Here is a 57671-nt window from a genome sequence, read left to right as displayed (position 1 = left end):
CGACATGACGGCCTTCGACAGCCCGGACCGCCTCGCCGGGTTCGCCGGCGTTGCCCCGGCTCCACGCGACTCGGGCAAGATCAGCGGCAATCTGCACCGACCCAGACGTTACAGTCGGCGACTCCAGCGCGTCTTCTATACCTCCGCGCTGATCAGCATCCGCTGCTGTGACGAATCCCGCCGCTTCTACGACCGCAAACGCGCCGAAGGCAAGCGGCACACCCAGGCCGTCCTCGCCCTCGCCCGACGCCGGGTCAACGTCCTGTGGGCCCTGTTGCGCGACGGACGGTGCTACGAATCCATACCCCCCGTCACGAACGCCGCTTGACAAAGAGATTAGGAATCGTCGACCGGTTCCAGGACGAAGACCGGGATCTCGCGGTCGGTCTTCTTCTGGTAGTCGGCGTAGGGCGGGTATGCCGCGACGGCGCGTTCCCACCACAACGCCTTTTCCTCGCCGGTCACCTCGCGGGCCCGCATGTCCTTGCGGACCGTGCCGTCCTGGAGTTCCACGCGGGGGTCTGCCTTGACGTTGTAGTACCAGACCGGGTGCTTGGGGGCACCGCCCAGGGAGGCGACGGCGGCATACGTGCCCTCGTGCTCCACGCGCATGAGGGGCGTCTTGCGTATCTTGCCGCTCTTGGCGCCTCGGGTGGTCAGCAGGATCACGGGCATTCCCGTGTCCATCAACGTCATCCCCTGCGTCCCGCCCGAACTCTCGATCAACTCCACCTGCTCGCGTACCCACCCGGTGGGGCTGGGCTCGTACTCACCCTCAAGAGGCATGCCATCGTTCCCATCGTCGTATGTGTGGTGAACCACCGCAGTGGCGCACTCACCGCCTTCCCCACAGCACCCGGCGAAACGACGGCTCAGAAGGGGTAGTGCGCGTGCTGCGTCGCCAGTGTCACCCAGCGGGTGTTGCTGAACGCCTCGATGCCCCAGCGCCCGCCGAACCGGCCGTATCCGCTGGCCTTGAAGCCGCCGAAGGGAGCGTTCGGCTCATCGGCCACGGACTGGTCGTTGACGTGCACGATGCCGGTACGGATCCGGCGGGCGACCTTCAGCCCGTGGGTGCCGTTCTCGGTGATGATGCCGCAGGTCAGCCCGTGCTCGGTGGCGTTGGCGAAGTCGACCGCCTCGTCGTCCGTGGCGAACGTGCTGATCACGGCGACCGGGCCGAAGGCCTCGCCGTGGTACAGCTCGGCGTTCTCCGGCAGGTCGGTGAGCACGGTCGCCGGGTGTACGGCACCCTCGGGAGCCATACCGCCGGTCAGTACGGTGGCGCCCTTGGCGACGGCGTCCTCGACCAGCGCCGCGACCCGGCGGGCGGCGTCCGGGGTGACCAGCGGGCCGACCACCGTGTGATCGTTGGCCGGGTCGCCGGCCGCGAGCGACTCGGTCTTCGTGACGAACTTGGCCGTGAACTCTTCGGCGAGGCTCTCGTGGACCAGGAGCCGGTCGGCCGACATGCAGATCTGGCCGGAGTTCATGAACACGGAGAAGACGGCGGCGTCGACCGCGTAGTCGACGTCGGCGTCCGCCAGCACGATCACGGAGTTCTTGCCGCCGAGCTCGAGGAGCGCGGGCTTGAGGTGCTGGGCCGCGTGGACGCCGATGATGCGGCCGACCCCGGTGGATCCGGTGAAGTTCACGGACCGCACGCGCGCGTCGGCGATCAACGCCTCGGCGACCGTGGCCGCGTCCTCGGGGGCGTTGGTGATCACATTGAGCACGCCGTCGGGCAGACCAGCGTCCCGCAGGATGTCCGCGACGAAGAGACCGCAGGCCAGCGGCGCGTCTTCGCTCGGCTTCAGCACCACGGTGTTGCCCGCGGCGAGCGGCGCCGCGACAGCACGAACGCCAAGGATGACCGGCGCGTTCCACGGCGAGAACGCCGCCACGACACCGACGGGCTCCCGGACCGCGAGGCCGAGCGCGCCCTCCGTCTGGGCGCTGAGGACCTCGCCGCGCGGGGCGGTCACCGCGGCGGCGGCCTCGCGGAACATGTTCGCGGCGAGGCCGACATTGAACATGGCCCAGGGCCGGGTCCCGCCCACCTCGCCCGCCATCGTCCGCACGGCGTCCTCGACGCGCGACTCCAGCAGATCGGCCGCGTCGAGAAGGATCTTGCGCCGGACCACCGGGCTGGTCGCGGCCCAGTCGGCGAACGCGGCATCCGCGGCGTCCACGGCCCGCGTGACATCCTCGACGCCGGCCGCGGCGACCGTGGCGTACACCTCGGAGCTGTACGGATTCACGTCCTCAGCGGTGCGGCCGGAGGCGGCGGGCACGTCCTTGCCGCCGATCAGCAGGTCACGATGCAGGGTCATGGGGCTCTTCCCGTCGTGCGAGGCAAGACGACCATGCCACGTCTGGGCTCAGCCGCTTGTCCGCCTGGTGAACACTTCTTCGTTGAATGTTGGATTGAGTCTGCAACGTGACACGGTCTCCGTCAATCAGTGATGTTGATCAGACGTTGATCAGCCGAGCGCCGGATCCCCGGTCCGTTGAGTACGGTTTCCAGGTGACCGAACAGGCCCGGAAACCCTTCCTCTACGTCATCGTCTGCGCTGCCCAAGTCGCCGAGGACGTCGGCGAGTTGATCAGCCTGGTGCAGGAGCAGGGCTGGGACGTCGGAGTCATCGCGACGCCGCCGGCAATCGGCTTCTTCGACACCGCGTCGGTCCAGGAGCAGACCGGCCGGATCATCCGGTCCGCCTGGCGGTCGCCGGGCGACCCGCGCCCCTTTCCGGACCCGGACGCCGTCCTCGTGGCGCCCGCGACGTTCAACACCATCAACAAATGGGCCGCGGGCATAGCCGACACCCTCGCCCTCGGCACCCTCTGCGAGGCATACGGCCTCGGCGTGCCGATCGCGGTACTGCCCAGCGTGGGCGAGGCGCTGACCGCCCACCCCGCATACCAGGAGAGCCTCACGAGGCTGCGCGGGATGGGCGTCCGGTTCGGTGAGCAGGGCGACGGGTTCCGTTGGGAGCAGGGTCTGGAGCTGCTGACTCACTCGCGGACGTAACCTGCGTCGCCCGGCGTCGACACCTGCACATCCCGGCGCACGATGCTCAGCCGGTCACCGAAGCCCGAACGCGCCTTCTCCAGGCCGCTGTCGGTGTACTCGATCACCACGACCCGGTCGTCGAAGGCCTCCGCGTACGCACCGCACTCGTCGTACGCACCGCACTCCTCCGCCACCGCGAAGTCCAGTCCCGTACGGGACTTGAAGCCTGCCAGCTCCACGGCGTTCTTCTGCGCGACGGCCAGACCACGGGCGTGGGCGTGCGCCGAGAGCAGCTTGACGAAGGACATGGCGTCGTCGGCGGTCAGCAGGCCGCGGGAACGGGTGTAGCTGTCGTAGTTGTCCGGCTCGACGGCGTCGTACCCCTTGGCCGCGCAGTCGTCGACCCACTGGTTGATCCGGGCGGCGATACGCTCCCGTTTCGCCGGCGTGCCGATGTCGAGCAGTGCCTCGTCCCAGTCGCCGTCCATCACGACCTTGCCCGCCCTGTCGTGCAGCAGCAGGTCGGCGGGCCAGTCGTCCCGTGCGTCCGGCTGGGCCTGGAAGGCGTTGACGTAACAGATGTTGTAGAGGCTCGGAGCCGGCTTCTCCGCGCGATCGCGGGCGACGACACGGACGCCGGCCGGCGGGGGATAGGCGCCGCCGATCTGGTAGTCGAAGCCGGCGTTCCGGGGCGGCAGTCGAACGGCCCCGGGCTTCGGCGGCGCGGCACTGCCGTCTTCGTTCTCGCCGTTCTCGCCGTTCTCGCCGGCCCCGGACGTACAGGCGGCCAGCGCCACGAGAGCGGCCAGGGCAACGGCAACGCGCTTGACGGGCATGCCCGTTCGGTCCATCGGGAGTCCTGCGAACCTCGGCACGTCAGGATCAAAGCCGGGGGCTGACGCCCACGTCAAGTTCGCACGGCAGCGGTCCACCGCGGGCCCGGTTACCGTTTCCTGAGGTCGACGCCTCCCCCCACTCTCGGCTCCGCTCGAGTGGAGGGACCCCATCGAACGGACGCCAAGGAGAGCCGTGAGCACCCCGGACAAGCCGCTTGTGATCCTGCGTGCCGCCCCGCACCCCATCGACCGTATCTTCACGCCGGACGCGCTGACGCGGCTGCACGACCGCTTCACCGTCATCGAACCGGATTCCGAAGCAGCCCTCGACCAGGCCCTGCCCGACGCCTTCGCCGTCGTCGGGCAGCCCAAGCTGCCGGCCGAACGGCTCGCCCGGGCAGGGAAGTTGAAGGCCGTGCTCAACGTCGAGGGCAACTTCTATCCGCACGTCGACTACGACTCCTGTTTCGAGCGTGGCATCCACCTCCTCAACTGCGGCCCCGCGTACGCCCAGGCCGTCGCCGAATACGCACTCGGTCTCGCCCTGGACCTGGCGCGCGGCATCAGCCGCGAGGACCGGGCCTTCCGCGCCGGACGGGAGCGGTATGTGTCCGAGGGCAACGCCGATGCCGTACTGCTGCGGGGCTCCGACATCGGCCTGATCGGCTTCGGCCAACTCGGCCGTGCCCTCCACCCGCTGCTGGCGGCCTTCCGCCCCACGCTCCGGGTGTACGACCCCTGGCTGCCGCCCGCCGTCCTGCGCGAGCAGGGCCTCGTGCCCGCCACGCTGGACGAGACCCTGAGCCGCAGCCGGTTCGTGTTCGTGCTGGCCACCGTCACCGACGAGAGCCGCCATCTGCTCGGCGAGCGCGAACTGGACCTGCTGCCGGACGATGCCCGGCTCGTGCTCGTCAGCCGGGCGCCCGTCGTCGACTTCCCGGCGCTGCTCGCGCGGGTCGCCGTAGGCCGGCTGCTGGCGGGCATCGACGTCTGGCCCGAGGAACCCGTCGCCGCCGACGACCCCGCTCGCGGCCTGGAAGGACTGGTGCTCTCGGGTCACCGCGCGGGCGGCATCCCGGAGGCGTTCTGGACCATCGGCGACATGGTGGTCGACGATCTGACCCTGATCGCGCGTGGCCTGCCGCCCGCCCGTATGCAGGTCGCCGCGCGCGAACTCGTCGGCCGCTACCGCAACCGTCCCGTCAGCTGAAGGACCCCGCATGAAGATCCCCTGCCAAGGCCTCCTCTTCGACAACGACGGCGTCCTGGTCGACTCCGACGCGGGCGTCGACCAGGCATGGAGCCGGTGGGCCCGGGAGCGCGGACTGCCGGCCGAGGAGGTCACCGCGATGGTGCACGGGCGGCGCTCCGCCGACACCGTCGCGCTGCTCGTCGACGATCCGGCCGAGAGGGCCGCAGCGCTCGCCGAGATCGACCGCTTGGAGATCGAGGCTGCCGCCCTCACGACCGCGCTGCCCGGCGCGCTCGACCTCCTCACGGCTCTGCCGCAAGGGAGTTGGGCCGTCGTCACCTCCGGCGTCACCGCCCTCGCGCGGGCCCGCCTCGCCGCTGCGGGTCTGCCGGTGCCGCCGGTGCTCATCACCGCGGACGACGTCACCCACGGCAAACCGGCCCCGGACGGCTATCGTGCGGCGGCCGAGAAGCTCGGGGTCGACCCCGCGGGCGCCGTCGTCTTCGAGGACAGCGTCGCGGGTGCGAGGGCGGGGGCTGCGGCGGGGGCGTGCGTCATTGGCGTCGGCCCGCGGGGCCTGGACACCGACGCCTCCGTCGTCGTGGCCGACCTGCGGGGGCTGACCTGGCAGGACGGCGTCCTGGGCCTCGCCGAGGCTCGCCTACTGCGTTACTGACGCCCACCGGTGTGGGGGAGGGTTTCTTTTCCCCAGCCCCGCCCCTTCCCGAAACTGGGGGCTGCGCCCCCAGGCCCCCCGCCAAGGGGGTGGGGGTGACACTGCGTGTCGCGGCTGCGGGTGCGTTGTGGCTGGTCGCGCCCCGCGGCGGAGCCGCTAATGTCACAGCCCCGCGCCCCTAAAAAACCAAAGCCTGCGACTCCCGGCGCCCCGAGCGCCCGCGCCCCTAAACGCGCTCATCCCGGGAAGCCCGTACCCCCGACTACCCGCAGCTCTCCCACCGGCGGGAGGGGACGTGGGGCGGTGCGTCGTATGCCCGTCGCTCAGGTTCTGTCTCAGGTCACCCCGCACCGTGTACCGACACCGGGCCGTATGCCCGGCCTGCGACGGGCTGACGCACCGGCCCACGGCCCCGCACCCACCACCCACCCACCCAAGGGGCGCGGGGCTGTGACACCAACCCGCAGATTAGAAACCGCCCTCCCAGCGGAGCGCCTAGTGGGGCCCCGCCGGAGTGAACTCCGTCCCGCACGGCCCCGCGCCCTCACTCTCCCGCAGCGGCACGGGATCCCCGTTCATCGTCAGCGTGCGGTAGTGGCTCCCGATGCGTTCGGCCGACCGCCCCACGTAGTGGGCGATGAACGACCGGCGGAACCGGTCAGCGGAGCGATTCGGCTGCGAGCCGTGGACCAGCGTGCCGTTGAAGAACAGAACGTCACCCGGCGACATGTCGACCGGCACGGCGGCGAGCCCGGCCGGCGGCCGTACGTACTCCCGCGCGAACGACAGCCCCTCGTCCGCCTCCTCCGGGCAGAACAGATCCATCTTGTGCGTGCCGGGAACGACCTCCAGGCCGCCGTTCTCCCGGTCGATCACATCGCAGGCGATCCACGCGGCGGCACACGTGCCAGGCTCGACACGGAGATAGAAGTTGTCCTGGTGCAGGGCCTGGCCCCGGGCGCCCGGCGGCTTGAAGTAGAACATGCTCTGCGCGGCCAGCACCTCCTCGCCGAAGAGGTTCTCCAGGACGCCGCGCAGCCGCGGTTCGAGAAGGAAACGCAGCGCCAGGTCGTTGATGCGGTGCGGATGCATCACGCGGGGGTAGCGGTGCAGCGGATCGGCCGGCCCCAGGGTCTCCGACAGGCGCGGCTCGAAGTGACCGGGCACCGGACCAGCGGCGTGCAGGGTCATGAACTCCGAGTTCAGCTCGGCGATCTCGTCCCGGCCGAACAGCCCGCGCAGCACGGTGAAGCCGTCCTCCTCGAACTGGCGGCGGCCGGCCTCGGGCAGGATGGGCTCATGGAAGGCGCCGATGTCCGTGACTGTCATGCGTTCACCTTTCCGGCGGGGGCTCCGTCCACTCCACGCTAGGCGGCCGCGTCGTACGGGAGGATGCCCGTGAACGCTGAGGGATTGCCCGAGCCTGCTGCCCCTGCCCCGCCACCAGGCCTGGTCACCGTCGGCCGCTTCGACGAGCGGCCTGGCTACAGCGTCAACCGCCCGCGTGGCGCGGACAGTTGGCTGTTCACATGGACCACGGGCGGGATGGGACGGCTGAGCCAGGGCGCCGTCGAAACACGGGCGGGCGCGGGGGACCTGGTGGTGCTCGGACCGGACGTTCCGCACCGGTACGCGGTCGCGCCGGGCGCCCGGCACTGGGCGTTCTGGTGGGTGCACTGCCAGGCGAAGCCGTCGTGGGCGGGCTGGCTGCGGCCGTACGCACACGGGGACCGGCTGTACGCCGTGACGGCGGTCCCGGTCGGTGTGCACGAACGCGTGGAGTCGGCTTTCCTGCGGATGCTGGCCGACGCGCGGTGGACGGGTCAGGGTGCACCACCCGGCCGGATCGCCGTGCCGGGCGGCAGCCCCGAGGCCGGTCAGATCGCCGTCGCCCATGGAGCCGCGGCCCGCGAGCTGACCCTCAGCTCCCTGGAGTCGATCGTGCTGCTCACGGCCGCCACCGCGCGCCCGGAGCCGCAGCGCTCCGGCATCGACGCGCGGATCCGCCGGGCCGAGGCGCTGATCGCGGCGGACCCGGGCGCGCCGCACACCGTGGAGTCGCTGGCCGCGGGCGTCTCGCTGTCGCCCTCCCGGTTCGCGCACCTCTTCAGCCAGCAGCTGGGCCAGTCCCCGATGCGGGCCCTGCTCGCCGCGCGGCTGCTGCACGCCGCCCGGCTCCTGGAGGCAACCGATCTGCCGGCGGAACGCGTCGCGGCGGCCTCCGGCTTCAGCAGCCCGTTCCACTTCAACCGCGTCTTCCGGCAGCGCTACGGGACGCCTCCCGGCGCATATCGGGCGGGACTCCGAGCTCGTAGCGGAACCGACGGTTCATTCGATGTCTGATCCGTCGTCTGCCCTTCCTGGACGCCTTCCTGGACGGCAAATCGGCACATACTCAAGGTCACTTCAAGAAGTGAAATTCGAATCACCTTGCGAAGAAGTCTCGTTGACACTTTGCCTTGTCCAACTAATCGGGCAGGAACGGGCATTGAGGGATTTCGCTTGTACCGGGACGGTGTGCTGTGCGAGGGTGCGTTTGGTGGTCTGCGGCAATTCCATACCGACCGGTGTGGACTGATTTCGGTAAATTCCTTGGAGGAAAGTGCACGTGAACGGCGCGACGGACGAGCAACTGCTGGCGCGGCACTGGGCAGCAGTCCACTCGTACGCGCGACTGTGCACCAGCAGTACGCAGTACGCAGGAATGCTCACCACCGCCGCATTCACACGACTGTTCGGGGAATCCGGGCGACGGACGGGAGAGACCGTGGCGTGGCTGCCGCGGCTGCTCGTCACCGTGCGCGCTGTCGCGGCGGAATGGGACGCGGACCACCGGCGCACACAGCTTCACCCCGATCTCCACTCCGGCTCCGAGGACGGGGGCCGCGCCTCGGTACGGCTTCTACCGCCGGAGAACCGGCGCCTGGTGTCCCGCGCATTTCAGGAGTTGTCGGAGTCCGCCCGCTGCATTCTGTGGCACGCGGAAGTCGAGGCGGAGGACCTCGCGATACCGGCCGGACTGCTCGGCCTGACCGCTGCCGACGCTCCCGCGCAGCTGGAGAGGGCACGTGAGCTGTTACGCGCGGGCACCCTCGAGGCGCACAGCGCACTCGCCCCCCGGGAGGAGTGCCGCCGCTACAACCGACTGCTGGAGGCCTCGGTCCGGCGCAGCAACACCCAGACCTGCCGCGATCTGCTGCGGCACATGAACAAGTGCGGGTACTGCCGGTACGCGGCCGACCAGTTGGACCAGTCCGGCGGTCGGCTGCCGGTGCTGCTGGCCGAGGCGGTGCTCGGCTGGGGGGCACGGCCCTATCTCGACTCCCGGCCCGGCCGCCGTGCCCGGTTCGAGGAAGCGCAGGCGGGTCCCGTCGTGGCGGAGGCCCCCACGGGCCCGGTCACGGCGAAGCCGCCCACGGGCCCGATCGTGGAGGAGACGCCGCCCGGCCCGGTCGTGGCGGTGACCTCGGGCGAATCCTGGACCACCACCCCGGCGGACGTCGCCCTCCACCAGGAGGAAGGCGCCCCCGCATACCCCGACGACTTCTCCGCGCACCTCGGCGTTCCTCCCACGGAGCCGCCCTGCCCCCCGGAGCCGAGAAGACGCTCGCGCGGCCGGAGAACCCTCCTCGCCCTGGCCGTACTCGCCGTCACCGCAAGCGTCACCGTGTCGCTCGTCCTGTGGGCCGGCGACGGGGACGACACACAGCCCCCCTCCGACGCCGGAACCGGGACGGCGTCCAAGACACCCGGTTCCAGGGCGCCCGATGCCGGGCCCTCCAGAGCCGGCTCGGGCGGTGCGGACGACTCGCCGTCCGGCACCACGCGCGGCCGGCTGCGCAATGCCGGAAACGATCTGTGCGTCGGCATCGTCGGCGACAAGGCGGTCGAGGACGCGGAGGCCGTACTCACCACCTGCACCTCCTCCGCCCGGCAGCAGTGGTCGTACGAGAGCGACGGCCTGCTCCGCAGCCTCGACGCCCCCGAGCTGTGCCTCGCCTCCTCGGTCCGGCTGGGCAAGTGCGAGGGCCGGACCAAGCAGGACACCAAAAACGTGCGGTACGACCTCACACTCGACGACAGCCTGGTGCCGCTCGCACGTGAGGAACTGGCCCTGACGCCCGCCGCGCCAGAAGGCAAGACGGACCTCGTCCTCAAAACCCGGGACGACAGCGAATCCCAGCGCTGGCAGTTCGACACCTCGGTGGACTCGCTCAAAATGGAGTGGATCAACGCGTACACGGACGGCGACTCGCCGGAGCCGACGCCCAGCGCCCGGCCCACCCCGACCCGCACACCGTCCTCCACGCCGAAGCCCACGCCGTCGGATGCGTCCCCGGCTGGGCCTCCGGCTACCCTCACGCCCGACCCCGGCCGACCGTGCTACGGCTACCACTGCTGGGACGACGGGCACGGCGACGGGTACGGAGGCGGCGGCTGGTCCGAAGGCGGCGGGTTCGGAGGCCGGCGATGACGCGAAAGGCGCCGCCGGAGGATGTCAGTCCTCGTCCAGCGTCAGTTCCGCCCAGATCGTCTTTCCCTCGGGCGTGTGCCGGCTGCCCCACCGCTGGGTGAGCTGGGCGACCAGGAGCAGTCCGCGACCGCCCTCGTCGAAGATCTTGGCGCGCCGCAGATGCGGTGCCGTGTGGCTGGCGTCCGACACCTCGCAGATCAGCGTGCCGGCATCATGGATGAGGCGCAGCCGGATGGGGCGCTCGCCGTACCGGATGGCGTTGGTGACGAGTTCACTCACCACGAGTTCCGTCGTGAACGCCGCCTCGTCCAGGTCCCAGGTGTCCAGTTGCTGGACGACCTGCTTGCGGATCGGGGCGACGAGGGCGGGGTCGGCCGGGATGTCCCAGGTCGCGACCTGGGAGGCCGGAAGTCCGCGCGTGCGGGCGAGAAGCAGGGCCACGTCGTCGGCGACGCCCCTCGGGGGGAGCAGCGACTGGAGGACATGGTGGCAGGTGTCGTCCAGGGAGCTCGACGGGCGGGCCAGCGCCTGGCACAGCATCCGGTGACTGACGTCGATGTCCCGCTCGCGGCTCTCGATCAGACCGTCGGTGTAGAGGGCGAGCACGGTCCCCTCGGCGAGCGTGAGCTCGGTCGACTCGAACGGCAGCCCACCGAGGCCGAGCGGGGGCCCCGGCGGTACGTGGATCTCCCTCGGCGGGCCGTCCGGCGGCAGCATGACCGGAGGCGGATGCCCGGCCCGTGCGAGGGTGCAGCGGCGGCTGACCGGGTCGTACACCGCGTACAGGCAGGTGGCGCCGACCTCACCCGTCGTGCCGTCGCTGCCCGCCTCGGTGGACAGCCTGAGGACCAGGTCGTCGAGGTGGGTCAGCAGCTCGTCGGGAGCCAGGTCGATGTCGGCGAGCGTGCGGACGGCGGTCCGTAGCCGCCCCATCGTGGCCGAGGCCTGGATGCCGTGGCCGACGACGTCCCCGACGACCATGGCGGCCCGCATGCCCGACAGCGGGATCACGTCGAACCAGTCGCCACCGACCCCGGCCCGGGCCGCGGGCAGATAGCGGGAGGCCGCTTCCATGGCGGCCGTGCGCGGCAGCGTCCGGGGCAGCAGGCTGCGCTGCAGGGCGAGCGCGGTCGCGCGTTCGCGGGAATAGCGGCGGGCGTTGTCGATGCAGACGGCCGCCCTGGCCGTGACCTCCTCGGCCAGCAGGACGTCGTCGGGCGTGAAGGGCTCGGTCCGCCGGAACCGGGTGAAGACCACGACGCCGAGGGGAGCGCCGCGGGCCTGCATCGGGACCGACATCGTCGAGTGGATGCCGTACTCCTTGACGCGCTCGAAGCGCGGCCGGTCCCAGGCGAGCCATTCCGACAGCGTGGACGCTAGGTCCGAAGCCACGATGGGCCGGCCCGCCAGCAGGGAGTCGGCCTGCGGCGACGATGCCGGGTAGACATCGACCTGGCCCGGCTTGACCACCGCCTCCGGGTTGCCCGGGTTCACCGACCGGTGCGCGGCACGGCGCAGGTTGACGGGGGTGGACAGCCGTCCGGGATCGCCGCCCTGGTCATCCGGATCCATCAGGTCGACGCTGACGAAGTCGGCGAGCGCGGGCACGCACACGTCGGCCAGCTCCTGGGCCGTGCGTCTGACGTCGAGGGTGGAGCCGATGCGGATACTCGCCTCGTTGACGAGTTGGAGACGTTCACGGGCCAGGTACTGCTCGGTGAAGTCGTGCGCGGTCAGACAGACGCCGCACACCCTGCCCTCGGAGTCCATGAGCGGCGCGATCCGCGCCAGCCAGGCGTGCGGCTCCCGGACGTCGCCCACCTGCATGTACGTCTGCACATCCTCGGGCTGCCCGGACAACAGCACCCGGATCAGATGCCGCTCGAGGTCCTCGCTCTGCGGCTTGCCGGCGATCTCGGGGAGCCGGAGCCCGCGGATCCGCTCCTCCGGGAGGCCCATCGTGTCGGCCATCGCCTCGTTGAACCGGCGCAGCCGCAGCCGCTCGTCGTAGATCGCCGTGGCACAGGGGAACTGTTCCAGGAGCGCGGTCGTCAGGGGATGGCCGTCGGGCAGCGGGTCCGTACCGCCGAGGGGTGCCACGAGGAGCCAGTCGCTGCGGTCGCCGCGCTCGGGCCGTCGCCGGTGCGCGAGCACCCACACGTCCCGGGGGCTCCCGTCCTGATGGCGCAGCGCGAGTTCCCCGCTCCAGCGGTTGCTCGTCGGCTCGGGGCGCCCGGCCTCGGCGCCCGGGGCCAGCAGATCCGCGCCGGGCCGGCCGAGGACATCGGCCGGGGCATGGCCGAGCAGGCGCCGGGCACCCTCGTTCCACTCGACGATGATCCCGTCCCCGTCGAGGACGGCGCGTGCCGTGGCGGTCTCGTCGAAGGGGTAGTCCGGACCGTCGGGGGGTGTGTCGTCGTGGCTCCTCATCGTCGCCACACTCCATAGCGGACACTGACAGTGATCAGATGCGTCACTTGGGTCCCAGCCTAGTCCGTGCCGGTGGTCCGCACACCGCCTGGGGCACCCCGGCACCGACCGCCGCCCCTGGGCCCGTCCGTCACCGGGAGGGTTTCCGGCCGATGTGACGTGACGGACAGCAGAGGCCTGCCGGAGTCTTGACGGTCCAGAGTGTCAGACCGTCAAAGCCTTTTTGACCGCGAACAGTTGTGAGCCTTTCTGATCCCATGATGAAGGGAAAGGCACGTCATGACGGTGACGTGCAGGTCGGTACTGATCGCAGGCACGGCGACTGCGGTGGTCCTCGCCGAAGCCACCGACGTACAGACCGCACCCGGGCCCCGCGCCGCCGTCGGAGAGCGGCGTTCCATTCCGCTCCGTGACGGCCGGCGCTTCGCGCTCGTCAACCCGTCCGGCGTCACCGACCCCACCGGCGCCTACGCCCGGGCTTCCGCGTCCGACAACGCCGACGGCGATCACCTTCGACGCGATACGCGGCAGCCGGATCCGGCTCACCATGACGAGCCGCCATCCGTGCGAGGCCCAGGGAGCCCAGCGGATCAGCCGCCTGGAGGTCCCGCCTCGCTGACCGCGCGGGCTTCCCGGTGCTCCTCGACCACCTCGGCCCCCTCCTCCGGATGAGCCTCGCGGTACTCCTCGGCCGTCGGCTTCGCCACCTGGGAACCGTCGCCGTACAGACCGCGGGACAGGAGAGCCCGCAGCCGCCCCTTCGAGCCGTTCGGGTTCGGCACGCCGTTCGCGTCGTGTGCCGGGCCCGTCTCGAGCGGCCGGGGCTGCTCGTGCTGGGTCAGCGTGTGCAACTCGGCGGGGGAGAGCGGCTGGTGCACCTCGACGAACTCGCCGTGCGGCAGGCGCTTGATGACGCCGGTCTCACGACCGTGCAACACCAGGTCGCGGTCCCGGCGTTGCAGCCCCAGACAGATGCGCCGGGTCGCGATGAAGACCAGGACGGGGACGACGAACAGCGCGATCCGGGCCGCCCAGGTGACCGTGTTGATCGACAGATGGAAACGGGTGGCCACGATGTCGTTGCCGCCGGCCCCGAGCAGGATCAGGTAGACGCTGATCCAGGCCGTGCCGATGGAGGTACGGACCGGCCGGTTGCGCGGGCGGTCCAGCAGATGGTGCTCGCGTTTGTCGCCGGTGATCCAGGATTCCAGGAACGGATAGACACCGATGAAGACGAGGAGGAGGGGGAAGACGACGATCGGGATCAGCACGCCGAGGACCAGCGTATGGCCCGCCATATTGATCTCCCAGCCCGGCATGATGCGCACCAGACCCTCCGCGAAGCCCAGATACCAGTCCGGCTGGGCTCCCGTGGACACCTGGTCGGCGCGGTAAGGCCCGTACGCCCAGACGGGGTTGATCGTCGCGATGGCCGCGATCAGCGTGATCACCCCGAACACCAGGAAGAAGAACCCGCCCGCCTTCGCCATGTACACGGGCATGAACGGCGCCCCCACGACGTTCCGTTCGGTTTTTCCGGGCCCCGGGAACTGGGTGTGCTTGTGGTAGAAGACCAGGATCAGATGGGCCACCACCAGAGCCGCCATGATGCCCGGGACCACCAGGATGTGCAGGGAGTAAAGGCGGGCGACGATGTCGTCTCCGGGGAACTCGCCGCCGAACAGGAAGAACGACAGATACGTCCCGATGACCGGCACGGACAGGATCGCGCCGTCCAGAAACCGCAGCCCGGTCCCGGACAGCAGATCGTCCGGCAGCGAGTAGCCGAAGAGCCCCTCGAACAGGCCGAGGAACAGCAGCGTCCAGCCGAACAGCCAGTTGATCTCACGGGGTTTGCGGAACGAGCCCGTGAAGAAGTGCCGCATCATGTGCATCAGCATCCCGGCGACAAAGATCAGCGCGGCCCAGTGATGGATCTGCCGGATCAGCAGTCCGCCCCGTACGTCGAAGCTGATGTCCAGCGTCGAGGCGTACGCCTCCGACATCCGCACACCCTTCAGCGGGACGTAACTGCCGTGGTACGTCACCTCGTTCATCGACGGATGGAAGAACAGCGTCAGATAGACGCCCGTGAGGATCAGAACGACGAAGCTCCACAGACAGATCTCCCCGAGCAGGAACGACCAGTGGTCCGGGAACACCTTGCGCAGATACTTCCTGCCGAGGCCGTGGATGCCCAGACGGCCGTCGACCCAGTCGGCCACACGCTGCCCCGAGGACGCCTCGTCGGCTGCGGACCGGCGCGAGGGTGCCTTCTCGTACGTGGTCATACGGCGTCGTCCTTGCGTACGTGCGTGAGCTTGTCGGGGTTGGAGACGATGTAGACGCCGCTGACCCGGTCGCCCTCCGGTGTGAGGTCCATGACCATCACGGCGAACGGAGACGTGCCGTCGAAGACCACCACGGAGTCGTCACCGTTGACGCGCCGGTATGTGATGTCCAGTCCCGCCCCGCCCCGCCCCGCCTGCGCCGTGAGGAGCCGCACGGCCTTGTCCCTGCCCCGCACCGGCCTGAGCGCCGCGCGCCTCTTGCCGCCGCCGTCCGACCACACCGTGACGTCCGGCGCGAGGATCTCCATCAGCGCACCGATGTCACCGCCGAGCGCGGCCTGCACGAACCGCTCGGTCGCCTCCCTGCGCACCCGCGGATGCGCCTCGTACAGCGGGCGCCGGGCGTGCACATGCTGCCGGGCCCGGTGCGCGAGCTGGCGCACGGCGGCGGGACTGCGGTCCAGGACGCCGGCGATCTCGGTGTGGGCGTAGCCGAACACCTCGCCCAGGACGAACACCGCGCGCTCCAGCGGGGACAGCGACTCCAGCACCACCAGCATCGCCAGCGACACGGACTCGGCGCGCAGTGCGGGGTCGGCTGCGTCCGGGGGCGGCTCGTCCGTGGCCTGGGTGACGAGCGGCTCGGGCAGCCAAGGACCGACGTACGTCTCGCGTCGCCGGCTGATCACGGCCCGCCGCTTCAGCGCGTGGTTCACCGCGATGCGGACGAGATACGCGCGCGGGTTGCCGATCTCCTTGTGCGGCGACCGGCTGCGGCTGCCGGACCAGGACAGCCAGGTCTCCTGCAGTACGTCCTCGGTGTCGGCGACACTGCCGAGCATGTTGTAGACGATCGCGAACAGCAGCTCGCGATGGTCCATGAACAGACGGGTCGCCGTGTTCAGGGCCTCGTCGGGCCGCGCCTGCGTTGCCGGATGCGGTGCCGGACTTCTGGACATGCCTGTGCCTCCCGTAGCGCGCCTCACTACTGCGAGGGCCAGGGGGGCCCGGAGTGTGACATCCGGCGGGGGAGAGTGACGTACGTCTCAGCTCGTACGAGCCGGGGAGTGCCGTCGCCCACACCTGCTCGGTACCGCTCTGCGTAGCATTTGACCTGGGGCTATTTACGAGTAAGTACCTGCGCGGTACCGTGAGGGACATGCCAGCTCTCAACGTGGAATTCAGCGAGCGCGAGCTCGAGGATCTGCGGCAGATCGCCAAGGAGCGCGGTACGTCGATGAAGGCCCTGGTGCGCGAGGCGGCGGCGGCCGACATCGTGCGGCACCGCGCGTTGCAGGAGGGTGCGGACGTGTTCCGCCGGTTCTTCGCGGCGCACGCCGATGAGTTCGCCGCTGCTTTTCCCGACGACGAACCACCCGGTACGGGCGAGGGGCGGGCCGCCTGAGTCATGGCCGCCCCAGTCATTCATATCGACGTGCCGTGGCTTCTCCAGCGCCACGAAGAGGTCCTGCCCGACCAGCCCACGGTGAACGACTTCTCCGCCCTCGTGGCAGCCGTGGCCCGGCACCGCGTGGACCCGCCGCGGCTCGGCGTGGACTCGGACCCGGCCTGGCGCGCCGCCGCGCTGCTGCACACCCTGGCCATGCTCAAGCCGCTGCCGTCCGCCAACGCCCGCTTCGCCTGCGCGACGGCGGTCTCGTACATGTTCGTCAGCGGCGTCGGCATCGACCCGCCCTACGGTGCCCTTGTCGACCTCGCGCGCGACCTGATGTCCGGCAAGGCGGACGTCTTCGGCGCGGCCGACCGGCTGCGTTCCTGGCAGATCTGAAGTTGCACCTGATTTTCAAAAGCCTGTGCGGGCGGGGCGAGTTGGCCGGGGCGAGCCTGACTTTCCTTCAGAGGTCGGATGTTGCGCAAGTAGCGCGAGTGGCTTGTTGGCTGTGAGGGATTTGTGCAAGGCTGAACTTCCTCGTACATGGTTAATGGCCGGGTCTGATTCGATGCTCGAGTTTTAGTTCTGCCGGTTTTGCTCAAAAGGCGGTCGGCCGACGGCTCGACCGGGCTACGCTCCGGCCACTTTCCATGCACCAAGCCAGAAAGGTATGCACCAACAGGAGCACCTTTTCGGCGGTCAGAACTTCTGTGTGCCACCTTGTGCCTTGGAAGGACCCCGCTCAGTGCACACCCCCCACCCCCCTCGTCCCACATATCCCCCGCGCCCCGGCCTCGCCGTCGTTCCCACCCCCGGGGGTGCCACCGCTCCCGGGGAGTCGGACGAGAGCCTCGCCGCTCTCCTGCGGGCGCAGCCGGAGGGCGAACTCGCTCAGTCCGTCGCGCTGTTGATGGCGCGGCACTGGCAGCCGGCGTACGACTACGCGGTCATCTGCCTGGCCACCTCGGCGAGCGTCGCCTCCATGGTCACCGCGGCCGCCTTTCAGCAGGCCCTCGACCGCCTCAAACGCGCCGAGTCCGCCGCCGCGCTGCGCCCCCACCTGCTGGTGACCGTGCGGGACACGGTCCGGGCCTGGTCCGCCGCGGACCGCATATCCGGCGTTCTGCCGGAACTCCGGAAACCCGCCGGAGGCCGTGGTATGCGCGCCACGAAGTCGATGACGCCGGAAAATCGCAAGCTTGCCGAACGTTCTTTCCAGGCCCTCCCGGGACTCGCCCAGTGCGTGCTGTGGCACACCGAGGTCGAGGCAGAGCACATATCCGTACCAGCTGGTCTGTTGGGTATGGATCCCGACACCGCATCGGCCGCTCTGGACCAGGCACGGGAGCAATTCCGCCAGGGCTGCGTACGTGCCCACCGAGAACTCGCGCCGAACAAGGATTGCCGCTACTACAACCGTCTCCTGGACGTCCCGATTCGGCGCGGCGGCACCTTGCTCCCCGATGTCCAGCAGCATCTGCTGGAGTGCCGCTTCTGCCGTTACGCGGCCGAGCAGCTCAGCCATTTCGAGAGCGGTCAGGGCGGTCTTGGTGTGCTGCTCGCCGAATCGGTGCTCGGCTGGGGCGCCCGCCGCTATCTCGACTCCCGTCCGGGACGGGGCCAGTCCGGAACGCGGCCGAGCCGTTCCGGCAGCAGACGGCAGGGCGGCGGCCGTCATCGCGGGCGCGTGCTGCCCCAGTTCCCCAGCGGGGGCCGAAGGGCCGCTCAGGGCCCGGGGAACTCCAAGGCCCTGCTCACCGGGGCGGGCGTGCTCTCCGGGGCGCTGCTGGCGACCGTACTGATCACCACCTTGTGGCCGCAGGACGACGGCGGTGACACCTCCGCCTCCGGCACTCCAGGACCCGGGCAGAGCGCCACTCCCGGTCCCCAGGCGCCGCCCGCAGGGTCGACGTCCCCGCCGCCGGCAGTGCCCACGCCTCCCGTGCAGACCCGGCTGCGCAATGTCGCCGTGGATCTCTGCCTGGACATCAAGGGGGGCAAGGCGCAGTCCGGTGCCTCGCTCAAGCTGTCGGCGTGCTCCTCCGCCGGGACCCAGGAGTGGTCCTACGAGGAGGACGGGCTGCTGCGCAGCGTCGCGAACCCCGACCTGTGCGTGGACTCCCAGGTGGATGCCGGCGTGGTCGTCCTCGGCAGCTGCGCCTCCGCGGGCTCCAAGCGGGGCGACGACGTCCGCTACGACCTCACGGTCCAGGGGGAGTTGCTGCCGCGCTGGCAGGAGGACCTCGCGGTCGCCCCCGCCGCCAAGGACCCGGACTCGGACGTGGTCGTCAAGATCCGCGACAGGACGGACGCGCAGCGCTGGCGCACGGACGGCAGCGCGTCCTCGCCGAGCCCGGAGTCCTTGTCGGTGGCGGAACCGGTGAGCGACCCGGACTGAGGGCTCCGCCCGGCCGGGCGCCTCTGGTCGCCCGGCCAACTCGGTTCAGTTCTCGGTCTGTTCGTCGGTCTGCGTGTCCTCCGGCTCGGCTTCGCCGTCCTCGGTGCTCTCGGCGTCCGGTCCCTGTGCCCGGACTCGCCGGACGTGTTCCAGGGAGTCCCTCAGTTCTGTGAGCCAGTCGTCCGCGTGGCGTTCGACGAGGCGTACGCACCAGGCGAGTGCGTCGCTGCGGCTTCGGGCGACCCCGGCGGCGATCAGGGTGTCCAGAACCTGCCGCTGGGGCTGCCGCAGCCGGGTCATGACGGGGGCGGCGACATGGGTGAACAGGGCGCGCTCGCCCCCGCACTCCACGCCCCACGAGACCTTCTTGCGGAAGCGGTGCTCGGCCTCGCGGGCCACCGCGACCCGGTCGTCGCGAGTGCGCTCCCGGAACTCCTGGATACGGGACTTGACGGCCGCCCCCTTCTCGGCGTCCGAGGAGCCCTCGGCGAGCCGGGGCTCGGCTATGCGGCCGATGACGGTGATCTCCTCGCGGTCGACCGTCACCTCACTGAGGCTCTCGAAAAGATCGTCGGGCAGCCGTCCGACGAACCAGCCGCGCAGTTTCTCGTGCTGCTCCGTTGTAATCATGTAATGAGCCTTACTCCGCCGCACAGTGAAGGCAAGAGTTCCGCTTCTGCCGGAAGCGGAATGTTTCTGGCCTATTGCTGAGCGGTGCGAATCCGGCCAGAGCGCGTCTTCCGCGCCGCGGCACCCGCTCAGTTACAGGCTCGGCGCGCCCAAGTTCCGTCACTTCACGCCACTGATTCAACACACAACGTTACTGAAACGCATGGGGCGGACGTGTGTTTCCGCCGCGGACTCGGCAGACTCGCGCTCGCCGGTCCGGCACACAGGAACCGGCACCCGAATGTTCCGGAACGCAAACGATCCGGAACGCCACCCAAGCGGAAGGATGCACACAATGCCGAACACCGCGCGCTGGGCAGCGACCCTCACCCTGACGGCCACCGCCGTCTGCGGCCCCCTCGCCGGAGCCGCCCACGCCGCCCCCGAGCCCGCCCCGTCCACCCTCTACGCCCCCTCGGCCCTCGTGCTCACCGTGGGCCGGGGTGAGAGCGCGATCACTGCCGCCCCGGACCGCGCGGTCACCCTGACCTGCGCGCCCGCCGCATCGGGCACGCACCCGGATGCTGCCCGCGCCTGCGCCGAGCTGCGCGCGTCCGGCGGGGACTTCGACACCCTGGCGGGCAGGGGCGAGGGCATGTGCACCCGCGAGTACCGACCCGTGGTCGTCACTGTCGACGGCGTCTGGCAGGGCCGCCGCGTCTCCTACGAGCGCACCTTCGCGAACGAGTGCGTGAAGAACAGCTCCCAGGGGAGAGCCGTCTTCGCGTTCTGAGAGACCGGGATCGCGTGCCGCCCGCGAACCTCGACCGGGGCTCGTAGCTGGGGAGTGCGGCCCTGTCGCGGACGTCACACGATCTCACCCGGGGGTCGGCAGGGACGGAGTGGGGCCGTCCTGCCGGCCCCCGGCATCCACGGCCTAAAAACGTTTTCAGGGATCAACGCAGGTCGGAGCGCAAGCCGTTCCAAGTCCCAACAGTCAGCTGTGTCGGAAGTGTTGACCCCGCGTTGGAAACGTTTTAATTTCTCCGCACCCCGACAGCCAGAGGTGAGGAGGCTCCGTGGCCGCGGTGTTGCGGGAGCGCACGGGCAAGGAGACGGTGAGCCCTTCTCGCCGTCGTCCGCCTGATGCGCGTACGAAGCGAAAAGGCTTACACGCCCGCAGAAGCCGGACCTTGTTCCTGCTGATGCTGCCCGGGCTCGTGTACTTCCTTGTCTTCCACTACGGCGCGCTGGTGGGCAACGTCATCGCGTTCAAGGACTACGTGCCGTTCGACGGCATCTGGGGCAGTCCCTGGGTCGGCCTGGAGAACTTCCAGCGGATGTTCCAGGACAACGCGTTCTGGGACGCTGTCCTCAACACCCTCTGGATCGCGGTCCTGCAGATCGCCTTCTACTTCCCCGTCCCGCTCGCGCTCGCCCTGCTCCTGCACACCCTCACCTGGAGCACGGTCCGCCGTTTCGTGCAGTCCGTGGCGTATCTGCCGCACTTCATCTCATGGGTGATCGTCGTCGCCCTGTTCCAGCAAGTCCTCGGCGACACCGGCCTGGTGAACAGCTACCTCGGCGACGCCGGTCTGAGCACCGTCGACATCATCGGCAACCCGGACGCCTTCAAGCCGCTCACCGTCGCCCAGGTCATCTGGAAGGACGCCGGCTGGGGCACGATCATCTTCCTCGCCGCGCTCTCCCAGGTCGACGAGCAGCAGTACGAGGCCGCCGCCATCGACGGCGCCGGACCCTGGCGGCGTTTCTGGCACGTCACGCTGCCCGCGATCCGCCCGGTGATCGTCCTGCTGCTCATCATGCGGCTCGGCGACATCCTCTCCGTCGGCTTCGAGCAGATGCTGCTGCAGCGCGACGCGGTCGGCCCCGAAGCGGCCGAGATCATCGACACCTTCGTCTACTACCAGGGCATCGTCGGCGGTGACTACGGATTCGCCGCGGCGGCGGGCCTGTTCAAGGGCGTCATCGGAGCCCTCCTCGTCTACGCGGCCAACAAGGTCGCCCACCGCCTCGGCGAACAGGGGGTCTACAAGTGAGCGCCCACGTCCGGCCCGGCTGGATGGAGAAGCCGAAGCCGCTCACCCAGGCCGCCAAGACGGTGGCCCTCGCAGCCGTCGTCCTGCTGGTCTGCGTGCCCTTCCTGGTCATCGTCTCGACCTCGCTGGCCTCGCAGCGCGAGGTGGTCGAGGGCGGCGGCTGGGTGCTGTGGCCGCAGGAGCCGACACTCAAGGCCTACCAGGACATCCTCGACGGCGGCATCGTCACCCACGCCCTCGGCGTGAGCGCGGGAGTGACCGTCGTCGGCACCCTGCTCAGCCTCGCCTGCACGGTGACCCTCGCCTACGCCCTGTCCCGCCCCGGCGTCTTCGGCGGCAAACCCGTTCTGCTGCTGGTGCTGTTCACCTTCCTCTTCCCGCCGGGCATGATCCCCAGCTTCCTGGTGGTCAAGGAGCTCGGCCTGCTCGACTCGTACTCCTCACTGGTGCTGCCGGTGCTGGTGAACGTCTTCAACCTGGTCGTCCTGCGCGGCTTCTTCCAGGGCATCCCCGAGGAGCTGTACGAGGCCGCACGCCTCGACGGGGCGGGGGACTGGCGCGTGCTGTGGTCGGTCGTGCTTCCGCTGTCGAAGGCGGCACTCGCGGTCGTCGGCCTGTTCTACGCGGTGGCGTACTGGAACTCCTGGTTCTACGCCTCCCTCTACCTGGAGAGCGACCACTGGCCGCTCCAACAGGTGCTGCGTACCTATGTGGTGGCCGGTACGGACCTCACCGACACCGCCACGAGCGAGGGCACCGTCAACGCCCCGCAGACCGTGCAGATGGCGGTGCTGGTGATCGCCACCGTGCCGATTCTGCTCGTCTACCCCTTCCTGCAGAAGTACTTCACCAAGGGCGTGCTCACAGGCGCCATCAAAAGCTAACCACCGCTGGAAGTGCAGTCATGAGGCTGCGGGCCGGTGGGGGCTGGTCGCGCCCGCGCGGCGGAGCCGCAAATCGATACAGCCCCGCGCCCCTGAAGGGACGCGATACCGCACCGCACTTCACCAAGGCCGCTCAGCCGTCCAGAGCCAGTCGTCAAGAGCTGGGAGAGAACACACATGTCCGGTACCCCGCTGTCCCGCCGTGCCCTGATGCGCACCGCCGCCGTGGGCAGTCTCGCCCTCGCCGCTCCGGCCGCCCTGACCGCCTGCTCCACGGAGTCCGGCGATGACGGGGTCTCCAACGCGGGCAAGAAGCTGGCGCCCTGGCCCACGTTCAAGGCCTTCACAGGGCCCAAGCCAGACCTCGCGCCGACCGCGGAAGGAGTCCAGCCCGGCTACACCTCTTACCCGTCCGACCTGGCGAAGTCGGTCTCCCGCACCCCCGGGGACGGCTCCACGGTCAAGGTGATGACTATCAGCTTCGGCGTGCCCCCGAAGGGGCGCGGGGAGAACCGGTTCTGGCAGGCGGTGGAGAAGGCCCTCGGCGTGAAGATCGAGTACACGATCATCTCGCAGCCCGACTACCAGAAGAAGATGGCCACGGTGATGGCCGGCGACCCGGGTGAACTCCCGGACATCATCAACATCTTCTCCGGGTTCGTGCTGCCGCGCGAGGCCCAGTTCGTGCAGCGTCGCGCCGAGGACCTCACACCGTTCCTCTCCGGAGAAGCGGTCGCCGACTACCCGAACCTGGCGAACATCCCCACCCACGCCTGGCGCGACATGGGCCGCATCGGCGGCCGCATCCACGGCATCCCCCTGGAACGCCCGCTGCCCGGCTCCACGCTCTGGCTCAACCAGGAGTCCTTCGGGGCCGCCGGGATGAAGGAAGGCTGGACGGACCAGGACTTCGCGGCGGTCGCCAAGAGGGGCACGGGCGGGAAGAAGTACGCCCTGGGGGCGGCGGAAGGATCCGTGTTCGGCGACGGTTTCCACTCCGCGGCGCACGGCGTCCACGCACGGGGATGGTCGGTGAAGAAGGACGGTACGTTCCTCCCGTCCGCGGCCGACGAGCGCTACAAGCAGATGCTCGACTTCCAGCTCCGGCTGCGCAAGGCGGGCTCCTACCACCCCGACGCGACCTCGAGCGCACAGCCCGAGATGATCGACCTCTACTACAACGGGACGGTCGGCTCCATACAGGACGGTTTCGGCGGCTACCTCCCCAAGTTCCTCGAGAAAGGCCGGGAGTTCACACCGGCGCCGGCTTTTCCGTACAGCGTGGGCGGGGCGCCGGGGGGCATCGTCGGGGCACGCCGCTCGTTCGGCTACACCATCCTCAAGAAGGCGAAGAAGGAGCGTATCCAGCTGTTGCTGCGCGTACTCGACTATCTCGCGGCGCCGTTCGGCAGCAAGGAGTGGGAACTCGTCCACTACGGCCTGGAAGGCACCCACTTCACCCGGGCCAAGGACGGCTCGCCCGAGCCCAACGACCTCGGCCAGGTCGAGAACAACACCAACCTGCCGCTGAAATACCTGGCCGAAGGACCCCAGGTGCTGTTCGTGCCCGGCATGCCCGACGCGGTGAAGGCCCTGCACGCCTGGCAGGTGAAGACCGTCCCGCACGCCATCCGCAATGCCTCGTACGGACTCCAGTCCCGGACGTTCACCTCCCAGGGCACCACCCTCGAAACGCTCCTCAAGGACACCGCCACCGGCATCATCGCCGGACGCACGCCGCTGTCCGAGTGGGACGCGGCGGTCAGGACATGGCGTCAGCGAGGTGGCGACAGAATGGCCGAGGAATTCGCCGAGGACTACGCCGCCAACACATGAGGCGGCAGGTGGCAGGGACCGGCAGGTCACGGGCGAAGTGAACCAGAGGAACGGGGAACGACATGGCGGCAAAGGGGCGGGTCACGATCCGCGAGGTGGCCGAGCGGGCGGGCGTGTCCGTGGCCACCGTCTCGCGGGTGCTCAGCGGCAACTACCCGGTCCCGTCGGCCACCCGCACCAGGGTGATGCGCGCGGCGCGTGCGCTCGACTATGTCGCCAACGCGCACGCCCGTGCCCTGGTCGGCGGCGGCCGTAAGATGGTCGCCGTCGTGCTGCGCCAGGTCACCAGCCCCTTCTACGCGCAGGTCGCCGAGGGAGTCGAGGCGGAGGCGGCCGAGCGCGGCTGGGTCTGCGTGTTCGGCGCCACGGCGGGGGATCCGCAGCGGGAGATGGACTTCGTGCAGCTCATGCGCGAGGAGGGTGCCCGGCTGGTGATCTTGGTCGGCGGGGTCGTCGAGGACGACGCCTACCGGGAGCGGGTGGCGCATTACGCGCACGCCCTCGACTCGTCCGGAGCGCGGCTCGTGCTGTGCGGGCGGCCCGCGCCCGACCCCGACATCCCCGCGCTGGTCGTCGAGTTCGACAACGAGGCCGGGGCCCGTGCCATCACCGGCCATCTGCTCTCCGCGGGCCATCGCCGCATCGCCTTCCTGGGCGGGCTGCCCGGCAACACGGCCCTCGACGCGCGCGTCGCCGGATACCGCGCCGCGCTCGCCGAGCACGGACTGCCACCCGAGGCCGCGCATGTCGTCGACTGCGGTCTCGGCCGGGCGGCGGGCCATCGTGCGATGACCGAACTCCTCAAGAGCACAGGCGACACAGGGGAGTTCACCGCCGTGTTCGCCGGGGACGACATGGTCGCCGCCGGTGCCCTGCGGGCCATCGCCGACGCCGGGCTGCGGGTGCCCGACGACATCTCCGTCGTCGGCTACAACGACATCCCGCTCGCCGAGGACTTCAGCCCACCGCTCACCACCGTGCGCACCCCCGCCGAGGAACTGGGCCGGGCCGCCGTGCGCATCGCCCTGCGCGACCCCGAGCACGCCGCGGGCGCCCACCATCTGCTCGGCACCCACATCGTCGTACGCGACAGCGTTTCGCCGCCCCCGCCGGGGCGCGCCCCCAAGTGACGGAGGATCCGCCCCCGTATGACCGCGCCGCATGTGTCGCTTCCCGACCCGACGCACCTTCCCCACCTTCCACAGCTGCCCTCCCTCGACCTCGTCGGCTCGCCCGTCACCGGCTGGACCCGCGCGCACTGGGAGGCGATCGCCGACCGCCTGCTGGACGGTCTGCTGCCGTACGCGTCAAGGGAGTTGGCGCACTACCGGCTGCCCGGCCGGGCCAGCCACTCCGGCGAATGGTCGGACGGCCTCGAGGGGTACGCGCGCTCTTTCCTGCTCGCCGCCTTCCGCATCGCCGGCTCCGGCGGACAGGTCTCCGAGGCCCTGATCGAGCGGTACGCGGCCGGGCTCGCCGCGGGCACCGACCCGGACGGTGCCGACCGCTGGCCGCCCATCACCGACCGGGCGCAGCCGATGGTCGAGGCCGCATCCATCGCGATCGCCCTGCACGAGAGCCGCCCCTGGATCTGGGACAAGCTCGACGACCCGGTACGCCAGCGCGTGGCCGACTGGCTCGGCGGCTTCGTCGGAGCCCGGGCGAACGACTCCAACTGGCGGCTCTTCCAGGTCATCACGGAGGAGTTCCTCGCCTCCGTGGGCGCCCCGCACAGCCGGGCCGACATCGACGGAGGGCTCGCGCGCCTGGAGGACTGGTACCGGGGCGGCGGCTGGTACACCGACGGGGACGGCCGCAAGTTCGACTACTACAACGCCTGGGCCCTGCACCTGTATCCGGTCCTGTGGGCCCGGATGGCCGGGCCGCGCGCGGACCCGGCCCTGGTCACCGCCCACCGTTCCCGGCTGCGTGAATTCCTCGGCGTGTACCAGTACTTCTTCGGCTCCGACGGCGCGCCCGTCCATCAGGGCCGCTCGCTGACGTACCGCTTCGCGACGGTCGCCCCGCTGTGGGCCGGAGCGCTCGCGGACGCCACCCCGCTGCCGCCGGGCCGCACCCGGCGCCTCGCCTCCGGCGCGCTGAAGCACTTCGCCGAGCGCCAAGTGCCGGACGAGCGGGGGCTGTTGAGCCTGGGCTGGTACCGGCCCTTTCTCCCGGTCACCCAGCGGTACTCCGGGCCCGCATCGCCGTACTGGGCGAGCAAGGCGTTCCTCGGGCTGCTGCTGCCCGCCGGCCATCCCGTGTGGACGGCACCCGAGGAGCCCGGCCCGGTGGACACCGCCGACGCGATGCTGGCGCTGCCCGCCCCCGGCTGGCTGCTGCACTCGACGGCGGCCGACGGCATCGTACGGCTGGTCAACCACGGCAGCGACCGCCTGCCGCCGCCTCCGGCCGAGGCCGACGACAGCCCGCACTACGCGAAGCTCGCGTACGCGAGCGCGGCGGCCCCCGACACCCCGCCGGACGATCTCACTGTCGGCCCCGACAACCACATCGCGCTCCTCACGGCCGACGGCACGGCGGCCTCCCGGCGGGGCCGGATCCATCCCCTGGGCGTGAGCGGACGGCATGCGGCGTCCTGGCACCGCGCCGTCCGCCCGGACACCGACGAGGGGCACCGCATCGAGACGACCAGTGTGGTGCACGGTCCCTGGGAGATACGGGTCCATCGCGTCGAAGGGGCGCACGGCGCGGTCGTACGCGAAGGGGGGTGGGCCGTGGCCGACGACAGCGGGCCGCTGGAGGAGGCCTCGGGGGACGGCTGGGCGCTGGCGCGACGGCCGGGGGACGGGCTGACGAGCGCGATCGTCGCGCTGCACGGCTGGGAGGCGGCCGAAGGCGCGGTTGTTCAGGCCCGGGGCGCCAACGCCTATGGCGAGTACTCGGCCACGCCTTGCCTCCGGCTGCCCGCTCACCCGGGCCGCACCCACCTCCTCGTCACTCTCGTTGTCCTCAGCGCGGATCCCGAACTTCCCTGCGATCCAAGGCAGTTGGGGGCACGGGCGGACGCCCGGGTCACTCCTGAGGGCAAGGTCCTGGTCCGCTTTCCGGACGGCACTCAGGAGGAAGTTCCGCGAGCGGCGGGAAGCGGCTGAGGAGCCCCGAGACGCGCAGGAGCCGGTGGATGCGGGGTTGATCGGAGACGAGCCGCAGGGTGCCGCCGCGCTCCTTCGCGCGGCGCTCGGCCCGGCACAGCACCCGCAGCCCCGAGCAGTCGAGGAAGTCGACGAACCGCAGGTCCACCAGGACCTGCGGCACGGGACGGGAGGTCGCGGCGTCCAGGTGCTCGGTCAGGTCGTCGACCGCCGCCATGTCGATCTCGCCCCGCACCACGACCACGGTGAACGAACCGCTCACCCGGCTGTGGGCGTACGCATTCACCGGGGGGAGACCGGAGTAGTACACCGCACTGCCCTCGGGCAGTGCGGCGGCTCGGTCATCGGCTTCCGGCGGCATGTCGGCTCCACCTCGTGCAGGGGAGGGCGCACTTGATCCAGGCAGTTACCCCGGTGGGCCGGGAGCCATCCCCGCCACGCCGACCGTAAGATCCAATCTCACTCAAACTGATGAATCTCGGGCGTGACCATTGACTTTAAGGGTCAGGTTTGACCTTGAGGGTCACGTTACAGGCGGCCCGCGGATCGTGCCCCCAGCGGGAGGCCAGGAGCTTAATGCATATGATGTGCAGGTGCGTGACTACTGCATAAGAACGGCCACCCCCGACGACCTGGACGGCGCGCGGTCCGTCATGCTCGACACCGTCTACCGCGACTTCGGCACCGGGTACGTACCGCGCTGGCATCGCGACATCGTCGACCTCGAGCACGCCTATGTCGCACCCGCCCGGCACACCCTGCTCGTCGCGGTCGACGAGCGGGACGGCACGGTCGTCGCGACCGGCGCGCTCGACTCCCGAGGACCCGACCATCCCCCCAACCCACGCCATCTCGCAGAGCGTTACCCCTCGGGAGAGACCGCCCAGCTGCGCCGCGTGTACGTACGTCCCGGGCACCGACGGCGGGGCCTGGCCCGGCAGTTGGTGGACGAGCTGCTGAACTTCGCGGCGAAGGACGGCAGTTACCGCGCCGTATATCTGCACACGGACCCGTCGGTGCCGGGCGCCGAGGCGTTCTGGCGGTCGCGCGGCAAGGCGCTGCTGGACGAGCGCGCGGAACCCGGCGGCGGCAAGAGCGTCATGCATTTCGAGGTCCCGCTGCTCTGACGGACCCGCCCTTCGCACTCACCGGCATCCCCCACGAAGCTCCACGAAGCCCCACCAAGAAAGCGATCATGCGCTCTCCGTCTCGCCGCCGGTTCCTCGCCGGCCTGCTGCTCACTCCTGTGCTCACCGGCTGCTTCGCTTCCGGGGGCGGGGACGCGTCCGACACCTCGGACGGCTCCCGGCTGCGGGTCGCGCTCGCCTTCCCGCCCGCCGAGAACTACTCCCCGTACGGCGCCGACGCCACCCTCCTCAGCCGCCTCGGCGTCACGGAAGGGCTGACCCGCCTCGACGCCAACGGCACGGCGATCCCCGCGCTCGCCGAGTCGTGGAGCCGAGAGAACGACCGGAGCTGGCTGTTCACCCTGCGCGAGGCCGCCTTCCAGGACGGCACCGAGGTCACCCCGAAGGCCGTCGCCGCCTCCCTCACCCACGCCACCCGGGCGAAGCCCGTGACCGCCGCGCTGTCCGGGGTCGAGCTGACCGCCGAGGCCGCGGACGGCGCACGGGTACGAGTGACCACCGCCGACCCGGATCCCGTACTGCCACTGCGTCTGTCGAGCCCTGGCCTGGCCGTGCTCTCGGCCAGGGCGTACGCGAAGAAGGACGCCGTCAGTCCGGTCGGCACCGCCACCGGCCCCTTCGAGCTCACCAAGGTCACCGGCACCACCGCGGCCACCCTGAACCGCTTCGACGACTACTGGGGCGGCCGGGCGCAGGCCTCCGGGATCGACGCGAAGTACATCGCCGACGGCACGGCCCGTACGAACGCGCTGCGCACCGGCGAGACCGACGTCGCCGAGGCCGTCCCGGTCTCGCAGGCCGCCTCGCTGGACAAGGCGACCCGCCGCGACACAGCCACCACGCGCACCACGAGCCTGCTGCTCAACACCAAGTCCGGCCCCTTCAAGGACCCGAAGGTCCGGGCCGCCGCACGCGAGGCGATCGACACATCCGCCTTTGCCAAGGGCGTGTACGAGGGATACGCCGATCCCGGCGCCGGCATTTACGGGCCCGCTCTCACCTGGGCGGCCGACAAGCGCGTGAAGCCCTCCGGCCGGGCCAAGGCCGGGGGCGCCGACGGGAATTCGGTCACCATGGCGACGTACGACAACCGGCCCGAACTGCCCGAGGCCGCCCAGGTGCTCAAGCAGCAGCTCGAACGGGCCGGATTCAAGGTCGAGTTGGAGGTGCGCGAGTACTCCCGGCTCGAAAGCGACGCCCTGGCAGGGAAGTTCGACGCGGTCGTCTCCGCCCGCAACACCATGCTCGACACCGGCGACCCCGTCTCCATCCTCGCCAGCGACTACACCTGCGACGGCAGTTACAACCCGGCCATGCTGTGCGACAAGACGGTCGACAAGGCCGTCGCCACGGCGGAGTCGATCACCGACACCGCCGAGCGGCAGGACGCGTCGATGGCCGCGGAGGCGGCGGTCCTCGGCACGGACGCGATGGTGCCGCTCGTCCATCAGCGGATCATCACCGGAGTGGGCGCCGAGGTGAGCGGTGTGCAGCTCGACCCGTACGAGCGCGCTCTCGTCGGGGTCGGGACACGGCGCTGACGTGACTGTCGTACGGGGCCCAGTACCGCTGTGGCGCGCCGTACTCGTCGGTGCGCTGCTGTGCGGGGTCGGGCTGCTGCCGTGGCTGTCGCGCACCGACCCGGCGCTCACCGTGCTCAAGGCGCGGTCCGCGGAACGCGACCCCACGCCCGAGGCGCTGGAGGCGGTTCGCTCCCAACTCGGCCTGGACACGGGCCCGTTGCGGCTGCTCGGGAGTTGGCTCGGCGGCCTGCTGCGCGGTGACGCGGGCCGGTCCTGGATCTCCGGAGCGGAGGTCACGCCGGCGGTCCTGCAGGCGCTCGGAGTCTCGCTGCTGCTGATGGCCGGGGCGCTGGCCGTCGCGGCGGTCACGGCGGGTGCCGTGTGTGCGCGGACGCTGAGGCTCGGGGCGCGCCGAGAACTCGCCGGGCGTCCGTCCGGAGGTACCGGCTCGGCGTTCCTGTCCACGCTGCCCGACTTCTTGACCGCTTCCGTGCTGGCCGCCGTCGTCGGCGTACAACTCGGCTGGCTGCCCGCGCTCGGCTGGTACGGGCCCCGGTGGATGGTGCTGCCCGCGCTGTCGCTGGGCCTGCCCGCGGGCGCGCTGCTCGGCCTGCTGCTCGACGACATGCTGCCGGGGGCCTTCGCCGAACCCTGGGCGCTGGCGGCCGCCGCCCGCGGAGTACGCGGCCGGAGCCTCGCACGGCAGGCGCTGCGCCGCTGTGTGCCCGGACTGCTGCCGAACGTCGGCCTGTTCGTCGTCGGTCTGACCGGCGGTGCGGTCGCCGTGGAGCAGATCTTCGACATCCCCGGGCTCGGACGGCTGAGCCTGCAGGCCGCGGTGGCGCAGGACCTGCCCGTACTCCAGGCCGGAACGCTCGCCCTGGTCCTGCTCGCCGCGGCAGCCGGAGGCCTCGCCCGGCTCACGGCACGGCTGCTCGTCGGACCGGCCCTGCGCGACGGCGCGCTCTCCTCGCTGCACCGCCCGACGCAGCCGCGTCCCACGACACTTCCCCTCCTCTACGGCGCGCTGCTGCTCGCCGTCATCGCGCTCGGTCTGGCCCGGGACCCGCTGGAGCTGGACACCACCGCACGGCTCCAATCGCCTTCCTGGGCCCACCCGTTCGGCACGGACGCGCTCGGCCGCGATGTGCTGGCCCGGGTCGGGCACGGCGCGCTGGACACGCTGGCACTGGCCATCGCGGTGAGCGCGGCGGCGCTGGCGGTGGGGGTCGTACTGGGGCTGCTGCCGCGCTTCTCCGGACCGCTGCTCGACACGGTCAACGCCGTACCGCCGGTCCTCGCGGGACTCCTGGTCGCCTCGGTCGCGGGGAGCGGGCGCTGGACGCCGGCCCTCGCCGTGACCGCCGTCGCCTGGGCGCCGCTGGCAGCCCACACCTCGGCACTGCTCCAACAGGAGCGCGCCACCACCCACTTGACGGCGACCCGAGGGCTCGGCGCGGGCCCGTCCCACCTCCTCCGCCACGAACTCCTCCCCGCCGTCCTGCCCCCGGTCGTACGCCACGCACTCCTGCGCCTGCCGGGCGTGGCCCTCGCCCTCGCGGCCCTCGGCTTCCTCGGTCTGGGAGCCCAACCACCGTCCCCCGAATGGGGGTTGCTCCTCGCCGAGAACCAGCCGTACGTCGAACGCGCCCCGTGGGCCGTCCTCGCCCCCGCCGCCGTGCTCGCCCTGCTGGGGGCGGTGGCGGTGACGGCCGGGGGAGGGGTGCGGTGGCCCTGGGGACCGCGACGCCGCCGCCGACGTTTCGCGAAGCCCATCGCCGCACAGCCGCCGACCACCCTCGCCGTCCCCCGATCCGCGCCCGCCGCACAGCAGCCCGCCACCACCGCAACCAAGGAGTCCCGATGACCCGGCAGCCGACCGAGCAGGCCAAGGCGGCGGACCCGAAGACCGGTGCCGCCGCCGGTGCTTCGCGCCTGCGCACCTGGAGCCGGCTGAACCCGTTGCTGCGCCTGCTGATCCTCACCCAACTCGCCTTCAACATCGGCTTCTACGCCGTCCTGCCCTTCCTCGCCGAACACCTGGGCACCGCGATCGGCATGGCGGGCTGGATGGTCGGACTCGTCCTGGGCCTGAGGACCTTCAGCCAGCAGGGCCTGTTCGTGGTGGGCGGCGCGCTCGCCGACCGCTACGGCGTACGGCCCGTCGTGCTCGCCGGCTGCGCCCTGCGCATCGCCGGGTTCGCCTGGCTCGGGTACGCGGACCGGACCTGGGCGGTCATCGGGGCCGTTCTGCTGATCGGTTTCGCCGCCGCGTTGTTCTCCCCGGCCGTCGAGTCGGAGGTCGCCCGCCAGGCCGTGGTGTGGGAGGAGGCGGGCGGCGGCCCCCGTACGGGCGTGCTCGCGCTGTTCACCGTGGCCGGGCAGGCCGGGGCGTTCGTCGGGCCGTTCCTCGGTGCGCTGCTGCTCGCGGTGGACTTCCGGGTGGCGTGCCTCGCGGGGGCGGGCGTCTTCGTCCTCGTCCTGGCCGGGCATCTCCGGCTGCTGCCCCAGCACATCCCGGGGCGGCAGCGCGTGGCGGTCAAGGGCGGAGCCCGCGTGCTGGTGCGCAACCGCCGCTTCCTGGCGCTGTGTTGTGCGTACGGCGCCTACCTGCTGGCGTACAACCAGCTGTACCTGATCCTCCCCGACGAGGTGGCGCGGGCGGCGGGCTCGCAGGCGCCGCTGGCGTGGCTGTTCGCGCTGTCCTCGCTGCTTGTCGTGACCGCCCAGCTGCCCCTCACCCGCTGGGCCGGGGACCGGCTCGACCTGCGCCGGTCCATGGCCGCGGGGTTGTTGCTGATCGCCGCCGGGTTCGCGGTGGTGGCCGCGGCGCGGCCCGCCGGGTGGACGGGCAACGCCGGGCTGCTGCCCGCGGCGGGCTTCGTCGTGCTGCTCACGCTCGGCCAGATGCTCGTCGTGCCCGCCGCCCGCGCCTGGGTGCCGGATCTCGCCGAGGACGGCCGCCTCGGCCTCTACATGGGTGCCCTGTCGTCCGTATCCGGCCTGATCGTCCTGATCGGCAGCGCGGGCACCGGCTCACTGCTCGATGTGGGGCTGCCACCCGCCGTGCCCTGGCTGGTCCTCGTTGCGATCCCCGTCGCGTCCGTCGCCCTGCTGCCACGTCACGCCAAGTCGAACGCCAAGCGTCAGTAGCCGACCTGGAAGGTCGCGTCGGCCCGTTCGCTCGCCGTCGAGACGGGATCGATCCGCAGGACGTATCCGGAGTGCCTGATGTAGCGCGTCGGGAAGTTGTGCGAGCGGAACGACGCCCAGGTGGAGTCGGCCAGGCCGGCGGTCCGGTGGAACGTCGCGTCCTGCGCGAACGCCGTCGTGCCGTCGTTCACGTCAAGGCGCAGGTTGTAGCTGTAGTGCCGCAGGTAGCGGGTGGGGTGGCTGACGGACTGGAAGGAGACCCCCGCCGAGTCCGCCAGGCCCGGCACCAGCTTCCACTGGGAGTCGGCGTACGGGTCGATCGGGTACGGGTCGATCCTGCCGACGTAGCCGCTGTGCCGGACGTAACGGGCCGGATAGTTGTACGACTTGAGCCGGTTCCAGGCCGGCGCCCCGTAGCGCGCGACGAGGTTGTCGTACTCGGCTCCCGTGATCGCCGCGATCGTCCCGTGCTTCGAGTTGAGGGGCTGCGTGTAGAGCCGCTGGTCGACGGGGGTCCACGTGCCGGAGGCCAGGTTGCTCGTCTGCCAGGCGTAGAAGACGCCGTTGGGCGTGTAGGTGTCGCCCCACAGGTACCAGGTGCTGGACGTGTGGGACTTGACCAGGATCGGCGCCTCTGTGCCGCCGTGTGCGACCGGCGTACTGAACTTGGTGAAGCTGCCGGGGTCGAGGGAGGTGGACCGTGCCCCCACCAGTGTCTGGTTCTCCTTGTAGTAGAGGTAGTTGACGCCGTTCACGCCCACGGCCAGGTTGCCGTCGATGACGTCATACCCGGGGTCGAAGAACACCTGCGGGTTGGCCGTCGTCCGGAAGTCGGTCGTGTAGCTGACCATGATCACGTTGTGACCGCTGCTGTTCACCGAGGAGTAGAGGATCCCGTAGCGGCCGCGTGAGGCGTCCCAGTACGCCTCCGGCGCCCAGCTGTGGGTGTTGGTCATGTCGTGCAGCTTCAGCAGCCGGTAGCCGGTGAAGGTGCGCAGGTCGGCGGAGTCCCAGACGTGGATGTTGACGCTGGTGCGGTTCCAGTCGGTGCCCTGGAGGTCGGTCGCCAGGACGACGAAGGTGCCGTCCTGCTTGCGCATGATGAACGGGTCGCGCAGGCCGAGGGCGCCCTGGGTGGGGGTCGCCACCGGATTGTTCTGGTTCAGCGGCAGCCACTGGAGGCCGTCGGTGCTGACGGCGAGGTGGAGGCCGTAGTCGGTGCCTGCGCCGAGGTTGGTCGACTCGGTGAAGTAGCCCATCACGTACGACGGCCCGGTCGCCGCGCTCGCGCTTCCGGCGCCGAGGCTGAGAGCGCCGGTCATGGCCACCGGGACGGCGGCGGCCATGCCGAGGAAGAGCCGGCGGGAGGGGTCGCTCGCGTCCGAGGGTCTGTTCACGTCAGGCTCCATTTTCTGGAAAGGATGGTCGATATGTCGAACGTGGATCGGCAATCCGAACGATCGGGCGCGCTGAACGTAGAGCCGTGCGAGGGGGAAGTCAACGGGTGTGACAGGGATGGCCGTTGTGGCCCCGCATGCTGTTTCGATCTCGGGCCATCCACTCTGGACCATGTATGCCTTGACTGGCATATAACTGTGGAGGCATATTGAATCCATGTCCGATGCCTCCCTGTGGACCGCACTCGCCGACCCGCACCGGCGGGTCATCGTCGGTCTGCTCCTGGAGCGTCCGCGGCCCGTCGGTGAGATCGCCGACGCCTGCGGTCTGAGTCAGCCCAGTACGTCGAAGCACTTGAAGGTGTTGCGCGAGGCGGGCCTGGTGCGCGTACGGCAGGACGCGCAGCGCCGGGTCTACGCCCTTGACCCGGCGCCGATCGCGGAACTGGACGCCTGGCTGGCGCCGTACCGCAAGCTGTGGAACGACAGCCTCGACGCGCTCGGGCGCCGCCTGGACGAGACGGCGGCGACAGCGGCGACTAGGGGGGAGTCGTCGGACGAGGACAACCGAGCCCCCGACTCGAAGGACTGAGCCACCATGTCCGCCGAACTCACCGGCACCTACCTGACCCTGGACGACGGCCGCCCGGCCGTCCGGTTCACCCGCACCTACGACCACCCCATCGACCGCGTCTGGCAGTTCGTGACCGACACGGACGAACTGGCCCACTGGTTCCCGTGTCGCGCCGAGATCGAACTGCGCGTCGCCGGCACGATCAAGTTCAGCGACGACCCGAACACGGTGGACTCGACGGGCCGGGTGCTCGCCGTCGACGCACCCCGGCACCTTTCCTTCAGCTGGGAAGGCGACGAACTCCACTTCGACCTCGAGGAGTTGGACGAGAAGCGCACCCGCTTCACGCTCACCAACGTGCTGGTGGAGGAGAACACGGCTGCCCGTAACGGCGCCGGCTGGGAGGTGTGCCTCATGGCCCTCGACGCATGGGCTCGTGGCGAGCGGTTCGAGGGCCCGCACGCTGGTGACACCGCGCCGTGGCACGAGCTCTACCGCGGCTACGTCGGGGCCGGAGTCCCCTCGGGCGCATCGGTCCCCGGCATGGACGACGCGAGCTGAGCCTGTCGGCTACCGCCGGGCGACGGAGTCCAGCAGGGCGGGAAGGTCCGCGACCGAGTCCAGGACGTGGTCGGGTCTGCCGCACGCCGCCTTGTGCGTCTCGGGCAGGTACTTGCCGGTTTTGACGAGGACGCCGGTGATCCCGACGCGCTGGGCGGCGAGTACGTCGGACTCGATGTCGTCGCCGATCATCAGTGCCTGGCCCGGCGCGGCCCCCACCCGTGCCAGCGCCGCCTCGAAGAACGCGGGCGTGGGCTTGCCGGTGATCTCGGCCTCCGTGCGGGCGGCCTGCTCCAGGCCGGTCAGGAAGGCGCCGGTGTCGAGTTGGAGCCCCTGGTCGGTACGCCAGTACAGGTTGCGGTGCATGGCGACCAGCCGGGCACCCCGCTGGAGATAGCCGAAGGCCCGGTTCAGCGAGGCGTAGTCGAACTCCGGGCCCGCGCCGCCCACGATGACGACATCCGGGACGGTGCCCCTGCCCGCGTCCATGCCGGCCTCGTCGAGGAGCGTCACGCCGACGAGGTCCTCGCGGATGTCGCCGCTGTTGAGCAGGGAGCACCGCGCGCCGGGATACCGGTCGGCGACGAACGCGGCGGTGGCGGCGGGCGCGGTCAGGATGTCCTGGGCGTCCACCGGGAAGCCCGCTCCCGCCAGGGTCTCGGCGATCGACGCGCGCGTACGGGACGTCGTGTTGGTGACCAGGGCGACGCCGAGGCCCGACTCCCGGATCCGCCGCAGCGCCTCGACCGCGCCGGGCAGTGGCTCCCACGAGACGGTGAGCACACCGTCGATGTCGATCAGAACCGCGCGTACCGACTCCATGTCCCGAACATACCGACCACCTACCGGCCCGGCAGATGCCGTCACTGCATCTGGCGTCGCACCAGCTCGTGCAGCCGCCCGCTCGTATCGGCGAGCAGCTGCGCGGGCGGGCCCTGCTGCACCACGCGGCCCTCCGACATGACGATGACACGGTCCGCGTCCAACACGGTCGACAGCCGGTGTGCGATCACGACACGTGTGGCGTTGAGGGCGTGGGTGCTCTCGATGACGCGGCGCTGCGTCTCGTTGTCGAGGGCGCTGGTCGCCTCGTCGAAGAAGAGGATGCGCGGCCGGCGGATCAGCGCCTGGGCGGTCACCAGCCGCTCGGGTCGGGCCGACGATCGCCACGAACTCTCCCCGCCGCCCCTGCCCGTCCCCTCCCCAGGGGCTGTCGCCCCTTCGACGCCACCTCGCTCGATCAGCCCTCCCGGCTTTCCGCCTTGAGGTGCGTGGCGAAGAAGCCGTCGATGCGTTGCCAGGCGTCGACGGCGGACTCCGGGTGCGGCCTGATTCCGGCGACACGCATCAGCGGACGCAGCGCGCGTGGACCGACCTCGGCGTCGTTGAGGAAGGAGTGCCCGGCCTCCGGATACTCCTTGACGTCGTGAACGATGCCGAGCCGGTCGAGCGCCGCCTCCAGATCGGAGGCCGCGCTCTTCAGTGTCCGGTCGCGGGCTCCGTAACTCGCGACTACGGGGCAGGAACCGGTGAGCGCCCGTTCGAGATGCTTCGGAAGGCGGCCGTAGTTGACGGACGCGGCGTCGTAGTCGCCGCCGCCCACGGTGAGGAGGGCGAAGGAACCGCCCATGCAGAAGCCGATGACGCCGATCCGCCCGGTGCAGTCGGGATCCCGGGCGAGGTGGGTACGGGCCGCCTCGATGTCATGGAAGGCTCGGCCACGTCCGGACAGGGCGGCCCTGAAGGTCGGCACCAGGCAGCGTACGGCCCCTCCGTCGGTGAACAGGTCGGGCATGACGACGAGGTACCCGGCTCTCGCCAGTCGTTCCGCCTGACGGTGCATCACATCGTTGACGCCCAGGGCCTCATGGATCACGACGACACCGGGCCAGGGGCCCGGCCCGGTGGGCCGGGTGAGATGGCCTCTGAGCTGACGGGAGCCGCCGAGGGCGGCGCTGAACTCGGTGAGATCGACGGTGGTGGTCGTGGCGGGCACGCTGTCCTCCAGGGGAGGGTGGGGGCGGGACGGCTTACGGCGCGATGAAGGGCTGGACGCGCTTGCGGTAGTCCTTGGGCCGCACCTCGTTGTAGTACTTGTCCTTGTCCTCACCCTCCGAGGTGAGGATGTACACCGGGCACTCGTCGGACTTGGCCTCACCGTTGTACTCGTGCAGTGCCTCGCCCGTCCGCGCCTCGACGACCTTCAGCTGGTACGAGGTGTTGTACGTGCGTATCTTCAGCGGCTTGTCGTCATCGGTCTCCATGTCGCACACCTTGCCCGTCGGGGTCGCCTTGGTGCGCTCGAGGCAGACGACCAGTTCGGCGGCGGCCGGCTTGTCCGAGTAGCCGAGGAACCAGCCCTTGGGGAAGTCTCCGGCGGGCGGCTCGAACTGCGACCAGTTGTCGCCGGGGTTGTTCATGAGCATCGCCGGGTGCACGGTCTTCTTCGTACTGTCGTAGGCGGGCATCCCCGAGAAGCCGAGCCCGTCCGTGCACACCCGCTCCAGGTCCAGGACGGAATCCGGCACCTCCGGCCCGTCCGCTGCCGAACCCTTCGACTGCGATGTGCCGGCACCCACTTCCGAGCTTCCGGTGAGCGACGAGCATCCGCACAGGACCACACCGAGAAGCCCGGCGGTGACCAGAACCGAAGACCTTGAAGGCATTGGGAACCCCCCATCGAAGAAAGAACAGCAGCAGGGCATGTCCCCCGGACATGCCCTGTCCCCCCTACCTGCTGGAGAAGATCGTGTCGTGCGCCTCGGCCGCGGACATGGGGGAGGCGCCCCCATGTAGTTGTGCGGCCCCTGTGACTCGTGGGTACTACGCTGTATGAACTCGAAGGAGTATTCGAGGGGGCGGCCGGGGCATCCCGGAAGAGGGCACAGGGGGCCTGAGTGTCGTCGTTGTCGTCACCGACGCTGGTCGGCAGAGGACCGGAGCTGGACCTTCTGACCGAGGCAGGCCGGTCGGCGGGCGAAGGGCGGGGCTCGTCGGTGTTCGTGCTGGGCGAGCCGGGCATCGGCAAGTCGCGCCTCGTCGAGGAGGCCGCAGCCACAGCCGTACGCACCGGGTTACGGGTGCTGCGCGGGCGGGCCGCATCCGCCGGGCGCGCGATGCCACTGCGCCCGCTTGCGGAGGCCGTGTTCTCCGGACTTCGCGGTGAAGAGGCGCCCGCGGATGCGGACTTGGGCCCCTACGAGCCGCTGCTGTCGCGGCTGTGCGGGCTGGCGCCGCAGGACGGTGCGCCACTGGTGGGCTACGCGGAGGCGGTGCTGCGGCTCCTGGGTGTTCTCGGACGCACCCGTGGCTGCGTTCTGGTGCTGGAGGACCTGCACGACGCGGACGCCGACACACTAACCATCGTCGACTACCTCACGGACAACCTTCCCGGCCAGCGGGCCGTCCTGCTGGCCACCCTGCGCGGTGGACCGGGACCCGCCCTCGACCTCGCCGAGGCCGCGGCATCCCGCCGTGCGGCCCGCACACTGCGCCTGGCCCGCCTCGGGCCCGCCCACACGGCGGAACTGGCCGCCCGCTGTCTGGGCCACGACGATGCCGACAAGGTACCGGCTGCCGTACTGGACCACCTGCACGCCGTCTCCGACGGCGTCCCCTTCGTCGTGGAGGAACTGCTGCGAGCCATGGTCGACAGCGGCAACCTCGTCCAGCGGCAGGGGGCCGGCTGGACGGTGTGCGGCGCGCTGAACGCCGGAGTACCCGCGACGGTCGCCGCCGCCGTCCTCCAGCGCGTGGACCACCTGGAACCGCCCGGAGTCGCGCTCCTGGAAGCGGCAGCTGTGCTTGGCAGGCGCTTCCCCGTGGACATCGCCGCCCGTGTCGCCGGGCTGGACCGGACGACGGCGCTCCGCCAGCTGCGGCATGCGGCACGCGCCCACCTGGTCGCCGACGGCACCACCCACGGCCCCACCGCGGAGGAGCCAGGCTGGCACATTTTCCGCCACGCCCTGACCGCCGATGCCATCGCCCACCGGCTGCTGCCCGCGGAACGGGCGGCGCTCTGTCTCGCCGCCGCCGACGCCATCGAGTCCGCCCACGCGAGCCACGCGACCGAGTCCGACGACGCGTCGGAGCAGGGGGCCGGAGGCGCAGGCCGGCCCGGGCAGATCCACGGTCTGATCGGCGGTGACTCGGGCGACGACCTGTACCGCCTGGCCGCGGAGCTGTGTGTCGCCGGCGGGCAGCGGGCGCGGGCGGCCGTACTGCTCACCCGGGCCGGCCGGCAGGCGGTTCAGCGGGGCGCCCTGCTGACCGCGGCGGAACTCCTCGACCGGGGCCTGGAGCTGACCGCCGACGCCACGGACGCCCCGCCCGAGGCCGTGGCCCGGCTGCTGGAGGAGCTGCTGCGGACACTCGTCCTCACGGGCGACGTCCAGCGCGTCCCGGAGCTCGGCGACCGGCTGGACCGCATTCTGACCGCGTGGGGCGCGCCGCCCGCCCGGCGTGCCGCGGGTTTCCTGACGCAGGCCGGGGCCGCGGCCACCGTCCAGCGCTGGGAGGAGGGCCTGACCGCTGTCCGGCGGGCGCGGGAGCTGCTCGGTGCCGAGCCCGACCCGGCGTCCCGCGCCGCCCTGGACGCGGTCGCCGCGCACCTGGTGCTCAACTCGCAGCGCCCGGACCGGCTGGAGAGCGCCAGGGCCCTGGCCGAAGGGGCCGTGGCGACCGCCGAGGCGGTCGGTCTGCCTGAGGTGAGCTGCAAGGCGCTGAACATGCTCGGGTACTGCCTCAGGCCCCTGGACCTGGCCGAGGCGGAGAAGGTGTTCGAGCGTCTGGTGGCCACGGCCGAGACCCACGCGCTGCCGGTCTGGCGGATTCGCGGCCTGCTGGAACTCGGCGCGCTCGACCGGGTCCGGTTCACCGGGACCGAGCGGCTGCTGGCGGCGCGGAAGGCGGCCGACGAGACCGGCGCGGTGCTGATGACGGCCTGGGCCGACATGCATCTGACGCTCGCCCATGTGCTGCGCGACGACCTGGCCGCGGCCGCGGATTCCGCCCGGCGGCTCCGGGCGACGGCTCGCAGACTACGGCTGGACGAAGTGGAGCTGCTCGGTGCCGGAATGGACGCCATCATCGCCGCCGTCCGTGGGGAGCGGGACAAACTCCAGGCCGCGCTGCACATCCTGGGGAACGCACTGGCCGGAGGGAGCGCCGGAGCGGTCTGGGGCTACGCCGACACCTCCGTGTGGGGCTGGGCCCGGGGCGTCTGCTCCCTGCTGAGGGAGGAACACGACCGGGCGATGGCCGAGTTCACCGAGGCGGACAAAGTCATGCGGGCACTGCCCAGCACCCGGGGGGTCACCGGTTTCCTGGGTCCGTACCTGCTCCTGCGTACCGTACGGGGCGCGGCCGGCTGGGCGGAGCTGGACGGGGCCGTCGCCGGCCGGCTCACCGAGGCCCACTGGGACCGGCCCTTCGTCGGCTGGTCCCGGGCCGTGCTCCTGGGCCGCGAAGGCCGGGCCGCCGAGGCCGCCAAGGCGGCCGAGGAGGCCCTGGCCGGGACCGACGTCATACCCCTGGCCCGCCACTTGTGCCTGCGCCTGGGCGCTCAGGCGGCGCTCACCGACAGCTGGGGGAGGCCCGTCGAGTGGCTGCGCACCGCCGAGCACTTCTTCCACGACCGGGGCACGACACGGATGTCGGCAGCCTGCCGCGCCCTGCTGCGGGAAGCGGGCTCTCCCGTGCCACGGCGCCGGCAGGGCCACGACACGATTCCGCAGGAGCTGCGGCGGACGGGTGTGACCGCCCGGGAGTACGAGGTGCTGCGCCTGCTCGGCCAAGGGCTCGGCAACCAGGAGATCGCCGAGCAGCTCTTCCTCTCGCCACGCACCGTCGAAAAGCACCTGGCGAGTCTTCGCGACCGCACCGGTCAGAACAGCAGGGCCGCCCTGCGCACCCTGGCTCGCCGGTACGCGCACGGCCAGTGACTCCGGGGCGCGCCGGCGCCCGACCGCCCGAGGGGAACGGGGCCCAGTGCCGGAGCCCGCAGCGCTCGTACGGGACTTCGGCGTCGCTCACGCCATCTGGCGTCGTACCAGCTCATGCAGCCGCCCGCTCGTATCGGCGAGGAGTTGCGCGGGCGGGCCCTGCTGCACCACGCGGCCCTCCGACATGACGATGACGCGGTCCGCGTCCAGCACGGTCGACAGCCGGTGTGCGATCACGACACGCGTGGCGTTGAGCGCGTGGGTGCTCTCGATGACCCGGCGCTGCGTCTCGTTGTCGAGGGCGCTGGTCGCCTCGTCGAAGAAGAGGATGCGCGGCCGGCGGATCAGTGCCTGGGCGATCATCAGCCGCTGGCGCTGGCCGCCCGAGACCGCGCCGCTGCCGGAGACGATGGTGTGCAGGCCCATCGGCATGCGCTTGATGTCCTCGGCGAGTCCCGCCATCTCGGCGGCGGCCATGGCCTCTTCGGGCGTGTACGGCTCGGTGCCGCAGATGCAGTCCAGGATCGAGCCGGTGAACGGCTGCGCGTGCTGGAGTACGACACCGCACTGGCGGCGTACGGCCGACTGGTCGAGTGCGGCCAGGTCCTGACCGTCGTACAGGACGTTTCCCGAGACGGGTTTGTCGAAGCCGATGAGCAGCCGCAGCAGGGTGGATTTGCCGCAGCCGCTGGGGCCGACGATCGCCACGAACTCGCCCGACCGGATCGCGAAGGACACGTCGTCGAGGACGAGCGGGCCGTCGTCGGTGTACCGGAAGGACAGCTTCTTCGCCTCGATGGCGCCGGACAGCGCGGCCGGGCGGGTGCTCGCCACGCGGACCTCGGGCGTCGCGTCGAGGACCGGTTTGATCTCCTCGAACATCGGCAGCGCGGCGACCGCCGAGACGAACGCACCGGTCAGCTGGGTCACCGAGGTCAGCAGCATGGTCATCGAGGTGGTGAAGGTCAGAAAGGCGCCGGCCGACATCGAGCCGCGTGCCGGTCCCGCCAGCAGCATGAAGATGATCAGCGAGCTGAGCGGCAGATACACCGCGCCCAGCACCGTGTTGAGGTTCTTGATCCGCCCGACCCGCTGCTGCAGCTCACGGCTCCGCGCAAACTCGCTCGCCCATGCCGCGTACGCGTAGTTCTCGGCCGCCGCGACCCGCAGCTTGGGCAGGCCCCGCAGCGTCTGGAAGGCCTGGTTGTTGAGCTTGTTGCTCAGCACGACGAGGCGGCGCTGCCAGCGCACCTGCCACAGTCCGAGCCCGAGGAACACCGCGGCGATCACGACGAGCATGCCGATCGCGGCCAGCGCCATCGGGACGCTGTACACGAGCAGCAGGACGAGGTTCATGAGGGCGACCGTGCCCGCCTGGACGACGACCGGGCCGATGCCCGCCATCATGCGGCGCATCGAGCTGATGCCCATGGCGGCGCTGGCCAGTTCGCCGGTCGAGCGCGCGGTGAAGAACTTCGTGGGCAGCCTGAGCAGCCGGTCCCACACGGCGGGTTGGAGCGTGGCCTCGATACGTCCCTCCATCCGCAGGATGGTGAGGTTCTGCATCAGCATGAACGCTGCCGACACCACACTGGCGATCATGATCGCCAGGCAGAACTGCACGATCAGGTTCTCCTGGGCCTTCGGCACATAGACCCCGAGCACCTGCCCGGTCGCGATCGGCACCAGCGCGCCCAGCGCCACCGTGACAAGTCCGCTGAGCGCGAGGTTGCGCAGATCGCCGCCGGTGCCGCGGAGGCTGAACCGCAGCAGACCGAGCGGGCCCATCCGGCGTTCCGGCAGCGGCCGGTAGAACATGACGGCGCGCGGCTCGAACTCCGCCGCGTTGGCCTTCTCGACCGGTGTCTCACGACCGCTCGGGTGCACGGCCACATAGCCGCCGCGCCGCCACAGCAGAGCGACCGGAGCGCCGGACGCGGCCCGGTGGCCGACCAGCGGACCGATGTTGTCGCGCCACCAGCGCCCGTCCAGGCGTACGGCCCGGGTGCGGATGCGGGAGGCGAGCGCGATCCGCTCGACGGGGTCGAGTCGGTCGCTCTCCGTGCCGCTCTGCGCGGGGTCCGCGAGCGCGAGCCCGGCAGCGCGGGCGACGAGCTTGCAGGCGGCGTAGGTGGCGTCGGCGTCCGCCGCCGGCCCGGTCGATCCCGAGCGCTTGGAGATGGAGGCGATCAGGGTGCGGTCGGCCCGGGCGCGGACCTCCTCACCGGCCTTGATGCCCTCGGCCGTACGGTCCTCATGGGTGCGTTCCAGCTGCTCGATCCAGCGGTCGAGGGTGGCGAGCAGCCGGTACTGCTGGTCGACCATGGCCTGCCACATCGCCGGGTCCACCAGCAGATCGGCCGCGGCCTCGGCGCCGTACACCGACCCGTACTGCACACTGCCCGGCGGCACCTGCATCCACAGGATGTCGTCGTCGGTCAGGGCCGCGCCCCGCTCGGTCGCCAGGGGCGCCTCGAAGAGGATGGCCAGGCCCCGGCCGACACCCAGGGAGAGGGCGTACTCCAGAGGGCTGGTGGCCGGGGGTACGAGCACGGGGTTGCCGTACGGGTCGTACGTCCATGTCTCGGTCTGCGGCGGCTGGTACAGCTCGCGCATTTCGATACGGCGCAGTACGCACTCGCGCAGGGGCCTGCCGACCAGGCTGTGCTGCGGTCCCGCGACCGGGCCGAGCAGCAGTGTGCCCGCTTCGAGGCGGCCGAGGTGGTGCCAGTGGCCCTGCTGGATCGCGTCGACCGCGAAGAGGTCCATGGCTCCGGAGGCGACGAGCCACAGCACGTGCGGGCCTTCGAGGTCCAGGCGGGTGAGGCCGGAGCCGTCGACCGGAGTGCCCATGCCGCCGAGCGCGGCGAGCACGTAGTCGCCCTCGGTGACCGGCTGTTGGTGCTGGTCGGGTACGGAGGTCATCTCAGCGCTCCCTGACCAGCTCGGCGTACGGGCCGCCGGCCGCCACCAGGGCCTCGTGACGCCCGCGCTCCACGATCGTGCCGTGCTGGAGGACCACGATCTCGTCGCTGTCGCGCACGGTGCTGAGCCGGTGCGCGATCACCACGCAGGCGCAGCCGCGCTTGCGCAGGTTGTCCATCACGATCTGCTCTGTCTCCGCGTCCAGGGCGCTGGTCACCTCGTCGAGGACGAGGATGCTGGGCCTGCGCACCAACGCCCGTGCGATCTCCAGGCGTTGGCGCTGGCCGCCGGAGAAGTTGCGGCCGTCCTGCTCGACCTTGCTGTGGATACCGCCGGGGCGACGCATGACGACGTCGTACACCGCCGCGTCCTGGAGCGCCGCGACCACGGCGTCGTCGGGGACCGAGGGGTCCCACAGCGCGATGTTGTCGCGGACCGTGCCCTCGAAGAGGAAGACGTCCTGGTCGACGAAGGACACGGAGGCCGCGAGCGCGCCACGGGGGATGTCCTCCAGCCGCTGTCCGTCGATCCGGATCACGCCCTCCCAGGGAGCGTAGAGACCCGAAATCAGCCTGGACACGGTCGACTTGCCGCTGCCGGAACCGCCGACGAGCGCCACCTGCTGACCCGGCCCGACCGTCAGCGAGAAACCGGACAGCAGCGGCTTGTCGAGCGGGCTGTAGCCGAACGTGATGTTCTCCAGCTCCACATGGCCGTGCAGCCGGCGGGTGCTGTCGCCCGCGCCCGGACGTGAGTAGAGGGGGTCCGCCGCGAAGTTCTCGACGTCCTTGAGGCGGGCCACGTCGGCGGCGAAGTCCTGGATACGGCCCGCGACGCCGTTGAGGCGGGTGATCGGCGCGGTGAAGCGGGTCACCAGCGCCTGGAACGCCACGAGCAGACCGACGGAGATGTGGCCCTCCACGGCCCGCATCCCGCCGATCCACAGGATCAGCGCGCTGTTGAGCGTCGCCAGCGTCGGCGCGACCACGCCCAGCCAGGCGCTCGGCACCCCGAGCCGCTGCTGCTCCTCGAGCGTGGTGGCGTGCTGCCCGGCCCACTTGCGGAAGTAGCCGTCCTCACCGCCGGTCGCCTTCATCGTCTCGATCAACTGCAGCCCGGTGTACGCCGTGTTGGTGAGCCGTGCGCTGTCCGCGCGCAGCTTGGCGGTACGCGTCGCCCGCAGCCGGATCACCACCCGCATCGCCACCAGGTTGAGCAGCGCGACCCCGATGCCCACGGCTGTGAGCTGCGGGTCGTAGGTGTAGAGCAGGACCGCGTACAGCACCACCACGACCGCGTCCACTCCCGCCGCCGCGAGATCCCGGGCCAGCGTCTCGGCCACCGCGTCGTTCGACTGGAGCCGCTGCACCAGGTCGGCCGGACTGCGCTGGGAGAAGAACGTTACGGGCAGCCGCAGCAGATGCCGCAGGAACTTCGCGCTGCTCAGCGTCGAGGAGATGATGCGCCCGCGCAGCAGGTTCGCCTGCTGCAACCAGGTCAGCACGACCGTGAGCAGCACGGTCGCGCCCATCGAGGCGAACAGCACGGTGAGCAGCGAGGTCTGCCCGCCGATCAGGAACATGTCGATGTACGTACGGCTGAGCGCGGGGACCGCGGCCCCGACCGCCACCAGCAGCAGACTTGCCAGCACTGCGGCCGGCATGGTGCCCGAAGTCCCGCGCAGCCGGGCCGGCATGGCGCCCAGGACACCCGGTTTGCGGCCGCCCTTCTCGAAGTCGGGACCCGGCTCCATGACCAGGACGACACCGGTGAAGCTGGTGTCGAAGTCCTCCATGGGGATGAAACGGCGGCCCTTGCCGGGGTCGTTGATGTGCACCCCGCGCCGGCCGAAGCGGCGCCCCATGCCGTCGTAGACGACGTAGTGGTTGAACTCCCAGAAGAGGATCGCCGGGGCGCGCACCTCGGCCAGCGCCGCCGTGTCCATCTGCATGCCCTTGGCGGTGAGGCCGTAACTGCGCGCCGCCTTCAGCAGGTTGCTGGCCCGCGAGCCGTCCCGCGAGACACCGCAGGCGATGCGCAGTTCTTCGAGCGGGATGTGCCGCCCGTAGTGGCCGAGCACCATGGCGAGGGAGGCGGCGCCGCACTCCACGGCCTCCATCTGGAGGACGGTGGGCGTGCGGACCGTCTTGCGGCGGCCCTTGGGGACGGTGCGCTTCGGCGGCGCGGCGCGGCGTCGTCCCCGTACGGGCGGCGGGAGTTCGGGCCGATCGGTGCCGGTGCCGGTCTCCTGGGGGGCGGTCACGGCAGCAGCCAATCGATCGGGCGCTCGTCGGCCATACGGATCGAGCCGGAGGCCATGGTCATGGAGTCGAGCCGGAACGGCGGGCCCTCCGCAGACGACCACTTGTAGCCGGACTTCGTGCCGGACGAACGGTCGAGCCGGACGAGCACGGCCACCGGCCGGCCGTCCTTGGTGAACTGCTCGGCCAGCTGGCTGTCGCCGAGGAAAGCGGTGATCTGCTGCGGCGTCTGTGCGTTCCGGTCGACCTTCTTCACCCGGCCGCGCAGCACGCCGTACTCCTGGGTGGGCACCGACTGGACGGTGAGGTCCACGGCCGCGTCGTCCGGAATCGTGGCGGCGTTCTCTGCGGGCACGTACACCGTCGCGAACAGCGGGTCCTTGGCGCCTGCGACCTTCTCGACGGAGGCGACGTTCGCGCCGGTCTGGATGATGGCGCCCATCGTGGCGGCGAGGGCGTTGACCCGGCCCGCGGCGACGGTGCGCACGACCGTCTCACCCTTCGCCGTACGGACCTTGAGTACGGGGGCGTCGGCGGCGAGCCGCTCGCCCTGCTCGGCGAGGACCGCGGTGACCTGGCCGGAGACGGGGCTCTGCAGAACGTAACTGCCCTGCCCGTGCGTGAGGATGGCGGGCGCGGTCACCGTGGAGGCGACAGATCCCGTGACGGCCCAGACGGAGGCGGCGGCCATCACGACGACCGTCACGGACAGCACGAGCCAGCCCTGCGGGCGGGCGAAGCGCACCGGAAGGTCGAGCTCCTCCGGTGACTGGAGCTTGGCGAGGGCCTGTTGGCGGAACTGCACGGGGGAACTTTCCCTCACCTGCGGACGACAGGACGTACGGGCTCAGTTCGTACGGGCTCAGTTCGTACGGGCTCGGTGAACGGCTGCCGTACGGCCGCTTGGTTCACGGCATCCGGAAGCCCCGGAACCGGCGAACGGTTCCGGGACTCACGGCACGCTGATGCGATCAGAGACCGGCGACCAGGCCGGTGACCGGGGCGGTGTTGAGGCCGGTCGTACCCTCGACGGTGCCGACGGCGGTGTCCACGATGCCCGAGACCGGGGCAACGGAGTCCAGCGCGCCGGTGACGGTGCCCAGGGCGTTGACGGACAGGCCGCCGGAGACGGTGTCGAGGTCGGCGTCCGAGATCTCGACGGTCTCGACCTGGGGGGTGGAGTTCATGATGGAACTTCCCTTCCTATTGATATTCACAAGGGGGGAGCGGCCCCCTCTGGGGGACAGATGGTCGGCCGCGTCCGCAAGCTCAGGCACCCGTTGCCGGGAACCATGGGGTGACCCTGCGGTGCGATGGATCAAAGCACGCTGCCGCGCCGCGCTTCCAATCAACGGCCCATGTGATCAGGGCATTTGCGGCCGGCGGAAGCCCAACCGTGCACACCTGCGCACGGCTCAGTGGCGACTTCTTCACACGATCCCCGGTGTGATCGCTCCGATGCCCTTGCGGGCGTACTGGCGAAACGGGCACTCCCGAACCAATGAGGCGGCAGCCGCCGGACCGCTGTGCAGATTCGCCACCGGCCGTGACCCGGCTGCGTAATCGGTGTGCAGATTTCCTGAAGCTGGGATTCCGCTCTCTGAGGCGAACGCGCTGTTACTTCGCGGTAGCGGAGGGCGAGTGAACGGCGAAGTTTGCCAAGGGAGTTGAACACCCCACACGCCGCATCCGTACCAGTCGGCATCCAGGCGCCGCCATCAGCTGCCTAGCGGTAGCGCGGACCCCGTCCCCACAGGAGGTCAAGAAGTTGAGTCACAAGCGAACACCAAAGCGCAAGGCCGTAATAGCAGCGGGCAGCGTGGCGGCGCTCGGAGCGGCGGCACTGATACTGCCCAACGCGATGGCGTCCCAGGACGAAGGAACCGATGCCGCCGCGGCCCCGAAGACGGTCAATGCCGCGCAGGCGTCCGACCTGTCCTCGGAGCTGGAGGCGCTGCTCGGTGAGGCGTTCGCCGGCTCGTACTACGACAAGGACAAGCAGCAGCTCATCATCAACGTCGTGGGCGACAACAACAACGTCATCGTCGGGGCCGAGCAGGCGGGCGCGGTCGTCCGCGAAGTCGACAACAGCATGTCCGAACTCAAGGCCGCCGAGCAGACCTTGAAGTCCGAGGCGACCATCCCCGGTACGGCCTGGTCCGTCGACCCGAGGACCAACAAGATCCAGGTCACCGCCGACAGCACGGTCAAGGGCTCGAACTGGGAGCAGGTGGAGTCGACGGTCAAGTCGCTCGGCTCGGACATGGCCTCCGTCAAGAGGTCCGCCGGTGAGTTCAAGACGTTCGCCGCGGGCGGCGACGCCATCTTCGGTGGCGGTTCGCGTTGCTCGCTGGGCTTCAACGTCACCAACTCCGAGGGCAACCCCGCGTTCCTGACCGCAGGTCACTGTGCTGTCGCGGCCGCCGAGTGGTCGGAGGAGGAGGGCGGTGCGCCGATCGGCACGGTCGACGCTCAGACGGCCACGTTCCCCGGTGAGGGCGACTTCGGGCTCGTCAACTACGACGACCCGGCCACCGAGGCGCCCAGCACGGTGAACCTCGGCGGCGAGCAGGTCGACATCGCGCAGGCCGCGGAGGCCGAGGTCGGTATGCCGGTCACCCGTATGGGCAGCACCACCGGCCAGGACTCCGGCACGGTCACCGCCCTCAACGCCACCGTGAACTACGCCGAGGGCACGGTCACCGGTCTGATCCAGACCGACGTCTGCGCCGAGCCCGGCGACAGCGGTGGCTCGCTGTTCAACGAGAACAGCGCGATCGGCCTGACCTCCGGCGGCAGCGGCGACTGCACCGTCGGCGGCGAGACCTTCTTCCAGCCGGTCACCACCGCCCTGGAGGCGGTCGGCGCGACGATCGGCGACGGCGGTGCCGGTGCCGGCGAGGAAGCCGGTGCCGGTGGCGCGGGCGCTGGTGAAGAGGCCGGTGCCGGTGGCGCGGGTGCTGGTGAAGAGGCCGGTGCCGGTGAAGAAGCAGGCGCTGGTGAAGAGGCCGGTGCTGGTGAGGAAGCCGGTGCTGGTGAAGAAGCGGATGCCGACGACGAAGCCGGTCTGATCGCGGGCCTGACCGGCTGACGCACAGCAGATTTCGGCCGTACGTTCACAGCGGTCGTAGTGGGGCGGTCCGGCTCTCCGGCGGGAGGGCCGGACCGCCCCGCGTATGGGGCAGGAGGGGCCGGACCGCCCCGCGTACGGGGCGCGGGGAACTGCGCGACGAGCCCTCACCGACCCGCAGGTTGGTCACCGGTCTCAGGCGGAGCGTAGAAGCAGCAGCGCCACGTCGTCGACCCGCTCCAGCTCCGTCCCGCTGTGCCGTACCAGCGCGTCGGCCAGCTCCTCCAGCGGCTGGTCGCCGATCTCGGTGAGCCGCCCCGCGAGACGGGCCAGCGCCTCCTCGATGTCGGCACCGGGGGACTCGATCAACCCGTCGGTGTAGAGGGCGAGTACGGACCCGGGCGCGAGCGACACCTGAGTCGTCGGATACGTGGCCACCGCGTCGATCCCGAGCAATGGCCCGCCGGCCAGATCGAGCACTCGCACCTGCCCGTCGGGCCTTCTCAGCAGGGGCGGCGGATGCCCGGCCCGGGCCATCACGGCCTGGCCGTGCGCGGGGTCCAGACGCAGATACACGCAGCTGGCGAAGAGCTCGCTGCCCAGGTCCATGAGCAGCCTGTTGGTGCTGCTCATGACCTCCTCCGGCGGCTGGCCGACGGTCGTGTACGCGCGTACGGCGGTGCGGATCTGTCCCATCAGCCCGGCCGCCGTGACGTTGTGGCCCTGCACGTCCCCGATGACCGCCACGGCCCCGCCGGGCGTCGGCACCAGGTCGTAGAAGTCACCGCCGATCTCCATGCCCCGGGTGGCGGGCAGATACCGGGCGGCCGCCTCGATACCGGGCAGCGAGGGCAGCGAATGCGGCAGCAGGGCCGCCTGCAGACCGTGCGCCAGCTGGTGCTTCACGTCGTACAGCCGCGCCCGCTCCAGCGCCTGCGCGATCAGCCCGCTCATGCTGGTCAGCACGGCACGCTCGTCGGCGGGGAAATGATGCGGCTCGGCGTACGCGAGGACACAGGTCCCCACCGGACGGCCCGACGCGATCAGCGGCAGATACGCCCAGGCCTCCATGCCGTCCTGTGCCGGGTGCTGCTCCGGATAGAGCCGCTCCAGCTGCCGACGGGACTCGAAGAAGGCGGGCACCCCACTGGACAGCGCGTGCACCCCGGGCGACTGCGCGGTGAGCGACATCCCGTCGAACCGCTCCACGGCATGCGGGTCCGGATAACCGCGGTGCCCCAGCACATGCAGCCGTCCGCCCTGCGAGCCCAGGAGCATCAGCGCCTGGCTTCCGACGGCGGGCGCGATCTCGTCCGCGACCAGCTGCACCACGTCCTGGACGCCCACCGCCTTGGTGAGCGCGCCGGCCAGGTTCAGAATGTGCGCCATGGTGACCAGACGTGAGCCACCGTCCTCGGGCCGCTGCCCGGTGCGGCCGGTCCCCTCCGCCGACCGTGCCCGGGAGATCCTGAGGCTCAGCCCGTTCGTACTGGGATACAGCCGGAACGACAGCCAGTCGGCCGGCGGTCGCAGCGCCACGAACGACGTCACCTGCTGGCCCAGCAGCGCTGCACGGTAGCGGTCCTCGAAGAGCGGGTCGTTCAGCCATGGCACGCACGCCCACAGATGCGATCCCAGCAGCGCGCTGACCGGCAGTCCGAGCAGCTCGCCCGCCGCCGCGTTGGCGAAGCTGATCCGGCCGTGCAGATCGAGCGCGCACAGCCCATACGGCAGCCGCGCCACCATCCGCACGGCCTCCACCGCGCCGAGCGTCCCCGCCACGGTCGCCGCCGACGCCGGGGCGAGCAGATCCGGCTCGGGGCGCACCGGGTGGCCCTCCTCGGCGGCCCGCTCGAGGCGCAGCGCGAGCCGGCCGCAGGCCGCGGTGAGATGGTCACGCTCCCGGTCGGACAGTTCCGCCGGGCGCGTGCCCGGCCAGGTCACGAAGATCGCCCCGTACACGGCACGCTCGGTCGCCACCGGCACCGCGGCCAGCGCGAAGGGATACGGCAGGACCACGGCGATCCGCGGATAGTCGCGGGCCATGTCCTCCTCGCCGCCGACCCAGACGAGCCGCCGGTCGCGCACCGCCTTCGCCACCGGGACCGGCGCGCTCAGCCCCACCCGCTCCCAGGGCGCCGCGAAGGCCCGCGGCAGACCGGCCATCACGGCCATCTCCAGGACCTGCTCACCCGGCGCCAGCAGATAGACCGCGCCGGAGTGCGCGCCGACATCGTCCATGATCGCGGCCAGCGTCAGCGACAGCAGCGGCCGGCCGACCGGCGCCGCCCGGCGCTCCGACTGCCGCCCGGACGTCTGGTCGGACGTCTGATCGGACACGCCGACCACCTCCTCCCACGGCAGACATGAAGCAGCCCAGGGTCAAGGCTCTCTCTTGTGCGGGGTTCCCGCACAGGGAGCACCCACAGTGACCGCCGGTCACGTACCGCCGTAGGGGCTGCGCATGCGACCCGGACGCGCTGTAATTGCGGACGTGGTCAGTGACGGCGCTGCGGGACGCAGAACACGAACGCTGCGTGCCGAACTTGCCCTCAAGACCCTTCACGCGGAGCCCGGTTCCCGTGAGCGGCTACGCAACGTCATCGAGCTGGTCCTGGTCTTCAGCGGCGCGGTCGTCGCCGCCGTGTACGCGCCCAGGGACGACCGGCTCACCCTGCTCGAGTCGGCGGGTGTACCGCGGTCCCTGTACGGGCTGCGCGACAGCTACCCGCTGACCGGCGGCTCGCCCGCCGCGGAGTCGCACCGCCTGGGACAGCCGCTGTGGTTCGGCCCCGAGGAAGTCGCCGTGAGCCCCGATGCCCGGCCGACGGCCGTGGGGGACTTCTCGCTGGCCGCCCTGCCGCTGCCCCCGGACCCGCACGGCGGCGGCTGTCTGATCGCCGCCACCGACAGCCCCGGCGGCTTCGACACCGAGGACCGGCGCTGTCTCGGGCTGCTCGCCGAGGCCATGGTCTGCCCGGAGCCGTCCCGGCCCCCGCCCGAGGAGGCCATGGCAGCCGAGGACGAGCTGCCCCACAGCTCGTTCAGCCTGGCCATGGACACCGGGCGGGTCGAGGTCGACGACGAGACGCTGGAGCTGTTCGGCATCGGGCGGGAGGAGTTCGACGGCAAGGTCGAGACGCTGCTGGGCATGACCGTGCCGGAGGACCTGCCCTCGCTGATGTCCGTGGTCGAGGCGGACCACATGTCCATCGGCGACCGTGAGCTGGAGTTCCGGATCCGCCGGCCCACCGGGGAACAGAAGTGGCTCAGGCTGCGCGGACTGCTGCTGCCCGCGGGCGACGGGCAACCGGACCGGCTCGTGGGCACCGTCGCGGACGCCTCGAAACTGCGGTCCGGCGTCAACGAGGTGGCCCGCGTCCAGCGCCTCGCCGCCGCCCTCGCCACCGCGGGCACCGTCCGCGACGTCAGCCAGGCCGTCGTCACCGCCCTGCGCCAGCCGCTGCTGGCGGACCGGATCGCGCTGGCCGAACTGGAGGGCGAGCGGCTCGTCGTCACCGTCCTCGACCCGCCCGAACCGGAGGCCTGGCCGGAGCTGTGGCGCAGCGAATGGCGCTCGGAGTGGCCCGACGCGCCCGTACGCGCCATGCCGACCCTGGCCGCCGCCCTGCGCGAGGGCCGCGCCGCGATCTGGCCCGCCGGGACACCGCTGGAACCAGCGCTCGCCGACGTCGGACCCGGCGGCCTCGCTGTCCTGCCGCTGCCGGCCGGCGGACGCATGGCAGGAGCCTGCCTGATCGGCTGGGACACCCCGCACGACTTCGGCCCCGACGAGCGCGCCCTGCTCACCGCCTCCGCCGGGCTCGCGGGCCAGGCCCTGATGCGCGCCCACGCCTTCGACGCCGAACACGAACTCGTCGGCACTCTCCAGCGCACCCTGCTCCCGCGCCGGCTGCCCACCCTGCCCGGCGGGGCCGCCGTCGCCCGCTACCTGCCCACCACCGCGGGCCTGGAGGTCGGCGGCGACTGGTACGACGTGATCCCGCTGCCCGACAACCATGTCGCCCTCGTCATCGGCGACGTCCAGGGACACAACGCCGGAGCCGCGACCCTCATGGGTCAGATGCGCACCGCCCTGCGTGCGTACGCCGTCGAAGGGCACCCCCCGGACGTGGTGGTCTCGCACGCCAACCGGCTGCTCATGGACATGGAGACCGACCTCTTCGCCACCTGCGCCTACGTCGACGTCGACATGGAGGAGGGCACGGCTTGGTGCGTACGGGCCGGACATCTGCCCCCGGTCCTGCGGCACCCGGACGGCACCACCGAGATCGTGATCACAGAGGGCGGACCCCCGCTCGGCGTCGTGACCCAGGCCGAATTCCCGATGACCGAGATACCGCTACGGCCCGGCGCGCTGGTGGCACTGACCACGGACGGTCTGGTCGAGTCCGCCGAACTCGACCTCGAGGACGGCCTGCGCCGCATGGCCGACCAGATGGCGGCCTCCGACCCGGCCCACCTCGGTCTCGTGGCCGACGCCCTGCTCACCTACGCCAACCGCTCCGACGACGTCGCCCTGCTGCTCATGCGCTACGACGGCATGGCGCTGCGCCCCGAGCGCGAGTCCTGGACGGTGTGGCGCGTACCCCAGGCCGTCGGCCACGCCCGCCGCTTCACCAAGCGCACCCTGCGCGCCTGGGGCGTCACCCAGCAGACCGACGCCATCCTCCTGGTCGTCTCCGAACTGGTCACCAACGCCCTCGTCCACACCGACGGCCAGGTCCGCCTCGACCTCACCCTCATCAACAACCGTTTCCGCGTAGCGGTCGCCGACATCTCACCCCGCACACCCATCAAGCCCACCAGCATCGGCTGGGAGGCCACCGGCGGCCGGGGCATCCTCCTGGTGGAGGCCCTGTCGGCGGCCTGGGGAACGGTCCCGGTCAGCGGCGGCAAGCAGGTCTGGTGCGAGATCCCCCTGAGCTGAGCGGTACGCCGCCGTGATCCGCCCTAGGCTTTCAGCCGTGCTCCGCCTCCTGCTGATGTCCGACACCCACCTCCCCAAGCGCGCCGAGGAACTCCCGGCACCGCTCCTCGCCGAACTTCCGCGCGCCGACGTCGTGATCCACGCCGGCGACTGGGTGGACGTGGCCACCCTCGACCTCCTGGAGAGCCGGTCGCGGCGGCTGATCGGCGTATACGGCAACAACGACGGCCCCGAGCTCAGGGCGCGCCTGCCCGAAGTGGCCCTCGCCGAACTGGACGGCCTGCGCCTCGGCGTCGTCCACGAAACCGGCGCAGCTGCAGGCCGCGAACGCCGCTGCGCTGCCCGCTTCCCCGACCTCGACGTCCTTGTCTTCGGCCACAGCCACATCCCCTGGGACACCACGGCACCGACCGGCCTGCGCCTGCTCAACCCCGGCTCACCCACCGACCGCCGACGCCAGCCGCACTGCACGTACATGACCGCGCTCGCGGACGGCGGCCGGCTGACCGACGTGGCACTGCACCGGCTGCCGCCCCGTCATCGCGAAGCGCTCAGCGCCGACTCCCGCGACGGCGCCTGAGCCGCCCCAGGACGGCGAGTACCACGGCGACGGCCGCCGCCGCGGCCACGGCGCGTTTGGCGAGGGACGGACCGGCCGTCCGTACGAGGTCGATCGGCTCGGCGGGCGTGGGCTCGGCCTCGGGCGTGGTGGCCGGCCCCAGTTGCTCGGACAGGCACGTCGCGAACTGACCGACCAGCTTGTCGCCCACCTCGGCCATGACGCCGCGCCCGAACTGGGCCGGACGACCGGTCACCGTCAGATCGGTCCGGACGGAGACGGCCGTGCCGCCGTCGCGTTCGGTGAGCGTGGCGGTGACGGTCGCCCGTGCGGTGCCCTGGCCGCGGGTCTCCTTGCCGGAGGCGATCAGGACCATCCGGTGCGCACTCTCGTCCTGCTCCTCGAAGACGGCGGTGCCCCGGTACGTGACGGTGATCGGTCCGACCCTGACCTTCACCGAGCCGTTCACGGTCTTCCCGTCGTACTCCTCCACCGTCGCCCCCGGCATGCACGGCGCGACCCGCTCGATGTCGAGGAGCAGCGGCCAGGCCTCCTGGACCGGGACAGGGACGGTGAACTCGTGGTGCAGTTCCATCATCGGTTCCTCCTCGTCAGTCTTCGCGCGCTTCCCGTGGACGGATGGCGTCCCGTGGGTGGATCTCCCCGGCGGTCGCCGTCAGGGGCACGCCGCTGCCGCCCCACCGCAGCGCGACGATCTCGGCGGCGACGGACACGGCCACCTCCTCGGGCGTACGCGCGCCGAGGTCGAGGCCGACGGGCGAGCGCAGCCGGGACAGTTCCTGCTCGCCGAGTCCGGCCTCGCACAGGCGCTTCATGCGGTCGTCGTGGGTGCGTCGGCTGCCCATCGCCCCGATGTACGCGGCGGGGCGCCGAAGGGCCTCCTCCAGCAGCGGTACGTCGAACTTGGGGTCGTGTGTGAGGACGCAGATCACCGTGCGCTCGTCGGTGGCCGTGGTGTGCAGGTAGCGGTGCGGCCATTCGACGACGACCTCGACGCCCTCCGGGAAGCGTTTCGGGGTGGCGAAGACGGGGCGGGCGTCGCACACGGTGACCCGGTAGCCGAGGAACGCGCCGATCCTCGCAACTGCCGCCGCGTAGTCGATGGCGCCGAAGACCAGCATCCGGGGCGGCGGCGCGAAGGAGTGCAGGAACACGGTGACGGAGTCCTCGCGCCGCTCGCCACGCGGGCCGTAGTGCCGCTGCCCGGTGGCGGCCAGAGCCAGTTCGCCCCGCGCGTCGGCGGTCACCGCCACGTCCAGGCCACTCGCGCCGAGTGAGCCGGATACCGCGTCCGGCCAGACGGCGAGCGTGGCACCGCGCGGGGCGGGACCGTCGACCACGGTCGCCACGGTCACCGGGCGGCCGACGGCCACCGACTGAGCGACCGCGCCGAAGGCGGGATCGACGGTCGGTGTCACAGGCCGTACGAGCACGGTGATCTCCCCGCCGCAGGTGAGCCCGACGGCGAACGCGTCCTCGTCGCTGTACCCGAAGGTTTCCAGGCGCGCCTGCCCGCTCGCCACGACCTCCTGCTCCAGCTCGAACACCGCGCCCTCGACGCACCCCCCGGACACACTGCCCAGGACCTCGTCCCTGGGGCCGACGGCCATGGCGGCGCCCGGCTCGCGGGGCGCACTGCGGCTGACGGCGACGACCGTGGCGAGCCCGAAGGGCGCACCGTCGGCGTACCAGCGACCGAGCGCCGTGAGGATGTCACGCATGGCCTGCTCCTTTCACTGCCGCGACCCGGCCGAGACCGGTGAGGCGGGCCTCACGCCTCACGATCCGCTCCTCTCACCACAGCCGCCAGATGCTCCAGCGCGGCCAGGCTGTGACCCTCGACGAACGCGTCCACGCTCGGCAGTGCGGCCGCCATGCCGGCGGCGAGGGGTGTGTAACCGGGGCGGGCCTTGCGGGGGTTGGCCCAGATCACCCGGTGCGCCAGCCGGTGCAGCCGGTGCATCTGGGCGGCGAGCAGTTCCGGATCGCCGCGCTCCCAGCCGTCCGACAGCACGACGACCACGGCCCCGCGCGCCAGGCCCCGCTGCACCCACCGGTCGAGGAAGGCCCGCAGCAGCTCGCAGAGCCGGGTGCCGCCGCGCCAGTCCGGTACGGCGGCCGTGACCGCGGCCAGCGCCGTGTCCGGGGTCGCGGTGGGTGAGCTCGCGGGTCACCCGGGTCAGCCAAGTACCGATTCCCGCTGACGTTGATGTTGTCCGTCCAGTTGGTCTGGCCGGTGATCAGCCGGGCGTCCTCCTTGCGGGGCCGGGCGCGGCCGACCTCGCGTTCGGTGCTCTGGTCGGTCATGCCGGTACCTCCTGCTCGGACTCCTGCCCGGCCCCGTTCCCGGAGGCGTCGAGAACTGCGCGCAC

General features: G+C 71.0%; 46 protein-coding genes and 3 pseudogenes (2 of these 49 only partly in view). 25 read left to right on the top strand and 24 right to left on the bottom strand.

Annotated features, from left to right (window positions below; translation table 11 throughout):
- A protein-coding gene (locus tag ABD357_RS43590) for an IS110 family RNA-guided transposase (RefSeq protein ID WP_344397308.1) crosses the window boundary here: on the top strand, positions 1-328 show its end. Its footprint begins 863 nt before the window's first position; only the last 328 of its 1191 coding nucleotides appear in the window; the start codon falls outside the window, past its left edge; the stop codon is at positions 326-328.
- Between the two features lie 8 nt (positions 329-336).
- Here ABD357_RS43590 and ABD357_RS43585 read toward each other — a convergent pair whose 3' ends face one another.
- Complete coding sequence (locus tag ABD357_RS43585; protein ID WP_344397306.1) at positions 337-786, bottom strand: nitroreductase family deazaflavin-dependent oxidoreductase; 450 nt, start codon at positions 784-786, stop codon at positions 337-339.
- A gap of 86 nt (positions 787-872) precedes the next feature.
- Positions 873-2333, bottom strand: a complete 1461-nt coding sequence (locus ABD357_RS43580) for an aldehyde dehydrogenase family protein (protein ID WP_344397304.1) — start codon at positions 2331-2333, stop codon at positions 873-875.
- 194 nt (positions 2334-2527) lie between these two features.
- Between ABD357_RS43580 and ABD357_RS43575 the strand changes: the two genes are divergently transcribed.
- Positions 2528-3034 carry a flavoprotein gene (locus ABD357_RS43575; protein WP_344397302.1) on the top strand — a complete coding sequence of 169 codons (507 nt, stop codon included), beginning with the start codon at positions 2528-2530 and terminating at the stop codon, positions 3032-3034.
- Here the strand turns inward: ABD357_RS43575 and ABD357_RS43570 are convergent.
- The gene (locus ABD357_RS43570) at positions 3019-3852 is read right to left on the bottom strand and encodes an endo alpha-1,4 polygalactosaminidase (protein ID WP_344397300.1); all 834 of its coding nucleotides are present in this window, start codon (positions 3850-3852) and stop codon (positions 3019-3021) included. The two genes, ABD357_RS43575 and ABD357_RS43570, sit on opposite strands and share 16 nt — an antisense overlap.
- A 193-nt stretch (positions 3853-4045) precedes the next feature.
- On the opposite strand from ABD357_RS43570, the gene ABD357_RS43565 reads away from it, so the two are divergent.
- Both ABD357_RS43565 and ABD357_RS43560 read left to right on the top strand, forming a co-directional pair.
- A complete protein-coding gene (locus ABD357_RS43565) occupies positions 4046-5062 on the top strand; it encodes an NAD(P)-dependent oxidoreductase (RefSeq protein ID WP_344397298.1) in 1017 nt (338 codons plus the stop codon).
- Positions 5063-5072: 10 nt separating this feature from the next.
- Positions 5073-5720 carry an HAD-IA family hydrolase gene (locus ABD357_RS43560; protein ID WP_344397296.1) on the top strand — a complete coding sequence of 216 codons (648 nt, stop codon included), beginning with the start codon at positions 5073-5075 and terminating at the stop codon, positions 5718-5720.
- A gap of 495 nt (positions 5721-6215) precedes the next feature.
- Here the strand turns inward: ABD357_RS43560 and ABD357_RS43555 are convergent, their stop codons facing one another.
- A complete protein-coding gene (locus tag ABD357_RS43555) occupies positions 6216-7049 on the bottom strand; it encodes a phytanoyl-CoA dioxygenase family protein (protein WP_344397294.1) in 834 nt (277 codons plus the stop codon).
- Between the two features lie 63 nt (positions 7050-7112).
- Here ABD357_RS43555 and ABD357_RS43550 point away from each other — a divergent pair, with 63 nt between their 5' ends.
- Together ABD357_RS43550 and ABD357_RS43545 are read left to right on the top strand one after the other, a co-directional pair.
- The gene (locus ABD357_RS43550; protein ID WP_344397292.1) at positions 7113-8063 is read left to right on the top strand and encodes a helix-turn-helix domain-containing protein; all 951 of its coding nucleotides are present in this window, start codon (positions 7113-7115) and stop codon (positions 8061-8063) included.
- A gap of 265 nt (positions 8064-8328) precedes the next feature.
- Entirely contained in the window at positions 8329-10194 is a 1866-nt protein-coding gene (locus ABD357_RS43545) for a ricin-type beta-trefoil lectin domain protein (protein ID WP_344397290.1), read from the top strand.
- 24 nt (positions 10195-10218) lie between these two features.
- On the opposite strand, the gene ABD357_RS43540 is transcribed toward ABD357_RS43545, so the two are convergent.
- From ABD357_RS43540 to sigJ, 4 genes are all read right to left on the bottom strand, one after another.
- Positions 10219-12624, bottom strand: a complete 2406-nt coding sequence (locus ABD357_RS43540; protein WP_344397288.1) for a SpoIIE family protein phosphatase — start codon at positions 12622-12624, stop codon at positions 10219-10221.
- 204 nt (positions 12625-12828) lie between these two features.
- Positions 12829-13173, bottom strand: a complete 345-nt coding sequence (locus ABD357_RS43535) for a hypothetical protein (RefSeq protein ID WP_344397286.1) — start codon at positions 13171-13173, stop codon at positions 12829-12831.
- A 41-nt stretch (positions 13174-13214) separates the two neighbouring features.
- A complete protein-coding gene (gene qcrB, locus ABD357_RS43530) occupies positions 13215-14915 on the bottom strand; it encodes a cytochrome bc1 complex cytochrome b subunit (protein WP_344397284.1) in 1701 nt (566 codons plus the stop codon).
- Entirely contained in the window at positions 14912-15874 is a 963-nt protein-coding gene (gene sigJ / locus ABD357_RS43525; RefSeq protein WP_344397282.1) for an RNA polymerase sigma factor SigJ, read from the bottom strand. Before sigJ ends, qcrB begins: the two co-directional genes overlap by 4 nt.
- Before the next feature lie 200 nt (positions 15875-16074).
- Between sigJ and ABD357_RS43520 the strand changes: the two genes are divergently transcribed.
- The 3 genes from ABD357_RS43520 (at position 16075) to ABD357_RS43510 (ending at position 18706) form a co-directional block, all read left to right on the top strand.
- Positions 16075-16320, top strand: coding sequence for a hypothetical protein (locus ABD357_RS43520; protein WP_344397280.1), 246 nt, complete (start codon positions 16075-16077; stop codon positions 16318-16320).
- A gap of 3 nt (positions 16321-16323) precedes the next feature.
- The gene (locus tag ABD357_RS43515) at positions 16324-16704 is read left to right on the top strand and encodes a toxin Doc (protein ID WP_344397278.1); all 381 of its coding nucleotides are present in this window, start codon (positions 16324-16326) and stop codon (positions 16702-16704) included.
- A gap of 349 nt (positions 16705-17053) precedes the next feature.
- Positions 17054-18706: an RICIN domain-containing protein gene (locus ABD357_RS43510; protein WP_344397276.1), complete on the top strand. Its 1653-nt coding sequence runs from the start codon at positions 17054-17056 to the stop codon at positions 18704-18706.
- Positions 18707-18751: 45 nt separating this feature from the next.
- Here ABD357_RS43510 and ABD357_RS43505 read toward each other — a convergent pair whose 3' ends face one another.
- Positions 18752-19336, bottom strand: a complete 585-nt coding sequence (locus ABD357_RS43505) for a hypothetical protein (protein ID WP_344397274.1) — start codon at positions 19334-19336, stop codon at positions 18752-18754.
- Positions 19337-19670: 334 nt separating this feature from the next.
- Here ABD357_RS43505 and ABD357_RS43500 point away from each other — a divergent pair, with 334 nt between their 5' ends.
- The 6 genes from ABD357_RS43500 to ABD357_RS43475 all read left to right on the top strand — a co-directional run bounded on the left by ABD357_RS43500 (position 19671) and on the right by ABD357_RS43475 (position 27211).
- Positions 19671-20108, top strand: a complete 438-nt coding sequence (locus ABD357_RS43500) for a protease inhibitor (protein WP_344397272.1) — start codon at positions 19671-19673, stop codon at positions 20106-20108.
- Positions 20109-20520: 412 nt separating this feature from the next.
- Positions 20521-21375, top strand: a complete 855-nt coding sequence (locus ABD357_RS43495; protein WP_344397634.1) for an ABC transporter permease — start codon at positions 20521-20523, stop codon at positions 21373-21375.
- The gene (locus tag ABD357_RS43490; RefSeq protein ID WP_344397270.1) at positions 21372-22259 is read left to right on the top strand and encodes a carbohydrate ABC transporter permease; all 888 of its coding nucleotides are present in this window, start codon (positions 21372-21374) and stop codon (positions 22257-22259) included. The genes ABD357_RS43495 and ABD357_RS43490 overlap by 4 nt, the downstream gene beginning before the upstream one ends.
- Before the next feature lie 177 nt (positions 22260-22436).
- On the top strand, positions 22437-24095 hold the full coding sequence (locus ABD357_RS43485) for an extracellular solute-binding protein (RefSeq protein ID WP_344397268.1): 1659 nt from the start codon (positions 22437-22439) through the stop codon (positions 24093-24095).
- A 62-nt stretch (positions 24096-24157) separates the two neighbouring features.
- On the top strand, positions 24158-25225 hold the full coding sequence (locus ABD357_RS43480) for a LacI family DNA-binding transcriptional regulator (protein WP_344397266.1): 1068 nt from the start codon (positions 24158-24160) through the stop codon (positions 25223-25225).
- An 18-nt stretch (positions 25226-25243) separates the two neighbouring features.
- On the top strand, positions 25244-27211 hold the full coding sequence (locus ABD357_RS43475; RefSeq protein WP_344397264.1) for a DUF2264 domain-containing protein: 1968 nt from the start codon (positions 25244-25246) through the stop codon (positions 27209-27211).
- Here the strand turns inward: ABD357_RS43475 and ABD357_RS43470 are convergent.
- A complete protein-coding gene (locus tag ABD357_RS43470) occupies positions 27132-27572 on the bottom strand; it encodes an STAS domain-containing protein (protein WP_344397262.1) in 441 nt (146 codons plus the stop codon). The genes ABD357_RS43475 and ABD357_RS43470 overlap by 80 nt on opposite strands.
- A gap of 232 nt (positions 27573-27804) precedes the next feature.
- Here ABD357_RS43470 and ABD357_RS43465 point away from each other — a divergent pair, with 232 nt between their 5' ends.
- From ABD357_RS43465 to ABD357_RS43450, 4 genes are all read left to right on the top strand, one after another.
- A complete protein-coding gene (locus ABD357_RS43465; protein ID WP_344397260.1) occupies positions 27805-28338 on the top strand; it encodes a GNAT family N-acetyltransferase in 534 nt (177 codons plus the stop codon).
- A 68-nt stretch (positions 28339-28406) separates the two neighbouring features.
- Positions 28407-29900 (top strand): ABC transporter substrate-binding protein, encoded by a 1494-nt coding sequence (locus ABD357_RS43460; protein WP_344397258.1) that lies wholly within the window; start codon positions 28407-28409, stop codon positions 29898-29900.
- A gap of 1 nt (position 29901) precedes the next feature.
- On the top strand, positions 29902-31749 hold the full coding sequence (locus ABD357_RS43455; RefSeq protein WP_344397256.1) for an ABC transporter permease subunit: 1848 nt from the start codon (positions 29902-29904) through the stop codon (positions 31747-31749).
- On the top strand, positions 31746-33035 hold the full coding sequence (locus tag ABD357_RS43450) for an MDR family MFS transporter (protein ID WP_344397254.1): 1290 nt from the start codon (positions 31746-31748) through the stop codon (positions 33033-33035). The genes ABD357_RS43455 and ABD357_RS43450 overlap by 4 nt, the downstream gene beginning before the upstream one ends.
- On the opposite strand, the gene ABD357_RS43445 is transcribed toward ABD357_RS43450, so the two are convergent.
- Complete coding sequence (locus ABD357_RS43445) at positions 33029-34444, bottom strand: glycoside hydrolase family 43 protein (protein WP_344397252.1); 1416 nt, start codon at positions 34442-34444, stop codon at positions 33029-33031. The two genes, ABD357_RS43450 and ABD357_RS43445, sit on opposite strands and share 7 nt — an antisense overlap.
- A 205-nt stretch (positions 34445-34649) precedes the next feature.
- Between ABD357_RS43445 and ABD357_RS43440 the strand changes: the two genes are divergently transcribed.
- On the top strand, positions 34650-35024 hold the full coding sequence (locus ABD357_RS43440; protein ID WP_344397250.1) for an ArsR/SmtB family transcription factor: 375 nt from the start codon (positions 34650-34652) through the stop codon (positions 35022-35024).
- Positions 35025-35030: 6 nt separating this feature from the next.
- Positions 35031-35567, top strand: a complete 537-nt coding sequence (locus ABD357_RS43435; protein WP_344397249.1) for an SRPBCC family protein — start codon at positions 35031-35033, stop codon at positions 35565-35567.
- A 9-nt stretch (positions 35568-35576) separates the two neighbouring features.
- Here ABD357_RS43435 and ABD357_RS43430 read toward each other — a convergent pair whose 3' ends face one another.
- From ABD357_RS43430 to ABD357_RS43415, 4 genes and pseudogenes are all read right to left on the bottom strand, one after another.
- Positions 35577-36389, bottom strand: coding sequence for an HAD-IIA family hydrolase (locus ABD357_RS43430; protein WP_344397248.1), 813 nt, complete (start codon positions 36387-36389; stop codon positions 35577-35579).
- A 41-nt stretch (positions 36390-36430) separates the two neighbouring features.
- Positions 36431-36712: pseudogene (locus ABD357_RS43425) on the bottom strand (iron ABC transporter permease); the annotation flags it as partial.
- Between the two features lie 95 nt (positions 36713-36807).
- On the bottom strand, positions 36808-37563 hold the full coding sequence (locus tag ABD357_RS43420; protein ID WP_344397246.1) for a dienelactone hydrolase family protein: 756 nt from the start codon (positions 37561-37563) through the stop codon (positions 36808-36810).
- Positions 37564-37597: 34 nt separating this feature from the next.
- Positions 37598-38146 (bottom strand): hypothetical protein, encoded by a 549-nt coding sequence (locus tag ABD357_RS43415; RefSeq protein ID WP_344397244.1) that lies wholly within the window; start codon positions 38144-38146, stop codon positions 37598-37600.
- A 318-nt stretch (positions 38147-38464) separates the two neighbouring features.
- Between ABD357_RS43415 and ABD357_RS43410 the strand changes: the two genes are divergently transcribed.
- Positions 38465-41512 (top strand): helix-turn-helix transcriptional regulator, encoded by a 3048-nt coding sequence (locus ABD357_RS43410; RefSeq protein ID WP_344397242.1) that lies wholly within the window; start codon positions 38465-38467, stop codon positions 41510-41512.
- Positions 41513-41599: 87 nt separating this feature from the next.
- Here the strand turns inward: ABD357_RS43410 and ABD357_RS43405 are convergent, their stop codons facing one another.
- The 4 genes from ABD357_RS43405 to ABD357_RS43390 all read right to left on the bottom strand — a co-directional run bounded on the left by ABD357_RS43405 (position 41600) and on the right by ABD357_RS43390 (position 47885).
- Positions 41600-44437 (bottom strand): NHLP bacteriocin export ABC transporter permease/ATPase subunit, encoded by a 2838-nt coding sequence (locus tag ABD357_RS43405; RefSeq protein ID WP_344397240.1) that lies wholly within the window; start codon positions 44435-44437, stop codon positions 41600-41602.
- Position 44438: 1 nt separating this feature from the next.
- Entirely contained in the window at positions 44439-46700 is a 2262-nt protein-coding gene (locus ABD357_RS43400) for an NHLP family bacteriocin export ABC transporter peptidase/permease/ATPase subunit (protein WP_344397238.1), read from the bottom strand.
- The gene (locus ABD357_RS43395; RefSeq protein WP_344397236.1) at positions 46697-47503 is read right to left on the bottom strand and encodes a biotin/lipoyl-containing protein; all 807 of its coding nucleotides are present in this window, start codon (positions 47501-47503) and stop codon (positions 46697-46699) included. Before ABD357_RS43395 ends, ABD357_RS43400 begins: the two co-directional genes overlap by 4 nt.
- Before the next feature lie 166 nt (positions 47504-47669).
- Positions 47670-47885, bottom strand: a complete 216-nt coding sequence (locus tag ABD357_RS43390; protein WP_344397234.1) for a type A2 lantipeptide — start codon at positions 47883-47885, stop codon at positions 47670-47672.
- Positions 47886-48466: 581 nt separating this feature from the next.
- Here ABD357_RS43390 and ABD357_RS43385 point away from each other — a divergent pair.
- Positions 48467-49789 (top strand): S1 family peptidase, encoded by a 1323-nt coding sequence (locus ABD357_RS43385; RefSeq protein WP_344397232.1) that lies wholly within the window; start codon positions 48467-48469, stop codon positions 49787-49789.
- Positions 49790-49963: 174 nt separating this feature from the next.
- Here ABD357_RS43385 and ABD357_RS43380 read toward each other — a convergent pair whose 3' ends face one another.
- The gene (locus ABD357_RS43380; protein ID WP_344397230.1) at positions 49964-52117 is read right to left on the bottom strand and encodes a SpoIIE family protein phosphatase; all 2154 of its coding nucleotides are present in this window, start codon (positions 52115-52117) and stop codon (positions 49964-49966) included.
- A 115-nt stretch (positions 52118-52232) separates the two neighbouring features.
- Between ABD357_RS43380 and ABD357_RS43375 the strand changes: the two genes are divergently transcribed.
- On the top strand, positions 52233-54719 hold the full coding sequence (locus ABD357_RS43375) for a SpoIIE family protein phosphatase (RefSeq protein ID WP_344397228.1): 2487 nt from the start codon (positions 52233-52235) through the stop codon (positions 54717-54719).
- Between the two features lie 37 nt (positions 54720-54756).
- Positions 54757-55299, top strand: coding sequence for a metallophosphoesterase family protein (locus ABD357_RS43370; RefSeq protein WP_344397226.1), 543 nt, complete (start codon positions 54757-54759; stop codon positions 55297-55299).
- On the opposite strand, the gene ABD357_RS43365 is transcribed toward ABD357_RS43370, so the two are convergent.
- The 4 genes and pseudogenes from ABD357_RS43365 to ABD357_RS43350 form a co-directional block, all read right to left on the bottom strand.
- Positions 55271-55873 carry an SRPBCC family protein gene (locus tag ABD357_RS43365; RefSeq protein WP_344397632.1) on the bottom strand — a complete coding sequence of 201 codons (603 nt, stop codon included), beginning with the start codon at positions 55871-55873 and terminating at the stop codon, positions 55271-55273. The two genes, ABD357_RS43370 and ABD357_RS43365, sit on opposite strands and share 29 nt — an antisense overlap.
- Positions 55874-55889: 16 nt before the next feature.
- A complete protein-coding gene (locus ABD357_RS43360; protein WP_344397224.1) occupies positions 55890-57020 on the bottom strand; it encodes an XdhC family protein in 1131 nt (376 codons plus the stop codon).
- Between the two features lie 50 nt (positions 57021-57070).
- A pseudogene (locus ABD357_RS43355) lies at positions 57071-57494 on the bottom strand (VWA domain-containing protein); the annotation flags it as partial.
- A gap of 108 nt (positions 57495-57602) precedes the next feature.
- Positions 57603-57671: pseudogene (locus tag ABD357_RS43350) on the bottom strand ((2Fe-2S)-binding protein); its annotated part runs 153 nt beyond the window's last position; the annotation flags it as partial.

The organism is Streptomyces vastus (genome assembly GCF_039532825.1).
In the GTDB taxonomy this organism is placed as follows: Bacteria; Actinomycetota; Actinomycetes; order Streptomycetales; family Streptomycetaceae; genus Streptomyces; species Streptomyces vastus.
Note: the sequence above shows the minus strand (reverse complement) of the source record. Positions and strands in the feature narration are given on the sequence as shown.

What these genes read in the sequence shown, in the direction of transcription:
- ABD357_RS43500 (WP_344397272.1), top strand. Translation starts at nt 19,671, where the DNA reads ATGCCGAACACCGCGCGCTGGGCAGCGACCCTCACCCTGACGGCCACC.
- ABD357_RS43485 (WP_344397268.1), top strand. Translation starts at nt 22,437, where the DNA reads ATGTCCGGTACCCCGCTGTCCCGCCGTGCCCTGATGCGCACCGCCGCC.
- ABD357_RS43435 (WP_344397249.1), top strand. Translation starts at nt 35,031, where the DNA reads ATGTCCGCCGAACTCACCGGCACCTACCTGACCCTGGACGACGGCCGC.
- ABD357_RS43540 (WP_344397288.1), bottom strand. Translation starts at nt 12,624, where the DNA reads ATGAGGAGCCACGACGACACACCCCCCGACGGTCCGGACTACCCCTTC.
- ABD357_RS43495 (WP_344397634.1), top strand. Translation starts at nt 20,521, where the DNA reads ATGCTGCCCGGGCTCGTGTACTTCCTTGTCTTCCACTACGGCGCGCTG.
- ABD357_RS43550 (WP_344397292.1), top strand. Translation starts at nt 7,113, where the DNA reads ATGCCCGTGAACGCTGAGGGATTGCCCGAGCCTGCTGCCCCTGCCCCG.
- ABD357_RS43585 (WP_344397306.1), bottom strand. Translation starts at nt 786, where the DNA reads ATGCCTCTTGAGGGTGAGTACGAGCCCAGCCCCACCGGGTGGGTACGC.
- qcrB (WP_344397284.1), bottom strand. Translation starts at nt 14,915, where the DNA reads ATGACCACGTACGAGAAGGCACCCTCGCGCCGGTCCGCAGCCGACGAG.
- ABD357_RS43365 (WP_344397632.1), bottom strand. Translation starts at nt 55,873, where the DNA reads ATGGAACTGCACCACGAGTTCACCGTCCCTGTCCCGGTCCAGGAGGCC.
- ABD357_RS43375 (WP_344397228.1), top strand. Translation starts at nt 52,233, where the DNA reads ATGCGACCCGGACGCGCTGTAATTGCGGACGTGGTCAGTGACGGCGCT.
- ABD357_RS43450 (WP_344397254.1), top strand. Translation starts at nt 31,746, where the DNA reads ATGACCCGGCAGCCGACCGAGCAGGCCAAGGCGGCGGACCCGAAGACC.
- sigJ (WP_344397282.1), bottom strand. Translation starts at nt 15,874, where the DNA reads ATGTCCAGAAGTCCGGCACCGCATCCGGCAACGCAGGCGCGGCCCGAC.
- ABD357_RS43480 (WP_344397266.1), top strand. Translation starts at nt 24,158, where the DNA reads ATGGCGGCAAAGGGGCGGGTCACGATCCGCGAGGTGGCCGAGCGGGCG.
- ABD357_RS43440 (WP_344397250.1), top strand. Translation starts at nt 34,650, where the DNA reads ATGTCCGATGCCTCCCTGTGGACCGCACTCGCCGACCCGCACCGGCGG.
- ABD357_RS43560 (WP_344397296.1), top strand. Translation starts at nt 5,073, where the DNA reads ATGAAGATCCCCTGCCAAGGCCTCCTCTTCGACAACGACGGCGTCCTG.
- ABD357_RS43475 (WP_344397264.1), top strand. Translation starts at nt 25,244, where the DNA reads ATGACCGCGCCGCATGTGTCGCTTCCCGACCCGACGCACCTTCCCCAC.
- ABD357_RS43445 (WP_344397252.1), bottom strand. Translation starts at nt 34,444, where the DNA reads ATGGAGCCTGACGTGAACAGACCCTCGGACGCGAGCGACCCCTCCCGC.
- ABD357_RS43505 (WP_344397274.1), bottom strand. Translation starts at nt 19,336, where the DNA reads ATGATTACAACGGAGCAGCACGAGAAACTGCGCGGCTGGTTCGTCGGA.
- ABD357_RS43555 (WP_344397294.1), bottom strand. Translation starts at nt 7,049, where the DNA reads ATGACAGTCACGGACATCGGCGCCTTCCATGAGCCCATCCTGCCCGAG.
- ABD357_RS43570 (WP_344397300.1), bottom strand. Translation starts at nt 3,852, where the DNA reads ATGCCCGTCAAGCGCGTTGCCGTTGCCCTGGCCGCTCTCGTGGCGCTG.
- ABD357_RS43405 (WP_344397240.1), bottom strand. Translation starts at nt 44,437, where the DNA reads ATGACCTCCGTACCCGACCAGCACCAACAGCCGGTCACCGAGGGCGAC.
- ABD357_RS43470 (WP_344397262.1), bottom strand. Translation starts at nt 27,572, where the DNA reads ATGCCGCCGGAAGCCGATGACCGAGCCGCCGCACTGCCCGAGGGCAGT.
- ABD357_RS43520 (WP_344397280.1), top strand. Translation starts at nt 16,075, where the DNA reads ATGCCAGCTCTCAACGTGGAATTCAGCGAGCGCGAGCTCGAGGATCTG.
- ABD357_RS43535 (WP_344397286.1), bottom strand. Translation starts at nt 13,173, where the DNA reads ATGGTGAGCCGGATCCGGCTGCCGCGTATCGCGTCGAAGGTGATCGCC.
- ABD357_RS43460 (WP_344397258.1), top strand. Translation starts at nt 28,407, where the DNA reads ATGCGCTCTCCGTCTCGCCGCCGGTTCCTCGCCGGCCTGCTGCTCACT.
- ABD357_RS43430 (WP_344397248.1), bottom strand. Translation starts at nt 36,389, where the DNA reads ATGGAGTCGGTACGCGCGGTTCTGATCGACATCGACGGTGTGCTCACC.
- ABD357_RS43580 (WP_344397304.1), bottom strand. Translation starts at nt 2,333, where the DNA reads ATGACCCTGCATCGTGACCTGCTGATCGGCGGCAAGGACGTGCCCGCC.
- ABD357_RS43390 (WP_344397234.1), bottom strand. Translation starts at nt 47,885, where the DNA reads ATGAACTCCACCCCCCAGGTCGAGACCGTCGAGATCTCGGACGCCGAC.
- ABD357_RS43360 (WP_344397224.1), bottom strand. Translation starts at nt 57,020, where the DNA reads ATGCGTGACATCCTCACGGCGCTCGGTCGCTGGTACGCCGACGGTGCG.
- ABD357_RS43515 (WP_344397278.1), top strand. Translation starts at nt 16,324, where the DNA reads ATGGCCGCCCCAGTCATTCATATCGACGTGCCGTGGCTTCTCCAGCGC.